At 56.3% G+C, this 51,727-nt stretch carries 50 protein-coding genes, 1 tRNA gene, 2 rRNA genes and 1 pseudogene (1 of these 54 cut by a window edge); 15 read left to right on the top strand and 39 right to left on the bottom strand.

The window, feature by feature from the left end:
* From AC0TNJ_RS13735 to AC0TNJ_RS13715, 5 genes are all read right to left on the bottom strand, one after another.
* Positions 1-759, bottom strand: a 759-nt coding sequence (locus AC0TNJ_RS13735) for a siderophore-interacting protein (protein ID WP_473771397.1), incomplete at its 3' end; no start/stop codon positions are given.
* The gene (locus AC0TNJ_RS13730; protein ID WP_171053472.1) at positions 759-1,640 is read right to left on the bottom strand and encodes an iron-siderophore ABC transporter substrate-binding protein; all 882 of its coding nucleotides are present in this window, start codon (positions 1,638-1,640) and stop codon (positions 759-761) included. The genes AC0TNJ_RS13730 and AC0TNJ_RS13735, both read right to left, overlap by 1 nt.
* Before the next feature lie 132 nt (positions 1,641-1,772).
* Positions 1,773-4,247: a TonB-dependent siderophore receptor gene (locus tag AC0TNJ_RS13725; RefSeq protein WP_473771396.1), complete on the bottom strand. Its 2,475-nt coding sequence runs from the start codon at positions 4,245-4,247 to the stop codon at positions 1,773-1,775.
* 208 nt (positions 4,248-4,455) lie between these two features.
* Complete coding sequence (locus tag AC0TNJ_RS13720) at positions 4,456-5,409, bottom strand: FecR family protein (RefSeq protein WP_063881643.1); 954 nt, start codon at positions 5,407-5,409, stop codon at positions 4,456-4,458.
* A gap of 112 nt (positions 5,410-5,521) precedes the next feature.
* Positions 5,522-6,046 carry an RNA polymerase sigma factor gene (locus AC0TNJ_RS13715; protein ID WP_063881641.1) on the bottom strand — a complete coding sequence of 175 codons (525 nt, stop codon included), beginning with the start codon at positions 6,044-6,046 and terminating at the stop codon, positions 5,522-5,524.
* A 293-nt stretch (positions 6,047-6,339) separates the two neighbouring features.
* On the opposite strand from AC0TNJ_RS13715, the gene AC0TNJ_RS13710 reads away from it, so the two are divergent.
* From AC0TNJ_RS13710 to AC0TNJ_RS13700, 3 genes are read left to right on the top strand one after another with little or no spacing between them, the layout of a single operon-like run.
* A complete protein-coding gene (locus tag AC0TNJ_RS13710; protein WP_063881640.1) occupies positions 6,340-6,654 on the top strand; it encodes an ArsR/SmtB family transcription factor in 315 nt (104 codons plus the stop codon).
* Positions 6,651-7,010 carry an SRPBCC family protein gene (locus AC0TNJ_RS13705; protein ID WP_063881639.1) on the top strand — a complete coding sequence of 120 codons (360 nt, stop codon included), beginning with the start codon at positions 6,651-6,653 and terminating at the stop codon, positions 7,008-7,010. Before AC0TNJ_RS13710 ends, AC0TNJ_RS13705 begins: the two co-directional genes overlap by 4 nt.
* Positions 7,011-7,055: 45 nt before the next feature.
* A complete protein-coding gene (locus AC0TNJ_RS13700; RefSeq protein WP_021586613.1) occupies positions 7,056-7,682 on the top strand; it encodes an ATP-dependent Clp protease proteolytic subunit in 627 nt (208 codons plus the stop codon).
* Between the two features lie 62 nt (positions 7,683-7,744).
* Here AC0TNJ_RS13700 and AC0TNJ_RS13695 read toward each other — a convergent pair whose 3' ends face one another.
* Positions 7,745-9,133 carry an aminotransferase-like domain-containing protein gene (locus tag AC0TNJ_RS13695; protein ID WP_063881638.1) on the bottom strand — a complete coding sequence of 463 codons (1,389 nt, stop codon included), beginning with the start codon at positions 9,131-9,133 and terminating at the stop codon, positions 7,745-7,747.
* Positions 9,134-9,226: 93 nt separating this feature from the next.
* Between AC0TNJ_RS13695 and AC0TNJ_RS13690 the strand changes: the two genes are divergently transcribed.
* Positions 9,227-9,865 (top strand): LysE family translocator, encoded by a 639-nt coding sequence (locus tag AC0TNJ_RS13690; RefSeq protein WP_063881637.1) that lies wholly within the window; start codon positions 9,227-9,229, stop codon positions 9,863-9,865.
* A 25-nt stretch (positions 9,866-9,890) separates the two neighbouring features.
* On the opposite strand, the gene AC0TNJ_RS13685 is transcribed toward AC0TNJ_RS13690, so the two are convergent.
* Positions 9,891-10,037, bottom strand: coding sequence for a hypothetical protein (locus AC0TNJ_RS13685; RefSeq protein WP_021586616.1), 147 nt, complete (start codon positions 10,035-10,037; stop codon positions 9,891-9,893).
* Positions 10,038-10,152: 115 nt separating this feature from the next.
* Between AC0TNJ_RS13685 and AC0TNJ_RS13680 the strand changes: the two genes are divergently transcribed.
* Positions 10,153-11,010 carry a LysR family transcriptional regulator gene (locus AC0TNJ_RS13680; RefSeq protein WP_063881636.1) on the top strand — a complete coding sequence of 286 codons (858 nt, stop codon included), beginning with the start codon at positions 10,153-10,155 and terminating at the stop codon, positions 11,008-11,010.
* Positions 11,011-11,055: 45 nt separating this feature from the next.
* On the opposite strand, the gene AC0TNJ_RS13675 is transcribed toward AC0TNJ_RS13680, so the two are convergent.
* From AC0TNJ_RS13675 to AC0TNJ_RS13665, 3 genes are all read right to left on the bottom strand, one after another.
* On the bottom strand, positions 11,056-11,748 hold the full coding sequence (locus AC0TNJ_RS13675) for an alpha/beta fold hydrolase (protein ID WP_063881635.1): 693 nt from the start codon (positions 11,746-11,748) through the stop codon (positions 11,056-11,058).
* Positions 11,749-11,835: 87 nt separating this feature from the next.
* The gene (locus tag AC0TNJ_RS13670) at positions 11,836-12,240 is read right to left on the bottom strand and encodes a hypothetical protein (RefSeq protein WP_063881634.1); all 405 of its coding nucleotides are present in this window, start codon (positions 12,238-12,240) and stop codon (positions 11,836-11,838) included.
* An 18-nt stretch (positions 12,241-12,258) separates the two neighbouring features.
* Positions 12,259-12,867: a TetR/AcrR family transcriptional regulator gene (locus AC0TNJ_RS13665; protein WP_473771395.1), complete on the bottom strand. Its 609-nt coding sequence runs from the start codon at positions 12,865-12,867 to the stop codon at positions 12,259-12,261.
* 156 nt (positions 12,868-13,023) lie between these two features.
* Here AC0TNJ_RS13665 and AC0TNJ_RS13660 point away from each other — a divergent pair, with 156 nt between their 5' ends.
* The 4 genes from AC0TNJ_RS13660 to AC0TNJ_RS13645 all read left to right on the top strand — a co-directional run bounded on the left by AC0TNJ_RS13660 (position 13,024) and on the right by AC0TNJ_RS13645 (position 16,688).
* Positions 13,024-13,386 carry a DoxX family protein gene (locus tag AC0TNJ_RS13660; protein WP_063881632.1) on the top strand — a complete coding sequence of 121 codons (363 nt, stop codon included), beginning with the start codon at positions 13,024-13,026 and terminating at the stop codon, positions 13,384-13,386.
* A 35-nt stretch (positions 13,387-13,421) separates the two neighbouring features.
* Positions 13,422-14,351: an MFS transporter gene (locus AC0TNJ_RS13655; protein WP_081255524.1), complete on the top strand. Its 930-nt coding sequence runs from the start codon at positions 13,422-13,424 to the stop codon at positions 14,349-14,351.
* A 189-nt stretch (positions 14,352-14,540) separates the two neighbouring features.
* Positions 14,541-14,768 (top strand): hypothetical protein, encoded by a 228-nt coding sequence (locus AC0TNJ_RS13650; RefSeq protein WP_063881631.1) that lies wholly within the window; start codon positions 14,541-14,543, stop codon positions 14,766-14,768.
* Positions 14,769-15,527: 759 nt separating this feature from the next.
* Positions 15,528-16,688 carry an MFS transporter gene (locus AC0TNJ_RS13645; protein WP_081255523.1) on the top strand — a complete coding sequence of 387 codons (1,161 nt, stop codon included), beginning with the start codon at positions 15,528-15,530 and terminating at the stop codon, positions 16,686-16,688.
* Between the two features lie 675 nt (positions 16,689-17,363).
* On the opposite strand, the gene AC0TNJ_RS13640 is transcribed toward AC0TNJ_RS13645, so the two are convergent.
* Both AC0TNJ_RS13640 and AC0TNJ_RS13635 read right to left on the bottom strand, forming a co-directional pair.
* Complete coding sequence (locus tag AC0TNJ_RS13640; protein ID WP_051517893.1) at positions 17,364-18,344, bottom strand: N-carbamoyl-D-amino-acid hydrolase; 981 nt, start codon at positions 18,342-18,344, stop codon at positions 17,364-17,366.
* A gap of 405 nt (positions 18,345-18,749) precedes the next feature.
* A complete protein-coding gene (locus AC0TNJ_RS13635; protein ID WP_063881630.1) occupies positions 18,750-19,631 on the bottom strand; it encodes an IclR family transcriptional regulator in 882 nt (293 codons plus the stop codon).
* Positions 19,632-19,967: 336 nt separating this feature from the next.
* Between AC0TNJ_RS13635 and AC0TNJ_RS13630 the strand changes: the two genes are divergently transcribed.
* The gene (locus AC0TNJ_RS13630; RefSeq protein ID WP_081255521.1) at positions 19,968-21,329 is read left to right on the top strand and encodes a M24 family peptidase; all 1,362 of its coding nucleotides are present in this window, start codon (positions 19,968-19,970) and stop codon (positions 21,327-21,329) included.
* A 62-nt stretch (positions 21,330-21,391) separates the two neighbouring features.
* On the top strand, positions 21,392-22,084 hold the full coding sequence (locus AC0TNJ_RS13625; protein WP_063881629.1) for a CerR family C-terminal domain-containing protein: 693 nt from the start codon (positions 21,392-21,394) through the stop codon (positions 22,082-22,084).
* A 280-nt stretch (positions 22,085-22,364) separates the two neighbouring features.
* Here AC0TNJ_RS13625 and AC0TNJ_RS13620 read toward each other — a convergent pair whose 3' ends face one another.
* The 16 genes from AC0TNJ_RS13620 to AC0TNJ_RS13545 all read right to left on the bottom strand — a co-directional run bounded on the left by AC0TNJ_RS13620 (position 22,365) and on the right by AC0TNJ_RS13545 (position 35,147).
* Positions 22,365-22,985, bottom strand: coding sequence for a hypothetical protein (locus tag AC0TNJ_RS13620; protein ID WP_063881650.1), 621 nt, complete (start codon positions 22,983-22,985; stop codon positions 22,365-22,367).
* 618 nt (positions 22,986-23,603) lie between these two features.
* Positions 23,604-24,023, bottom strand: a complete 420-nt coding sequence (locus AC0TNJ_RS13615) for a ribbon-helix-helix domain-containing protein (protein WP_063881628.1) — start codon at positions 24,021-24,023, stop codon at positions 23,604-23,606.
* A gap of 3 nt (positions 24,024-24,026) precedes the next feature.
* On the bottom strand, positions 24,027-26,042 hold the full coding sequence (locus AC0TNJ_RS13610) for a conjugal transfer protein TraG (protein WP_063881627.1): 2,016 nt from the start codon (positions 26,040-26,042) through the stop codon (positions 24,027-24,029).
* A 147-nt stretch (positions 26,043-26,189) separates the two neighbouring features.
* Complete coding sequence (locus tag AC0TNJ_RS13605; protein WP_063881626.1) at positions 26,190-27,959, bottom strand: relaxase/mobilization nuclease domain-containing protein; 1,770 nt, start codon at positions 27,957-27,959, stop codon at positions 26,190-26,192.
* A complete protein-coding gene (locus tag AC0TNJ_RS13600; protein WP_138725444.1) occupies positions 27,956-28,204 on the bottom strand; it encodes a hypothetical protein in 249 nt (82 codons plus the stop codon). Before AC0TNJ_RS13600 ends, AC0TNJ_RS13605 begins: the two co-directional genes overlap by 4 nt.
* Positions 28,201-29,124, bottom strand: coding sequence for a lytic transglycosylase domain-containing protein (locus tag AC0TNJ_RS13595; protein ID WP_244634875.1), 924 nt, complete (start codon positions 29,122-29,124; stop codon positions 28,201-28,203). Before AC0TNJ_RS13595 ends, AC0TNJ_RS13600 begins: the two co-directional genes overlap by 4 nt.
* A 47-nt stretch (positions 29,125-29,171) precedes the next feature.
* Positions 29,172-29,498 carry a DUF736 domain-containing protein gene (locus AC0TNJ_RS13590; protein WP_063881624.1) on the bottom strand — a complete coding sequence of 109 codons (327 nt, stop codon included), beginning with the start codon at positions 29,496-29,498 and terminating at the stop codon, positions 29,172-29,174.
* Positions 29,499-29,534: 36 nt separating this feature from the next.
* Positions 29,535-30,110 carry a S26 family signal peptidase gene (locus AC0TNJ_RS13585; protein WP_063881623.1) on the bottom strand — a complete coding sequence of 192 codons (576 nt, stop codon included), beginning with the start codon at positions 30,108-30,110 and terminating at the stop codon, positions 29,535-29,537.
* Positions 30,107-30,586, bottom strand: a complete 480-nt coding sequence (locus AC0TNJ_RS13580) for a DUF2840 domain-containing protein (RefSeq protein WP_031352349.1) — start codon at positions 30,584-30,586, stop codon at positions 30,107-30,109. Before AC0TNJ_RS13580 ends, AC0TNJ_RS13585 begins: the two co-directional genes overlap by 4 nt.
* 235 nt (positions 30,587-30,821) lie before the next feature.
* The gene (locus AC0TNJ_RS13575; protein WP_063881622.1) at positions 30,822-31,685 is read right to left on the bottom strand and encodes a replication initiator protein A; all 864 of its coding nucleotides are present in this window, start codon (positions 31,683-31,685) and stop codon (positions 30,822-30,824) included.
* Positions 31,686-31,697: 12 nt separating this feature from the next.
* Positions 31,698-31,979, bottom strand: coding sequence for a helix-turn-helix transcriptional regulator (locus AC0TNJ_RS13570; RefSeq protein ID WP_022567450.1), 282 nt, complete (start codon positions 31,977-31,979; stop codon positions 31,698-31,700).
* 159 nt (positions 31,980-32,138) lie between these two features.
* Positions 32,139-32,693, bottom strand: a complete 555-nt coding sequence (locus AC0TNJ_RS13565) for a DUF2285 domain-containing protein (protein WP_235817945.1) — start codon at positions 32,691-32,693, stop codon at positions 32,139-32,141.
* Positions 32,694-32,739: 46 nt separating this feature from the next.
* Complete coding sequence (locus AC0TNJ_RS13560) at positions 32,740-32,952, bottom strand: transcriptional regulator domain-containing protein (protein ID WP_151602385.1); 213 nt, start codon at positions 32,950-32,952, stop codon at positions 32,740-32,742.
* A gap of 115 nt (positions 32,953-33,067) precedes the next feature.
* Positions 33,068-33,331, bottom strand: coding sequence for a DNA -binding domain-containing protein (locus tag AC0TNJ_RS13555; RefSeq protein WP_063881621.1), 264 nt, complete (start codon positions 33,329-33,331; stop codon positions 33,068-33,070).
* Between the two features lie 152 nt (positions 33,332-33,483).
* On the bottom strand, positions 33,484-33,696 hold the full coding sequence (locus AC0TNJ_RS13550) for a helix-turn-helix domain-containing protein (protein WP_063881620.1): 213 nt from the start codon (positions 33,694-33,696) through the stop codon (positions 33,484-33,486).
* Between the two features lie 254 nt (positions 33,697-33,950).
* Positions 33,951-35,147, bottom strand: a complete 1,197-nt coding sequence (locus tag AC0TNJ_RS13545; protein ID WP_473771394.1) for a DUF932 domain-containing protein — start codon at positions 35,145-35,147, stop codon at positions 33,951-33,953.
* 905 nt (positions 35,148-36,052) lie between these two features.
* Between AC0TNJ_RS13545 and AC0TNJ_RS13540 the strand changes: the two genes are divergently transcribed.
* Entirely contained in the window at positions 36,053-37,807 is a 1,755-nt protein-coding gene (locus AC0TNJ_RS13540; protein WP_063881618.1) for a hypothetical protein, read from the top strand.
* Positions 37,808-38,172: 365 nt separating this feature from the next.
* On the opposite strand, the gene AC0TNJ_RS13535 is transcribed toward AC0TNJ_RS13540, so the two are convergent.
* The 6 genes from AC0TNJ_RS13535 to wrbA form a co-directional block, all read right to left on the bottom strand.
* Positions 38,173-39,384 carry an ATP-dependent helicase gene (locus tag AC0TNJ_RS13535; protein ID WP_063881617.1) on the bottom strand — a complete coding sequence of 404 codons (1,212 nt, stop codon included), beginning with the start codon at positions 39,382-39,384 and terminating at the stop codon, positions 38,173-38,175.
* Positions 39,385-39,418: 34 nt separating this feature from the next.
* A complete protein-coding gene (locus AC0TNJ_RS13530) occupies positions 39,419-41,248 on the bottom strand; it encodes an ATP-dependent nuclease (protein ID WP_063881616.1) in 1,830 nt (609 codons plus the stop codon).
* Positions 41,249-41,709: 461 nt separating this feature from the next.
* Positions 41,710-41,973 carry a hypothetical protein gene (locus tag AC0TNJ_RS13525; protein WP_371835709.1) on the bottom strand — a complete coding sequence of 88 codons (264 nt, stop codon included), beginning with the start codon at positions 41,971-41,973 and terminating at the stop codon, positions 41,710-41,712.
* Positions 41,934-42,113, bottom strand: coding sequence for a VOC family protein (locus tag AC0TNJ_RS13520; RefSeq protein ID WP_151602390.1), 180 nt, complete (start codon positions 42,111-42,113; stop codon positions 41,934-41,936). The genes AC0TNJ_RS13525 and AC0TNJ_RS13520 overlap by 40 nt, the downstream gene beginning before the upstream one ends.
* Entirely contained in the window at positions 42,113-43,333 is a 1,221-nt protein-coding gene (locus AC0TNJ_RS13515) for an MFS transporter (protein ID WP_063881614.1), read from the bottom strand. The genes AC0TNJ_RS13520 and AC0TNJ_RS13515 overlap by 1 nt, the downstream gene beginning before the upstream one ends.
* Entirely contained in the window at positions 43,333-43,959 is a 627-nt protein-coding gene (gene wrbA, locus AC0TNJ_RS13510) for an NAD(P)H:quinone oxidoreductase (protein ID WP_063881646.1), read from the bottom strand. The genes AC0TNJ_RS13515 and wrbA overlap by 1 nt, the downstream gene beginning before the upstream one ends.
* A gap of 103 nt (positions 43,960-44,062) precedes the next feature.
* Here wrbA and AC0TNJ_RS13505 point away from each other — a divergent pair, with 103 nt between their 5' ends.
* The gene (locus AC0TNJ_RS13505) at positions 44,063-44,980 is read left to right on the top strand and encodes a LysR family transcriptional regulator (RefSeq protein ID WP_063881613.1); all 918 of its coding nucleotides are present in this window, start codon (positions 44,063-44,065) and stop codon (positions 44,978-44,980) included.
* Positions 44,981-45,305: 325 nt separating this feature from the next.
* On the opposite strand, the gene AC0TNJ_RS13500 is transcribed toward AC0TNJ_RS13505, so the two are convergent.
* Positions 45,306-45,656 carry a Rossmann-fold NAD(P)-binding domain-containing protein gene (locus tag AC0TNJ_RS13500; RefSeq protein ID WP_124915751.1) on the bottom strand — a complete coding sequence of 117 codons (351 nt, stop codon included), beginning with the start codon at positions 45,654-45,656 and terminating at the stop codon, positions 45,306-45,308.
* Between the two features lie 647 nt (positions 45,657-46,303).
* Between AC0TNJ_RS13500 and AC0TNJ_RS13495 the strand changes: the two genes are divergently transcribed.
* Positions 46,304-46,498: a hypothetical protein gene (locus tag AC0TNJ_RS13495; RefSeq protein WP_063881611.1), complete on the top strand. Its 195-nt coding sequence runs from the start codon at positions 46,304-46,306 to the stop codon at positions 46,496-46,498.
* A gap of 12 nt (positions 46,499-46,510) precedes the next feature.
* Positions 46,511-47,539: pseudogene (locus AC0TNJ_RS13490) on the top strand (recombinase family protein); the annotation flags it as partial.
* A 150-nt stretch (positions 47,540-47,689) separates the two neighbouring features.
* Here the strand turns inward: AC0TNJ_RS13490 and AC0TNJ_RS13485 are convergent.
* The 4 genes from AC0TNJ_RS13485 to AC0TNJ_RS13470 all read right to left on the bottom strand — a co-directional run.
* Positions 47,690-48,157, bottom strand: a complete 468-nt coding sequence (locus AC0TNJ_RS13485) for a hypothetical protein (protein ID WP_245670601.1) — start codon at positions 48,155-48,157, stop codon at positions 47,690-47,692.
* Positions 48,158-48,188: 31 nt separating this feature from the next.
* A tRNA-Met gene (locus tag AC0TNJ_RS13480) sits at positions 48,189-48,265 on the bottom strand.
* Positions 48,266-48,484: 219 nt separating this feature from the next.
* Positions 48,485-48,599 (bottom strand): 5S ribosomal RNA (rrf, locus tag AC0TNJ_RS13475).
* A gap of 242 nt (positions 48,600-48,841) precedes the next feature.
* Positions 48,842-51,727: ribosomal RNA gene (locus AC0TNJ_RS13470) — 23S ribosomal RNA — on the bottom strand (it continues 16 nt past the right edge of the window).

Genomic DNA, 51,727 nt, shown 5'->3' with positions numbered 1-51,727 from the left:
GTAGCCGATGGCGTCGATGCGACGCTTGTCGAAACCAAGCACATCACGGAAATGCTTGCGGCAATCAGAAGCCGCCCGCGCCTCACCGGCGATGTAAATATAACCCGGACCTTCCGGCAGCTCCGTGATCGTGCGCGCAATACGCGGCAATTCCGTATAGCCGGGCCGATCTGGCTTTACGCCATGGCAGGCGTGCCAGGTAATCGAAGCATCAGCCTTGGTGACTATGACCTGCCGATCATCCTCCGATGGAACTTCCACATGCACAATGGCCCGAAACTCTTCCGGCAATTCCTTCAAAATACGACCAACAGCCGGAAGACCGGTAATGTCCGTCAGCATCAACAGCCATTCACTGCCCTTGGGAATCCAGAAGCGGCCCTCCGGGTTGCAGATGCCCACGACGTCACCAGGACGTGCCGTTATGGCCCAACTGGCTCCCACTCCGCCTTCATGTGCGACCAGATCGATAACCATCTCACCGGTCGTGCCATCCCAGCGCCGCACCGTGTAAGGACGGTTTGGACACGGACGACTACTGTCAAAGCGTCCCCATTTACCGTTCTTGAGCTGTGGTAGCGTTACAGCCTCGCCCGGCGTGGGCGGGAAGGCGAGACGAACCCATTCATCGGCATGATGGGTCGGCATAAGGCGCTTGTGTTTCCGTACTCTAATTACGATACGATACATGGAGGGAGTCAAACGCTCTGCCGTCAGCACATCGGCCAAGAAATAGTCTTCATGATAATGCACAAGCATCAATCCATCCCGGCAGTCATGGCTGCCTCAGCCAAACGTTTCACAAATGCCGGAAAGACATAAGGAATTGAAAGAACACTCGGCGCAGTCACTCCCCACGCTTCGCCAGGATAATCAAGTACGACGCAGGAGCCGCGTCGAACCGCTGGAATCCGATTAAAAAGTAAATTCTGCTCTGCTGCGGCCCGCGCCTGCGGCGCTAGCCACATCACAAGAATATCGGCGTCGATATCTTCAGGTCGTTCGAGAGAAATTCCTTTGGCCCAGCTATCCGGCGCTGTCGCCGCCAATCGCTTGACGACTGGAGCGAGATCCAAGCCTAACCGGGTTAGCGTTGCAACGCGTGTATCAGTCGGCATATATATGCTGACCGAATCCCCTCCCGTTGCATACGAACCGAAGGCTACAGTTTTACCCGCCAAAACAGGGTATTGAGCGCCAACCCGAAGCAAGAGTCCTTGTGTCTCACTGATGAGCTCCTTGGCGCGCCTTCCTAAACCCAATGCCAGCCCGGTCATTTCAGTGACCTCCTCCCAGCCTGCTGTCCACGGTGCAGATTTGAAAGGAATTGTCGGCGCGATATTCGATAGACGCTCGAAACTAACTCGATCCACCCCCGACCTGACACAAAGAATAATATCCGGCCGCAATGCGGCTATCGCCTCATAATCCGTTTCGCCGCCAAGAAAGGTTGGCATCACCCCCTGGAGCAGAGGTTCATTCCACGGAAAAATGCCATTCGAAAAGGAAGAGTATTCTGGCATTCCCACGGGCAACCTTCCTAGAGCAAGCACAGCATCCTCACCGCCCCAGCCAAGGGTCACGATCCGTTTTGGAACCTCCACAATAGTCGTCCTCCCGTGACGATGTTCAATCGTCACGGGGTATTCCCATGTCTGGCTTGCCACCCCCTCGAAGCCGTCCGCCAAAACGACTGACAGGAAGGCACTTGTTCCAGATGCGAGTATCTTGCGGCGAGTAAGCCGGATACAGTGGGAACGTGGCATAGGAAGTTAAAACTCACGCTTCAATGAAAGCGTTGCTGTTCGCCCCTCACCATAGAAGACAGAATTGTAGAAGCCCATCGTACGGAAATATCTCTTATCCGCAATATTATATACGTTAAGATTCAATGATGTCTTCTCATCGAAATCGTACCGAAGCATCGCATCAAAAACTGCGTAGCTATCCTGTTCAATGCTTTGGGATGCTTCGAGATAATCGGCAAGGTTTTTAGTTTTGCTTTGCCAACGCATTGATCCGCCGACCGTCAGCTTGTCCAGCATATCCGGAAATCTGTAGGTTGCACCAAGTTTTAACGAGCCACGTGGCTGAAACGTATTTACGGCGTTGCCATCATCGTCCTGAGCATCGCGATACGTGTAGCCAGCAAACAGATTCAGGCCGTCATACACCTCGCCAGCGACCTCAATTTCAAAACCGCGCGTCGTAGTACCATCAATGGAACGATATACGGCACGCTGATGTCCCGTATCCCAGGTCACATATTCGGCGACGTCCTTTTGATCCGTCTGAAACACTGCAAATGAGGCGTTAACGCGCCCGTCGAGCAGAGACCCTTTAATGCCGATCTCGTAGTTATCACCATAGGCCGGATCAAGATAATTACCCGATGCGTCTTGATAGGTCTGAGGCTTGAAAATATTCGTATAGCTTGCGTAGAGCGTATACTGATCTGTCAGATCATAAGTAATTCCAGCATATGGCGTGACGATTCCTGAGTGCTTATAGTCATAATTTTCCCAATAACTTTCGAGTTTGCCGTCCCAATAATTGAGTCGGGCCCCACCGATGAACGATAGCCTGTCCGTCAACGATAATCTGGCTGCGCCGTAAATTCCCAATTGCCTCGTTTCGGTGTCTCGAACGTTATTGGGCTCCTCTTTCCAAACAGGCTCCGGATAGTCGCCACTCCATTCAAAAATGTTGCCGACTTCATGCTCTTTTCCTACTTGCTTGCGTTCAACGACCCGCCCACTGGTACGTGAAGCAAATACCCCTGCGACGAATTCATGCGTTCTTTCGAACGCATCGAATTCACCATTCAGGCTACCGGACAACGAATTCTGCCGGCGATCCCCGTCGTATAGCGTCGTAAATCCAGTCACACCCAGTCCTGTAACCGGGTCGGGATTTCCTTCCATAATGATGAGGGGAGCATGGAAATCATTTCGAGAATGATTAAAAGCAAAGCGCGCCTTCCAGTCATTCTCAAACGTATGATCAAGCGATATAAAGCCCTCGGTTGCGATCGTGTTCCAGCCAGACCATGGCGTTCCGGTCGTGGAGCCTTTTGGCCAATCAATCAGTTTCCCCGTGGAATCAAATGCAGGCAAGCCGGCCCAGGTGGTTCCGGTTGAATCGGTTTCCTGCCTGTTGCCGCCTATAGTGACAGTCGTAGCGTCGGTGATGTCAGCTTCGACGACGCCATAGATAACGTTTTTTTCCTGCTTATAGAGATCAATCGTATCTTTTCTGGTCTGTAATGCACCCACAATTCGACCGCGAACCGTACCCTCCTTGTTGAGAGGGCCACCTACGTCTAGTTCCGTTCGATAATTTGATTCTGTTCCCGCAAGCCCTGAAATATAGCCTTTGAATTCGCTTGTTGGTCGCTTGCGAATGAAATTGACCGAAGCTCCCGGCTCACCGGTGTTCTGCATCAATCCGGTAGCACCTCTGACGACTTCGATATGATCGTAGATCACTGTATCGAGTGTTCCATCGCCGTACTGGTATGTCGAATCCAACGTTGTCGGCACACCATCATACTGATAGCTGTCAATCTGGAAGCCGCGCGAATAGAAGCTCAGGCGATCCGTCTCGGTTTGATTGACCGTTACACCAGTGGCGTTCTCCATCACGTCCCGCAGTGCTGTCATTCCACGATCTTCGATCAACTGACGTGTGATGACACTCGTTGACTGGGGCGTTTTTCTCTGGGGTAGCGCCAAGCCATTTGCAGTTTTCATCCAATCAGCGGTATAGGAGCCGGTTCCTTCTGTAACCGCTCCCTGCCCCTGCACCACAATCGTTTCAAGAACAGTAGAATCATCGGTAGAAAGGACACTGGTAGATTGCGGCTCAACAATGGTCACTGTATTCCCGTTTGTGAAACGGTAATTCAGTCCTGTTCCCGCGAGAAGGCGAGCCAGCCCCTGCTCTCTCGTATAGTTTCCGATGAGACCAGGACTTCTTTTTCCTTCAACAACACTTGACGGAAGCAACAGTCTGAGGCCGGCCCTGTCAGCATAGGTGGTGAGTGCCGGGCCGAGCGCCTGCGCTCGTATGTTGAACTCCATGTCCGTGGCAGCCTGCTGAATTTTGGACTCTTGCCCGTAAACCGGACCGACCAGTCCTTTAGTCAATCCTGTCGCCAAGAAAATTGCTGCAGATGGCTTCAGTATCGCTTTTCCAAGATGTCTGAAACCGCATCTGCTTTGCTTCTGTTTCCTCACGTCGCCCATCGGATGCTATCCGCCCTTCTCATTTTTCGTTCTGCAGGATGCCGACGACCACGAAAAGTCGCGTTCTCAACAGCCTCTGATTTCAAGGACGAAATGAAAAAGGCGATCTTGCACTATGAAACGAGAAAAAAGTCGACTCTTTGATTCAAGTTACCGTTTCGTTCAAACTATCGCCAACGCTAGCTGTGTTTTTCGAACGTTGGAGTGCTCATCGCAGGATCGTGACAAGCGGCAGCCGCGTCACACGGACCGGAAGGGTTTCCTCGATGGTGCGCAGGATCATATCGGGATCAGACAGATCGAACACGCCGGTAACGGAGAGCGAGCGAAGCCGGTCGTTCGCAACGATTATTTGCCCGGCGCGGTAGCGCCTTATTTCTGCGACAACTTCGCCCAACGGCTTCCTGTCAAAAATAAGCTTGCCGCGTTGCCATGCTGTTTGGAGGCTGGAATCGGCGGCTTCGGCCTTGGTCAGAAAATCGGACGAATAGCGAACCCGATGGTCTGCGTTCGCGATCACACTCTTTTCAGAATCGGCGTCAGACATGACCGCGACGGATCCCTCCACGACAGTTACGACGACCGCTTCGGACTGAATATCTATATCGAAGACCGTTCCAACCGCTCGGGTTCTTCCACCTCTGGCTTTGACAATGAAAGGTCGATTATGATCACGCGCAACTGTAAATGTTGCCTGTCCCTCATAGAGGCTGAGCACCCGTGATTGTTCTGTGAAGTCAACCGAAAGAGCTGTACTTGCATTCAACTGGACCGACGAACCATCGGGCAGCGCGATTGTACGCAGTTCTCCAACACGTGTGGAATAGTCAGCGAATCCGCCAGCCGCGAACATTCCCAGCCGTTCCCCGACGATACCAAGCATGGCCAACCCAGCGGCACCAAGGAAGGCCCGGCGCGGTATCCTGGCTTGCCTGGCCTTTTTTTCTTCGTGACGAACTTCATCGCCAACAATACCCAGCCCATGCCAGATGGTCTCTGCTTCGCGCGCGGCCAATTCATGCGCCGGACTTGTCTGGCGCCATTCATTGAAAGCTGCATGATCTTCTTGTGTTGCCCGACCAGAACTGAGTACGACGAGCCAATCAATTGCCTCATCGCTCAAGGCGACATCCGCGTGTTTCTGTTTACTGTGTGAAGTCATCGGTGGGTCTTCACTTATAGAATCTGCGCCGGCATATCCGCCTGCAAAAATGTGCCCTCGTTATCTAGGACGATACAAGTAAGCCGATGATATACCGAAATGGCGATAAAAATCATAAGGACGCACGGAAGTGATCTCGACAATGCCGCAAAGCTTGCGCGAGATATCTCGCCACCATGCTTTCCGAAATATTGAGGCGCTGACCAATTTCGCGGTGGGACAGTCCATCACAGCGGCTTAAGAGAAGCACAGTCCGCGCTTTAGTGGTCAACTGGGCCAAAGCTAAGGCCAGAAAGCGGAGTTGATCCCGATCAACCGCGAAAGTCTCGGGCGAAGGATAATTATCCGCGATGGCCTTAAGCAAAGCCTCATCGCTGACGCAACGTGAGCTATGACGGCTTTCCCTGCGGACAAGGTCAATCGCGATATTACCCGCAACACGAAGAATAAATGCCTGCCTGTCCTGAATAGGCGGCTCGGATTGCATGCCGGCGAGACGAAGCCAGGTCTCTTGCAACGCGTCTTCCGCAAGCTCATGCGAACCGAAGCGCTTTTTGAGGAGACCTCGCAATACCTTCCAATGCCGGAGATAAACCGACATAAGATCGTCGCGGATTTCGGTCGTGGACGTTGTCATGAAATCTGAACTCTACTGGACTATGCCGCCTTTTAATCGTCGAAATACCAATTTTCAGCCGATTAGAAGAATGAAAGATCACCACTACCGAAACGGTCGCACCCGAAAACTACAAAGTAGGGTATAAAAGTCAAGTTTCGCGATAACAGCAAGCGAACGATGCATTTTCGGGTCCAACCTTTCACCTTATCGCAAAACGCGCAAAGAGCGGACTAATCACCGCATTAATAAACTAGCCCTCCCTGCCCCAGGACAGTCTTGCGAATCGCATAAGTGTATGCTTATGTATTGGCATGATCGAGAACGATATATTCCGAGCCTTGGCCGATCCGACCCGCCGCGCGATCTACGAGAAGCTGGCAGCTGGCCGCATGAATGCCAGCGCCTTGCGTGAGGGCATGGAGATCAGCCAGCCGGCGATGTCTCAACATCTGGCGGTTCTGCGAGGCGCCAGGCTTGTGCGGGAACAGCGTCAAGGGCGTTTCGTGAATTATGAGGTCGACCCGGAAGGGCTCGCTCTTATCGCGCAGTGGCTGGCGAAATATCACGCCTACTGGCCTCAGCGCATTGAAGCTCTCAAGGTCTTGCTGAAGGATATGGACCAATGAACGAAAGAAAGACCGAAGAGCAGAGAAACGGCATCGAACTCGAGTATGAACTCAGAGAGCCGCCGCAAAAGGTCTGGCGGGCGATCAGCATTCCGGAGTTTCGGGAACAATGGCTGCCGAAGGAGGCGCTGGCAGATCCCGAGGCGGCCTCCGTTACGCCCGGCGAGGAAGTCCGCTACAGGATGCGCGACAGCACCCCGCCATTTTTTGAAAGCACGGTGACGTTCAGGATCGCTCCGAATGCGGCCGGCGGAACAACCTTGCAGGTCATCCACGAACAGACGGATGTGAGTTCCGACCAGACGACTAAGGCTGCTGCCAACAATAACAGCGGTCCCTTCTTGCTCGCCGCCTGACACGGCGAGGTTTCCTCACAAATTCTTGAAGATTGGAGTTCGCCGATGCGCGAAGCAATGCAACTCGTCCCTATGGTCATAGAACAATCCAGCAGAGGGGAGCGGTCTTTCGACATTTACTCCCGCCTTCTCCGAGAGCGCATCATTTTCCTCAACGGCGAGGTAAACGATGCCGTTTCAGCTCTGGTCTGTGCCCAATTGCTGTTCCTTGAAGCGGAAAACCCTAAGAAGCCGATCAATCTTTACATCAACTCGCCAGGCGGAGTAGTGACCTCCGGCCTCGCCATGTATGACACCATGCGCTACATCCGCGCGCCTGTGCATACGCTGTGCATGGGAACGGCGCGCTCCATGGGATCGTTCCTGCTGATGGCGGGCGAACCGGGCCACCGCGCTGCGTTGCCCAATGCCAGCATACTCGTCCATCAGCCCTCTGGCGGCTTTCAGGGGCAGGCGTCGGACATGCTCATCCACGCCGAGGAAATCCTGAAAATCAAACAACGCATGACCCGGTTATATGCCGAACATAGCGGACGCAGCTACGAAGAGTTCGAACGCGCCATGGACCGCGATCGTTTCATGACGGCAGAAGAAGCACTTGAATGGGGACTAATCGACCGCGTTCTGCAATACCGGGAGGAGCCGTCTGTCACAACCACGCCGGTGACCTGAAATCCCTACGTCACCAGCATCAATATTTGTGGACACCTGGTGTAGAAGATGCAGCGCTTCCGTCAGCGCTGCGGCGTCCGGACTGCGGAGAGAGACGATATGGATTCCGACGAGACGATCAGATCGGCGAGCACGACAAGCGCCCTTTTCAGATCGTCCGGTGAAGGGCCGCCCAAGCATAAGCGAATCCCGGTCGCTTGATCATCAGGATCGACGACGACGCTGTCCGGCGCAGTCACCATCACGCCGAGGGCCGAGGCTGTTAGCGCAAACTGCTCCGCCTTGCTGCGAGACATCGGCAGCCAGGCGTGAAGCGCCGCAGGGTGAACGTGGCAAGTCTCCTGTCCAAGCAGCGACGCGGCGAGCGCTGTGCGACGGCGGGTCTCGATGCCGATCGCCTGTCTGACCGATGCGACAACACCGTTCACAAGCCAGTCCTCCATCACCGACATGGATAGCGGCGACGGCCCTATTGGCAGCGCCCTCAAGAAAGCCTCTGCCCTTTCTTCCATCCCAGGCGGCAAAGTTAGTGCGCCGATCCGCAATCCCGGACCGAGCGTCTTGGAAAGGCTGGCGACGTGAACAACGTGTTCCGGCGAAAGAGCGGCAAGAGGAAGCAATCCGGAGTCGAAGTCCGTTGCGTATACACCGTCCTCGATAATGACGGTGTTCCGCCGCCGGCAGATTTCGACGATGGCCTGCCGGCGGGCGCCACCCATTGTGGCGGTGGTTGGATTGTGCAGGGTCGGCGTGACATAGACGGCCCGGTAGGGAACAGACGCCTCTTCGTCCAGGGTCGCGGCCAACGCGTCCGGCATCATGCCTTCTTCGTCAAGTTCTATTCCACGCAACCGATAGCCTCTATGGCGGGCCAGCGCAATGGCTCCGGGATAGGTCAGCCGTTCGGTGAGAATGACACCATCGAGCCCGCATGCGAAATCGAACGCCAACGAAATTGCCTGTTGTGCACCGGCTGTCGGGATGACCTGTCTCGGATCGACGGCAAGCGAAAAAGTCTCTAGCCAACGGGCCAGCAACCGTCGATGTTCCTCGTGACCCGCCAGCGGTGCGTAGAGGTTGAGGTGAGCGGTATCGATCTTGTGAGCGATCGTCGTGAGCGTGCGTGCCAGGAGCCGCTCTCCGATCATTGCGGGCGGCGTATTGATCGATAGATCGATGCGAGGGCCGGAACGCGCCGCTCTGGTCGCGACAAAGGTGCCGCGCCCCTTGACGCTACGCGTGAGCCCCTGCCTCCCCAGCATGGCATAAGCTTTCGTGACCGTACCGACGCCGATACCCAGTTTCCAAGCCAGATCCCGATGAGCAGGCAGCCGGTCGCCGCTCGTCAAGCGTCCCTCAAAAATATCTTCGCTCATTGCCTGCATCAAACGCTCAGCGGCATTCGCCGTACCGTCGGCCAATCGTGGCTGCCAGGGGGACCGTTTACGCATCCGTACCACCTCAATAGTGTATCGTGACACTTTAATGCTATTTTTGAAAGTGTGTCACGTTCTATATATCGCGTCAGAAGAAGGATACGGCAAATGTATAATTTCCCGGACGCGATCAATTCCGACCTTGGGCTGATACAGACTGTTGTTGCGCTGAGCATTTATACTATCGTCACATCGATCACACCGGGACCGAACAATATGATGGTGCTGGCTTCCGGTGTGAATTTCGGGATCCGGCGAACAGTGCCACACGTCCTGGGAATCAGCCTGGGATTCGCTGCGATGGTTATTGTCGTGGGAATGGGTTTGGGCGCAGTCTTCGATCTCTATCCCATGCTGAACGCTGTGTTACGCTGGGTTGGTGCAGCATATCTGGTCTATCTGGCTTACAAGATAGCCCGATCAGGCACGCCGGATAATTCCGACAGCAAAGCGGGCAAACCGTTGGGCTTTCTGGGAGCCGCAGCCTTCCAATGGGTTAACCCGAAGGCTTGGGTGATGGCTCTCGGCGCCGTTGCCGCCTATCTGCCGCCACACCCTTCTGTGGTATCGGTTCTGGCTATGGCAACACTTATGGCTTTGCTCAATGCCCCATGCGTTGGAATATGGGCGAGCTTCGGAGTCGGTCTTCGATCTTTCCTGACCAAACCCGCCCAGCTGAAGCTCTTCAACATCTCGATGGCCACGCTTTTGGTAGCGTCTCTTTATCCGATTGTGGTCAGGTCCTGATATTTCAGATCGCATTGAAGCCGTTTTACTTCATTAAAGCCACCAACAACCGAGCCAGCATAAAAGAAAGCAAAAGAACAAACGTCGAAGTGATGAGAATCCCTGTAAAATGTGCAATAAGCGCGCCCAAGGGGGTGAGCTTGTCAGCAAGGGGATCGAACAGTTTTTTCATCCAGTGTCACTCCGATTTCGTAGACAGTTCTACGAACGTGAGAATAAACGCCGGTCCATGATATGAGAAAGACGGACACTATTGTTTCAATGATAAGAAAACGTTATCTTTCGACATGAAATCGCTGGATATAGATGCTCTACAAGCCTTTGTGCTCGCAGCAGAAATGAAGAGCTTTACACGAGCTGCGGAAGCGCTCGATACCACGCAAGCGGCAGTCAGCCTGAAAATCAGGCGGATCGAAGACACTCTAGGTCGCAGATTGCTTGACCGTACACCTCGTCGTGTCGCACTATCGATGGACGGAGAGGCTTTTCTTCCACATGCCCGCGCGCTTCTTTGCAAGCATGAGGAGGCGGTGAGTTGCTTTGGCAGCGCTAGCCGCCGCCTCGTCGTTGGGATAAGCCATCATCTTGTTGGAAGTGACTTACCGCTTTTATTGAAACGCCTCAGTACCGCCCAACCCGGAATTATCCTGGAGTTGCACTTGTCATCCTCACGCAAAACCCTTGAGGAGTTCGATAACGGTGCGCTCGATGCAGCAATCATCCTTCAGCATGGCAATGGCCGCCGCGGTGGCGAGATAATTCATTCCGAAGAATTTGGCTGGATGGCATCCCCGGAATACAAGACGGGACCCAAGGAGCCCCTGCGACTTGCAACACAGCCGGAACCTTGCAGCGTAAGGGCCATGGCAATTGCTGCACTCGAACAAAGCCGTATTCCCTGGCAAACAGTTTTTGTTGGAGGAGGCGTTGCAACGATCGGCGCTGCGGTCGCGGCAGGGGTTGCAGTCGCAGCCATGGTACGGCGCGTCGCGCCATTAGGAACTCTCGACGTCACGCTGCCGCTCGGACTGCCTGAACTCCCCACGAGGGATGTTATTCTCTATTCGAATCTCGCCGATGACACAGCCCGGACCGCTCTACGTACCCTTGGCGCCGCTATTCGCACAACATCACGAAGCGGCTAATATACCGCCACATCTGAGCCTCGTGGAAATGTCCTGGACTTCCGATCATCTCGTTTCTATCAATACCGAAGCAACAATATCCGGATGTGAGATCATGGCGTCATGCGGAGCGTCAATCTCAACATAATGCCAACCGCCGCTTATCGCCCGTGATATTGAGCGAGCCAGAAATGTTCCGTCTGCCTCACGACAGCGAATATATGTTTTGTGAGGGACCATAAGCGGGTTGAGCGTCACCGGTTCGAAATAGCTTGCTACCGGATGTGGCGTCAGCTTCCCGTCAACCCATGCCTGATCAGCTTCCGTCACGCCGAACTCGGCGGAGCGAAGTGGTGGAATATGCCAGTTCCCGTCTTCAGAAACCTTGGCGGCATAGATGTCGATCAGGGACGGCGCGTGATCCAGCAATTTTTCACCGTCCTCCGGCAAGAAAGCATCCAGAAGCACGAGATGTGAGACCAGTTCTCCAAGGCGCCCCACGGCAGCCACCGCTGGGAAACCGCTATAGCTGTGCGCCACCAGAGTAACATCGCGACAACCGCTTGCGCGGACTTGCGAAACTATATCCTCTGTGTGAGTCGTCAGATCGATCTGCGCTGACAGGAGATCGGCACGCTCAGCAAGTCCCGACAAGGTTGGTGCAACGGCGGTGTGCCCCTCCGATCGAAGCCTGTCAACAAGCCGTTGCCAACACCAGCCGCCGTGCCATGCTCCATGGATAAGAACGAATGATGCCATTTCTAAATCAGCCCCAGTAACAGCGGTGAAATCCGGATTTTGCAATGTGCTTAGAGCAGACCATCTGCGATTTATCATCGCGATGCATCAATCACCCTCGCCAGGCATGCGGTACCGCTCGGAAACTCTCGTTCCATCCTTAAGTAAAGCGCAATTCCAAACAGAATAAAGATCATCACCATGCTCATGCGAACATGCCTTGACGCTGCTTTGATCCAGTTCTCCGATCGTTCTCAAAGCACCTGCAATCTTTTCATGACGGATCATGCAATCGCTGACTGATTCATATGTGGACTGGTTTTTCTCGCAGAATCGACCAGCCGCATCCTCCGTGCCATAAAAATGATCGACGACAATCAAGCCGATCAGAAAAAAGATAACAACAAAAACAAGCATCCGATGCAGCCTTTTTTCATGGCGCGTTTCCGCTCGGCCCACACCAGCAAAGCCATCAACGACAGTCTCGACAAGAGTTAGAAAGAAAGATTTCATGTAGTCTCTTGCCTGAATTTACGTTTCCGAGACATCGGGACTGAGAAATCTCCTGACCATCGTAGAGATGAGTTTTCTGCTCTCCTCGAAACTAATGCCGGGAACCATCAAGGGCAGCATCGGGGCAGCATCCACTATAGCGATCAACATGGCCGCGGTATCATCGGGATTGAGATCTGGATCGACCTTTCCACCCTCCTGACCAGATTTCAGTGTCTGCGCCAGCAACTGCCGTACGGATTTGGTATTATCTGCAAGGATATCGCGCACCCGATCATTACGCCCGGCCTCAGCCAGAAGTTCAAACAGAATACGGCAATGCGCCGTGTCGTCCCAGCTTGTCATGCTCCAGATTTCGGACAGCAGTATAGCCGCAACGTCTTTGCTATCCTGTCGGCGTTCGAAATAAGTATGAAGGGTTGAGAGGTACTCATTGGCCATCTGCTCAATGATGGCATCCTTGCTGGGGAAGTAGTGGTAGAGGTGGCCCGGACTCATCCCCGCTTCCTTGCAGATCATCGAGATCGAGGCGCCCTGCAGCCCATATCGCAGGAAGCAGCGGTGGGCGGCCTCCAATATCTCCTTCCTCTTTTCCTCATGCTGCTCCGGTACACGTACGCGGCCCATATAACCTCCTTAAATAGAGCGATTGATCGATCTATCTATCTTGACGAACTGTCGAACCTTTGAATAACTAGAATGGTCATTCAATCTATTATGGAAGACGCCGCTCGTCCAGTTCAATCGGACCGGCGCGATCGCTTCCGCTGAAAGTGGGGTATTATGAATAAAACCATCCTGTCGCTTAAAGCTGTCGTGGCATGGTTGCTTGCTGCCTTTTTCCTGTTTGGCGCATACGGCAACACCTTTCTTTCACCCGATAATGCCGCTGCCTATGCCCGGTGGGGCTATCCGGACTGGTTCCATTATCTGACCGCCCTTCTGGAGCTTTGCGCGGCGTTGCTTCTGGTCGGATACAGGACCCGCCTTTACGGCGCAGCTCTCGGTGCCATTGTAATGGCCGCGGCATCCCTGACCACACTCATCCATGGTGACTACGACCATTCCGCGGCGCCTATCATTGTATTTGCCGTTTCTCTCCTCGTGACCGCTCTCAACATGCCCGCGCGCGACAAGACCGCCTGAACCTTTACTCTCGGAGCTACGATGCCGTGTCGGCGATGTGGGGTCTCGGTACACTGTTCGGTCCGGCACTCGGCGGCGTTTTTGCCGAGTTTGGTCTGTGGCGCTGGGCTTATGGCGCTCTCGCGTTTGCGGCGCTTGCCTTCGCGATACTCGCTCAGCGTTCTTTCGGCGGCATGCAAGGTTCCGGGCATCGTACGGCTGTGCCCGTTGCTTCACTTGTTCCCCTCATCCTGGCAATCGTCTCTATCAGTCTCAGTTCAATCGTTCCAATTGGATGGCCTACTTTCACTATGGTAGGAGCAGGTTTGGTTCTTCTTACGCTGTTCGTCATCGTTGAGCGACGCTCCCGCGAGACGATCCTGCCACACATCACCTATCGACGCGGCAATTCGCTGAAATGGGTCTACATCACGGTTGCCACACTCAGTGCCGGTGTGATGGTCGAAACTTTCATTCCGCTGTTCGCACAGAAGATCGCCAGCCTTACGCCCCTTGTGGCCGGTCTTCTCGGCGCCGTCCTTTCTCTCGCCTGGGTCATCGCGCAATTGTTCGTCGTTTCTATTTCGTCGGATGCCGGCAAGCGGCGTGCCATCCGTCTGGGTCCACTCCTCCTGACGGGCGGCCTCATTGCCTACGGGCTACTGCAGGTCCCCGGAACCGATATTGCCATGGTCGCGATCTGGGCTGCCGTTCTGACCATCGCCGGCGCGGGCATCGGACTGGCATGGCCACTGCTCGGCGTCGCTGCCATGAGCGCTACAGATGATCCCGCGGAAGGAGCAAAAGCGGCAGCGGCTATTACCACTACTCAGCTCATTGCGTTCTCTATTACTTCGGCTCTTTCTGGAACGCTGATGGCCGCTGGGGGCGAAAACGTTATCGACGCTGCTCGTTATGTTATCCTGGGAATCGCACTCCTTACCCTGACTGGCATCCTCACAGCCGGTATCGCAACAAGGCGGTAAGCCTTGTGCCCTTCGCCGGTGGTTTCCGTCCGGCGGAGGGCTATTGTCATGAAATCACACCCCGTCTGACAATCTGGACGCCCGCTCGCAACAGCAGCCTCATCTCTAGCCAGACCGGGCGTTAATTATTGGTTTTTGTTGTAAAATTCGATTTATCTCAATGCTCAAACCCAATAGGAATGAAGACCGATGACGCAGAACAACAAGCGCATAATCTCCGATCCAGTTTTCTTAACACTTCTGATCGTCCTACTCATTAACGTGGTTTTCGGTGGCGCCCTCTGGCAAAAGCTCGCAGCTTCAAGCAGTCTCGGTCCCGGCTGGCCAGAATTGTTGCAGGGGATATCGGGCTTCCTCGTGTTGATCCTTCTACTCATAAGGGCACTTCAGCTCAGCAAACGGACAAATGTAGAATGAATGGCTCCTGCCCAGATTTCCCAGTGAAGCAAACGCATTCTTATCGATTTCTTCAGGTTCTAATTCTGTTATCATGAGACCCGAGGAATTGAGCCGGCATTGCCTCAGGCAAAATGCTCTCGCTGGGACGCTCATGGTTTCCTGATTGGGGCGCGGCCCACTGTAGGTGATGTCTGCCACAGATGCCCTGTCCGGTGCATCGACATTGAACTGCCAGGCGGAAGTGTCGTCGACCATGACCGATGAGTTGCCGCCGTAGGAAACAGGCCGACGCTAGCCGATCTACGCCTTCATTGCGTCTAGTCTGCCGAGAAGAACGATGTGGTTGGCGCAACGGGTGGTCTCTCCCCAATCGAGGACGCCATTATGAAGTTTACGATAACCAGTTCGTCCGTCAACCAGGCAGTCCAAATGCGGTCCGGCTTGCGATCACGCTCCACTCAATCGCCGTTATTTGTCCCGGAATTTTAGGAAAATCCGCCGCAATACTCTTCTAGTTTCAACCGTTTTATCGAAGGACAGAGCAAAACTGCATTGAGATTTTTCTGCATCCTGCTATTGAATATCTGGGCTTATATGGTCCTAGCGAGTTTGATTACCAGACTCGCATCGCAATGCCCCACCATGGACCTGCATTGCTTCCGCGTCGCTAGAAGACGTTCCTAAACTTCCCAATCCATTTTGCTCCGGTGCCACGAATCCGCTCGCGAATATCGTGCGCCGGTTTTCTTCCAGCTTTATTACTCAAGGAGGACAATCGTGCCCTCACGATTCCTTTTACCTGCCCTTGCTCTCACGGTCTTCTTTGTCGGAGCAACCGAGTTCATGCTTTCGACAATGCTTTCGCCTTTGGCAACCGCCTTCGATACGACACCGGCACACGCCTCCTGGCTCGTGTCCAGCTACGCCCTCTCCTATGCCGTTGCGGCGCCGATCTTCGGCTTTCTGTCTGATCGTATCGACCGCCGCCGCCTCCTGCTGGTCTCGCTTGTTCTGTTCACGATCGATGGGCTCGCATTAACGGTAGCACCCAGTTTCGGCGCTGCAATCGCGTTGCGGATATTCGGCGGCTTGGCATCGGCGGCGCTCATCCCCACAGCCTTTGCGTTGGTGGCCGACATTATCCACGCGCGTCGGCAATCCGCAGCCATGGGCGCGGTCATGGTCGGAATGACGACCGGAATTGTGGCTGGCCCCGTGATTGCAGGCATCCTGACGGAAGCGTTCGATTGGCGCGCACCCTTCCTTACGACTGCTGCCGGGTGCTTGACGACATTCGCCGTTGCCCGGCGTGCAATCCCGAAAAGCAAAGCCCACCATTCCGAAACAAACAGGCGGCAACTTGGCTGGATCGCAGAGGGAAGCATTACACGCCCTTTGGTCGCTAAAGGACTTTGGAACGGCACGGCCGTCGCAGGCTTCCTGCTCGCCGGCGAGGTGCTACGACAGCGTCATGGCCTCAGCGTCGGAATCGTTGGCATCTCAGTCTCAGCATTCGGCCTAGGACTTCTGCTCGGCAATCTCGGGGTCGGACGGGCTGTCCGCCTCTTTCGAGGAGACGAACGAACGCTCATGGCCGCGTTGCTATTCCTGATCATGGCGATTGGCACGTTCATGATCGCGCCATTGCCGCTGGAGGGTGGACTGGCGTGCCTTACCGTTTGGGGCTTTGCGCTCGGACTTGCCGCACCGACCAGCACTTCAATGCTCGCCACTCGAAGCGAAGACGACAAAGGTCAGGTGCTGGCGGTTTCGGAAAGCCTCAATAATCTGACTATTCTCGCGGTTCTGCCCGTCGCGGCGATGCAGCTTGAAATCGCAGGATCGGCCCGAACTATGCTGGTGTTTGGCGTCACCTTGGCTATTGCGGTGATTTTGACCATCGCAGACAGACACATCATGGATTCGCAGAAGCCCTAATGCCTGTTACTGTGAAGTTTTGAGAGTTTTGTGACAACTCACAAGGCCCCCTTATACGAGACATTGATTATCGACGACTCGAACAACCATCCGTCCTTTCAAACCAGAAGATGCAAGCGAGGTTTTCGCTTGCATCTCTCCAGAAATCACCCGGTTTATGGCTTGGGAACCACCACCACCCGAAGAGGTTGCGCCGATGCATGGCGCTCTTGGCTTCCCGCGATTGAAGAGAGGCTTGAGCTACATTTTGTCGCCCGTCATCGGGACGACGGACGACTCCTGGCATCGTCGGAGTATATGCCCTTCAGTCCAAAACGCGCCGCTCGCGCCCATATGGCCGCCGGCCGAGAGAGCTGCTACAGCGAGGACGATACCCCCGAGCGCTTGCTTATCAAGGAACACCCGGACGGACGCCGCGAATTGGCAGGGGTTGAGGAAGCCGATGATACCGTCACCAGTGGGCGGACTTTCCGTTCTGGAGGAAATTCCAGCGGCAGATCAAAGTTCGTTTCGGTTTCGGAAAGTCCATAGCACGTCCTGTCGCTTGGATCACTCAAACCAACCATCAATGTCGCTAAGTTACGACGAGCTCGAAAGCCTCCGAGATTCACGGCAGTATCGAGCAATGTTCCCTGACCACTCAGCGCGGGCTGTGCCCTTCATGAGCTTGCCTCCTCACCGATTGGTTGACCGATATGGTCGCGAAGCCTTCAAGATATCTGCCGGTGACGGAATGCTCTCGTGAGGTGTGAGCAGGCCATCATATAGTTCAGGCCGACGGTTGCGCTCGAAATTAAACTCCTCCATCTTGCCATTAACACAATCGTCCAAATCGCAATCCGCGAACGCTATCTCATCATCCAGCCCGGTTGTCTCGGCGATAACGCGACCATCCGGATGTATGATGCATGATCCCCCCATCAGGTCGACACCATCTTCCTTGCCGGCTTTGGCGACACCCACGACGAACGTAGAGTTTTGGTAAGCGCCTGCCTGCATACACAGCCTACTCTGAAACATGCGCAGTTCGGGGGATTGCTTTGCTCGTGGATTATAAATTGGTGTCGTATATCCCAGCGTGATCAGCTCAACTCCTTGCAGGCCCATCATGCGATAGGTTTCGGGCCACCTACGGTCATTGCAAATGCACATGCCTATCCGACCGCCGAAGGCATCTACCACTGGGAAGCCTAGATTGCCGACCTCGAAATAGTATTTTTCGAGATTCTGGAACGGGTCGTCGGGTCGATGATCGGTATGCCCCGGCAGATGCACTTTTCGATACTTGGATACAATTCGGCCATCCCTGTCGACAAGGATCTGGGTGTTGTAACGATGCGTATTCTCACCCTCATTCGCAATCTCTGCATAACCAAGGCTGAAGCCAATGCGGCGACGTTTGGCATGATCAAACAATGGCTGCACATCCGTGCTCGGCATGATGTGCTCGTAAAAACCGTCCGCGTCGGAAATATTGAGAAGATACGATCTGGGAAAAAAGGTCGACAGTGCCAGTTCCGGAAAGACCGCTATATCGCACCCTTTATCCGCCGCCTGATCAAGGAGAGCCAATAACCGACCAACTGTTTCAGTCTGGGGCTCGCCGGAATTGACCGGGCCCATTTGTGCTGCTGCAATCCTAAGGACACGCGTCATTCTACTTGCTCCGTTGTAGGGCTATGATCGTGACTTGAATTATCTGCTATTCGAAGCTCATGGGTTTCTGTGCGACCGGAGAGATCGTTCTGCACATCACCTGTGCCCGCTGCTTTCATTCGCCTCTTGTTCTCTATATAGAATTATATTCTGTATAGGAAATATTAGAATCTTCGGATGTTTTTCTGTCAAGAGACTTTTCGTTTTCAACAACGATGACGATTACAAACAAAGCTCATCAGCCGAAATGTCACATTAGAGCACTTTTCACACCTCGCATGCATTACTGGACCACCCCATGCCTTGACGATGCCGGAGCGGGAACACAAAAATGCTGGCGCATGCCCGATGAGATTGCGGCACTTATATTATGTCCAGCCGAAGTGACCTTGGAATTTCGCTCGTTTACTTGACGAAATCGCACGGCAGACGAGCCAGGGTCTGTTGATGGATATGCTGCACAGCCCGCCTCATCGCAGCTGCCACGTCATCCTCAAGCGCACTCATAACGTCCATTGGTGCCGGGCAGTTGATTATAAACTCCACATCGCCATTCTTGCCGAAAATTGGTAACGCAAGCGCCATCAGTCCGTCCGTAAACTCAGAGCAGCTTCTTGCATACCCCCGCAGGCGCGTCGCTTGCAGTTCAGCAAAGACATCAATTTCCGTCATCAACGATGAAGTAGTGTACTGGACCGGTACCCAATCTTCGAACCAGTCCCGGATCTTTTCCTCCGGCATCCAGGCCAGATAGGCACGCATCTGTGCAGAGGCATCTCGCGGATATCGAAATCCGATCGGTAGAGAGACCTCCATACGCATCGGTTCATGAATCTTGTCAACGAGCATAAATGTATGGTCTGGCATGGGTTGCGAAACCACACATGGAAGGTGAAAGGCAGACACCAAAGCAGAAATTTCGGTCCGGATGATCTCGATCGTTGGAACCGCCAGCAGCTTCGACACGCTGCCGAGAAGCCCAGGATGCAGGGTATACGTCTTTGCGCGCTCATCAAACCGCAGCCAGCCATGGTGCTGAAGAGTCTTCAGGATCGAATGGCAATGGCTCTTGGTAATCTCCAACGCAGAGGAGATATTGGCAAGTGTTGTCTGCTCGCCCGGCTGCCAGTTCAAATATTCTATGACCGCGATAGCCTTGTCCAGAGCCGGCACCAGACCGAGGCCCAGCTTGCGCCTTCCGCCGGGATTGGCTGTGACTATCCAGTGGCTACCGTCGTGGCTGAGCTCTTCAGGCGCCTGCGAAGGAGAACCTGGTCCAGTGGCCACAGGTGATCTCGAAGATGTCATGCTGAGAACCTTGAAGACGAGATAGATATTTGACGTTCACAACCCGAACAACACTGATCGAACGCCGACGCTATTCAGCATTCTACCTAAAATACGATATTCTACATAAAGAATTTTAGTATCATCGACCAAATTTTTCTCAACGGCCATCCCAACAGATGCGGCATTGCTACCGCGGAACTGATCCACGCATTCCATCCTCGAAATAACAGCCTCACGTTCGCGTTACCGCAAGGGCCTTTTCACCTTCATTGTTGATTAATTCATTCAAATGAATTAATGGAACCACGTCAATCTTTATTCCACGAGGAACCCATGAACCGCCGTGATCTCTTAGGAATGTCTGCAGCAGCTGCGTTAAGCGGTTTGCAAACCGCGAACGCAACTTCTCATTCGTCGCCTTCACCAGAAAATTCATTACCTTCCTACCTTCAAGATGCACCGCGTCTTTCGCTTTCCGAACGCGACAGACGCTGGAACATCGCTCGCAAGATTATGAATGTGGCTGGCGTCGATGGCCTCATCGTTTACGGTGATCGGGAATCCTCCGCGCCGGCACCTTTCTCTCCCGATAGCTATTTCACCAATGACCGATTGGGCTCTATCGTCATATTCAAGGGCGATGAGCCGCCAATAGTGCTTGCCTTCGCACCGATGGCCGTCTCGGACCATATGCAGGCCCGGCTTCGAGGTGATCAGCAGTGGCTTGAACCGGAACAGATTTTTGTGGGCAAAAACGGCGCCCATCTCGTCTCAATCCTTAACCGCATCGGGCTGACCGGGAAGATTGGAGTGATCGGCCTCGAGCCATACCCGCCCTTTTATTTCGACGGTGCAATTCCGTACGGTATCTGGAGCGCAGTAAAGGAGGCGTTTCCCAAGGCAGAGTTTAAGCCGGTATACCGCGAATATTTCATGCTTACAGCAGCACACAGCCAAGAGGAACTGTTCCTTATTCGCCATGCTGCCGGGATTGGGGAGAAGATGTGTGAAGCGATGAGAGTTGCGACCCGGCCCGGTGTAAATGAAGCGGATATTGTGGCAGCAACAACTGCAGAATGTTTGCGTAATGCAGGTTTCACCGCCGAAATACTCTTTGGATCCGGCCGGGAATTCATAGGATGGGGACCCGCTGCCTGGACCTATAGGGCTCAACCACCAAGAATGATCGAAGAAGGGGACGTGGTACTTGCTGAGGTTTTTGCGTTCTATGGAATGTATGAAACGCAGCACCAGCCCGCGATTACTGTCGGCAAGGCACATCCCGACTTTGAGCGCGCCGCCGCCGTTGCCAGAGCCTGTTATGAAGAAGGACTGAAATCATTGCGCCCGGGGCGGACATTCGGAGAGGTTGTGGACATTATGGAAGCGCCCCTGCTTGCATCAGGCGGATGGCACGTTCATCCGCTCATCCACAGCATCAACCCTTACGGGCCGATCGGTTTTGGTTCCGCACCCGGTCCGGAGTCACTCCCAGAAGCTGCAGCCTACGGGTCTATAGGGCGCCTTCCGACAACATGGCGAGACCTGCCGTTACAGGAAGGAATGTCTTTCGCTTTCGAGACCAATTGCGCATTTGACAGACATTTAGCGAACCTGGGCGGTACGGTACTTGTAGGCAAAGATGGCGGTATCGAGCTCAACCAGAATTCGACCAATGTAATGAGAGCAGGTTGACACACCACGGGCAGATAGTCGTATTACGACTATCTGCCCTTAATCTCTTGAAATCACTATCCATGAACAAATCCGACACGGTTCTATCCAACTCCTCTGAAGCCACGCGTGCGCGATTGATCGAGGCTGGGCTGCATTTGTTTGCCGAGTTTGGCGTCGAGGGTGTGCGCACACGCGTTCTGGCGGAAACGGCCGGTGTCAATCAATCTGCCATACCCTATCATTTTGGCGGCAAGGAAGGCGTGTATCGAGCTGTGATTGATGAAATCACCAAGGAAATTGCGGAAGGGTTGGCGCAGACTGGACTATTGATGTCGTCGCCGAATGAAATCAGTAACACGACTGAAGAAGAATGCGAGAATAGCTTACGCTCCCTGATCCATGCCTTTACTCTTATAATTTTGTCGCCAGGCCGTGCCATTGACCGCACCGCCCTGATTGTCAGGGAGCAGCTCAAGCCGACAGAGAATTTCAATACACTTTTCAAAGGGTTCATCGAACCATTACACACGACAATCAGCGCCACGATTGCCCGATTGAATAATACTCAAGCTGATGATCCGGTAACGATCATTAAAACTCACGCCCTAATCGGACAGGTCTTGTCGTTTGTCGTCGCTCAACAAACTTTCTTGACGCGGACCCAAAGCGTGCAACTGACACAGCAAAGCGTGCAGGAAATTGCATCGGTAATCTCAAACATGTCGCTAAGCGCCGCGAAATCCGACCGACCGAAAGAGATTTCTCCCATTTGATCGATTTCTTTTGAGAGGAACCGCCCGACTTTCAATCATTTACATGAACTAACGAAAAAACTCCGCGAGACCATGGTAAGCAACGACACACCGAGGCCGCGGCATTGTAGATCAAAACGATGAGTTCACGACCATAGGGATCAACGCCGTTGTATTCCGACGTGGCCAGACTTACGGAACTGTTATTTGCGATCAGGAACGTCGGAGACCGTTTTCCTGGTTGGTGGACCTTTTGTCCATCTTTAGGATAGTACGTCACAATCGTAGTCGAGGACCAGTCTTATAGAGACGCTAACGGCCTTATTTCGTTTTGCTGGGCCGCCGACCATAAATGGATATGATTGACAATATCTTGGGGAGCTGTCGGTAGTGCTTTGTTTGGAATTACCGCGACAGTGCCTTGAAAAACCAGGACCAGATTGTCTGGCTGCAAGATCGCATGATGGTACATCGCCCAACTCAACTCGATCGTATAAATTCGTGTGACCTGTCTGAAGCCCGTTGGTCCAATTTTGACATCGAAGTGAGGAGAGAAGGCAAGCTCCTGTTCGATATTCCAGTGTGCTATGGTTTCGCTATATTCGCGATTTGACTTTTTCGAGCCGATCCACAGGACAAGCCATACAGCAATTGCGACAAGAGGCGCAGGCGTCAGTATCCAATATTCAAGGCTGGCCCGTGCCCCGGGGATAAATGCCAACGCTACAGAACAAATGAGGCCGGCAACAACGGCGGACCAAAAGGAAAGGTTCGTTCTGATCCACCAGAAATGCCGATCCCACGACCGGTCGAACATCATCCGGTAATTTTGATAGGCCTGATGTTCAAAGCCCAGAACATAGTCCGGTATCTGATCCACGTTCGGCGCATAGGTTATAGTAATGCTACGATCTTCAGCCATTCTCACCGTCTCTCTATCTCGTTGGGGCAATGGCACATTCGACGAAGAAAAAGCATTGAACTTCAGCATCTTAAGGAAGTGTAAGGTTCCACAACATGATCATTTCCTAGAAACTGCTGTGATTGCGCCCCTTTTGAGTGATTCGTTTAATCAGTTCCGGTGTTGCCGGATATGCGATCACGTCGCGAATTTTTTTTCGATGTTCTGAGGCCGGGAAAGGCCATCCATGTCCTTTTGATCATGCCCTGCGGACGCTTCAGAAAAAGAGCAAGCTGCTCCTCGCGACTGTATAGTTCCTCAACTATCGTTGAGGTCAATAATGATTTCAGAATCTCATGAATCGCGGTGTGATCGGCGGCAGGAAACCTCATAGACGTATGATAGGGTTACAAACCAAAGGGCCGCACATTGGATGTCACATTCTGTATGCATGTTTCCGCCGACCGCGGTGCTTAGACCTTCTTGGGAGATTCGGCGTTCAACAATACAAGCAAGCAATTCGCGCGGCTACGAGTCAAACTGAACCGCTCGAATTGCTCTCATATCCATATGCCACGGCCACCGCTAGGCACTGTCTGAATGGTTGACAAAAGCGCTCAGCACGGCCTGCACCCACGATCAACTTCTTTCTTCCGGCACTTCCTGCCTAAGCCTCGGCCCATTGGCGAGTCTGTGACCGAGCGCTACAAGGAATTTATCATAGCGCTCACCACCCTTGGCACGGGCTGCGGCTTGGACCGTATCCGGAAGCGATGCCGTTGAAGTCAGCCAGAAGCGAATGAACAGGGCAAAAGCTTCGTTGACGATACCAACGTCCCGTTCGAGCCGCTGAATCCTGCGGTCGATCCGGTCAAGCCGTTTGCCGATGGCTGCCTCCTTCCGTTCATCAGCATCGGGAGAAAGAAACGACGCAATGGCCGCTTCGGCAATCAAGGAATCCGATTGCCCCCGCCGCCCCGCGAAATCTGCAAGGCGGCGCTTCAGATCAGGATCTAGATAGACGGAAAGGCGCTGTTTCTTGTCGGGGCTTGGGGGCATGGCTTACAACTCCATCTCGTCGCCGGGGTCCATCGAAACCTGCCGTGCGACCCGACGCATGTTACGGGCAAGCGCCTGATTGGGGATGGCATCGCGTTCTGGCTCTTCCATGTCGGGATCAAACTCGTTGACAGATGACTTTACTGGTTCGGGCGCTATGTCTTTGTGATGCTCCAGACCAGGTTCGCGCCGCAGGCCGGCATTGGCCGAATCGTCGTCCTGTTTAGTGGTGTCGGCCTTCACAGGCTGGCCATTGACCATACCACTGCTCCTGCTGTCCAGCAGAGCCCGGATCGGCTTCAACGCCGACCAGTCATCCGCCTTCGTTGCGAATCCGGCATTCGGGTTCGGGGCTGAAAGCACTCGTTCCATGAATCGGGCATCGTCAAAGTATCGCGCTTTCTTCGTGCGGATCGGTGGTATGCCGGCAACCATGACAATCTCATCGTCGGGCGGGAGCTGCATGATTTCGCCGGGAGTAAGTAGCGGCCGCGCCGTCTCGGACCGCGACACCATTATATGAGATAGCCATGGGGCAAGCCGGTGCCCGGCATAGTTCTGCATGGCGCGCATTTCGGTCGCCGTGCCAAGCGAGTCCGACACTCTTTTCGCGGTCCTCTCGTCATTGCTGGCGAAGCTCACCCTGACATGGCAATTGTCGAGGATGGAATTATTCGCGCCATACGCCTTCTCAATCTGGTTCAAGGACTGCGCAATCAGGAACGCCTTGATCTGATAACCCGCCATGAAGGCAAGCGCGCTCTCGAAAAAGTCGAGCCTGCCGAGCGCCGGAAACTCGTCGAGCATCATCAGCAGCCGGTGGCGACGATCCTTCGCATGCAGGTCTTCCGTCAATCGCCGGCCGATCTGGTTGAGGACAAGACGCACGAGCGGTTTGGTTCTGGAAATGTCGGATGGCGGCACGACCAGATAAAGGGTCGTCGGCCGCTCGTCGCTGACAAGATCGGCAATGCGCCAGTCGCATCGGCTGGTAACGGTGGCCACTACGGGATCGCGATAAAGACCCAGGAAGGACATGGCAGTGCTCAAAACGCCGGAACGCTCATTATCGGATTTGTTCAGCAGTTCGCGGGCGGCGCTGGCGACAACCGGGTGCGGTCCCTTCTCTCCAAGGTGCGGCGTGGTCATCATGGCGGACAGCGTAGATTCGATCGGGCGGCGCGGATCTGAGAGGAAGGCGGCGACACCGGCCAGGGTCTTGTCTTTCTCCGCATAGAGGACATGCAGGATCGCGCCGACAAGGAGTGAATGGCTGGTTTTCTCCCAATGGCTCCGCTTTTCCAGCGAGCCTTCAGGATCAACGAGCACATCGGCGACATTCTGCACGTCGCGAACCTCCCATTCTCCTTTGCGCACCTCCAGCAGAGGATTGTAGGCGGAAGAAGCCGAATTGGTGGGATCGAACAGCAGCACACGGCCATGCTTTGCCCTGAAACCGGACGTCAGTTCCCAATTCTCGCCCTTGATGTCATGGACAATGGCCGATCCCGACCAGGTCAACAACGTGGGCACGACAAGACCGATCCCCTTGCCGGATCGGGTGGGGGCAAAGCAAAGCGTATGCTCCGCACCATCATGCCGGAGATAGTCGCTTCCGTAACGGCCAAGCACCACGCCATCGGCACCAAGCAGGCCTGCCTTTTCGACTTCCTCGCGCTCGGCCCAGCGGGCGGAGCCGAATGTCTTGACGTCCTTTTCCTCCCGCGCCCGCCAGATCGACATGAAGATGGCGACCGCGATGGCGATCAGGCCGCCCGATGCTGCTATGGCTCCGCCTTCGAGAAAGACGGCCGGCGCATAGGCGTCGTAGAAATACCACCACCAAAACAGGGCGGGCGGTGGATAGATGGGCTGGCCTACAAACTCGAACCAGGGCGAGCCAAGCTGCGGCTGGAAGCCAAGCCGCCATGCAGTCCATTGTGTTGCGCTCCAGACCGCAGTCAGCACGATAAGCAGAACAATGGTGATCTGCCCCCAAAGCACGCGCGTAGCCGACAAGATAGTAACTCCCTTCCGAACATGGTTTCATGTGCAGGGAAAAGGAGTTTCCCAAATGATTTCAACGCCATTGATCACGTGTATCGTAGGCTGGCGAAAGCCATCGAAAAAATACTTGCGCATTGCGGTGTGTTATCCTTGGCTTTCTCACAAGCCCAGCCCGCGCTTGCGGCCGAAACTCCAGTCTACACCACCGTCAGCGCGGGCCACACCGGATATGTGCTGGCCGATATGTTTTTCGACGGAAGGCGTCCACGGCACGAGGCTGAAGCCGAGACCATCATCGACCATCGCGAAGCGACCGGACGCCAGGGTGAAACGCCGGCTGTAGGTGCCGGCGACATATTCCCCGGCGGCCGCTTCGCGAAATGGCATGTTCATTTCTTGCGAGAGCTTTTCGCCGAGTGCGTCCAGTTCACGTTCGCGGAGGGTGCTGAGAAGATTGCGGGCGAAGATAACCCGCCCCCCCTCGCGCCGTGCCAGCCTCTCTTCGATCAGATGTTCGGCCCTCGCCTCCATCGCCTGTTGCACCTCCAGCCCGAAGCCGCCGCCGAGATCGACGGAAACGCGGGCGACAAGCTGGCGGTCGAGCCATGTGGCGCCGTCGGCCGTGGTCTGAGCCTCAAGGGAGAGATCGGAACGAACGGCCAGCGCGACGCGGCGCTCGCCACGGGCATCCTCGAAAGAGCGCAGTTCGACAATGGAACCCGGCGCACTGTCCCCCGCTGCTTCAATATCGGGAAGGCGGATATGGTGGGTGTGGCCGTCCACGCCGTCGACCACCGCGAAGGCCGTGCCGCGCAACTCGTCGTCCAGGCCGCGCTCGACCAGCCGGCCGATGACCGGCTCGCCCTGCGCCTCGCCGGACAGCACGTAATCGGCAGCGCCTCGCTCGATGCCCTGCTCCGTCAAGGCCCGGTGCATCCGCTTAATGATGTCGCCGCGTAGCCCAAGCTCGCGCAAGGTGGCTTCGGCCTCGCCGGATATGCTCCATTGGCAGGGACCGACGCTTTCAGCCAGGCCGAGGTGTTCGAGGTGACGAAGCCGGCCGACTTTCTGGATCGAATAATCGTCGGCCTGCTTATCCGGAGACGGAGCAACGTCGATGATACCCTGCTCGTTGGCGTCACGGAGAAGCTGGCGATCAAGCTGTGTCCAGCGGTCCGCCTCTATCTGTCGTTCCAGCGAACGGCGTATGTCCAATTCGGTGCGCGGTCCCAATTCCAGCGTCACGAGATCCTGCGCCCGGTCGCGCAATCCGCTCTTGATATAGTCGCGGTCGATCACGAGGTCTTGCCCGTCATCAGTGCGGCCGCGCACGATGACATGCACATGGGGATTGTCGGTGTTCCAGTGATCGACGCCCGCCCATTCGAGTTTCGTGCCGAGATCCTTTTCCGCCTGCGCCATCAGCTCGCGCGTGAACCGCTTCAGGTCTTCCATATCGGCGGCATCTTCCGGCGAGACGATGAACCGGAAATGATGCCGGTCGTCCTTGCACTGATCGGCAAATTCCTTTGCGTCGGCATTGTCGGTTTCGGGACCGAACATGCAGGCTTTTTCGTGTTGCTCCCCATTGCTCACTTCGTTCGCGGCGCGGGTGACGCCATCACGACGAAGATAGTTGAGGTGACGGGCAAGCGGGCCACGGTCGCCCTTGTTGCGGACAATACGGGCCTTCACCGTGCAGAAACGGGTGCGGTTGGTGATAAGACGATTGGCGCGAACGCTTGCCACGCGGCCACGAGCAAAGCTCGGTCCACGGCCCTTGCCGGACGTGATCTTGCCGGCGCGCGAAACATGCCCGCCGGCCTTCTGCGCGGCGGCGAGCGCCTGAGCGACGAACGGCCGTGCCCGCTGGGCCTTGCTGGAGCGGATGCGTCCAGGCCGGACGCGAAAATCATCGTCCCGGCTCATGGGGTCACTCGCTGCGAGGTGCAGGTTTCATTGAAAATATTCGATAAATTCAGGGTGCGCACATCGCACCTATGGCCCGCGATGTGCGGAAAGCCGGAAAAAAGCCAATCAAAACAACCGACCATCCAAGCCGCGATGTGCGGCCTTTTATCTTGCCTTAAATCGGACGTCGCCGCCGCTCCTCCTCGCCATCCCGCATGAGCTACGATGACGCTCGTTAGACCACCCGGCACCACGAAATTCATGGACGTGCCTCCTGCGCCTGAGACCGACGCACGAACAGGCCATCGGACGGCGGTGCGAGCGCCGAAAGATCGGTGATCCTGCCGGTGTCAGCTGTGTTGCCGTCGCCAGCGGGAACCGCTGCGCGGGCGATGAAGAGCGGCGCGGCGGACCATTCGGAGCGCGTGGGACGATCCGCCGTGCGATAAGCAACGGCGGCGTCCGCGTCGATCTGCGGGATGATCTTCGCCATGTAGACGACCGTCTCGGCGGGCAACGGATCACCAGTGACAAGGTGCTTTTCGTAGCGGCCGGGACCGGCATTGTAAGCAGCGAGGAAGCCGGGCGAACCGTAGAGATCATGCAGTTCCGCGATATAGGCAGCGCCCGCCAGAATGTTATCGCGAGGATCATAGGGATCGTCGCCAAGGCCTTGTTTGGAGCGCAGTTCCTGCCATGTGGCGGGCATGATCTGCATCAGGCCCATCGCGCCTTTTGGCGAGATGGCGTGCGGATCATGATCGCTCTCGGCCTGCATGACGGCGCGTATCCAGCGTTCGGGAATGGCGAAGCGCTTGGCTGCTTCTGCGATATGATCGGCCAACGGATCGGGCGATGCAACGGCGGCCGTGCGCACTGTCACCAGCGGACCGGCCATTGCCGCGCATGGCAGCGTGACGATCATGGTGCCTGCGATCAGCAGAGCCATGATCGCGGATAAGGCGGCGCGAGGTCCGCCGTCCCGATTGCCCATCAGCCTGCCATCGTGCTCGCTCTGGTCAAGGGCAAGGCTTCGCCGCCGGCCAACATTTTCCGGACGGGCATCGTCGCAAGACGTGTCCGTTCTCCGGAAAACAGGCCGTCGCCCTTGACCGCCGCTGCGCGCGACGGCCGCCCGATGGGCGATCGGGTCGAGGGGAGTGATCGGCGTTCGATCGATCAAGGGGAGTGAGCCTGAAAGTTCGCGGGAAGGATGGCAGGGCATGACGGTCAGGCCTGTTCGTCGCGCCGCGTCTTGCGGGTCCAGTGAAGATTCCAGACGTCCTTCTTGGTGTCGGACTCGAACATGCGGGCGCGGATCGGTTCGACGAAGGAAGGATCGTCTATGGCGACGGAGAGATACGCGCCTGCGCGCTCGCCGGTTCGGTCCCATGCCGTGCCGACTTCGAGGCCATCGGCAAAAATACGATGGTTCGGCGCATTCTCGGCATCCGTCTCATCGATGGGAAGGATGGTCACCTCGGCGTCGAGGGTAAGCGTGCGGATGCGGCCGAAGAAGCCATCATTGTTGCGGGTGAAGGTGCCTATCTTGGCCATAGCGGTAAACCTCATTCGGTTAGAGAAGCGAGCCGTTCACGGCTCGTCGGAAACCGGCTCGCGGAAGGTTTCCGCGGCCGGATCGAGATCGTCGGCGGTCCAGAGCGGGATTGCCCGACCGACGACGGTTGTCAGGGGAAGCGGTCCGAAATAGCGGCTGTCGAAGCTGTCGGGACTGTCCCAGTTCATGAAGAAGGCTTCGCCGACGCGAAGGGTCCGGCAGCCTTGCCAGACGGGCAGCGGACGGCCTTGGCCGTCGCGCTCGCGGGCCTGCCCGTAGGTCATGCCGTAGGTGGTAATCTCCGCGCCGTTGCGGCAGACGGTCGTTCCGGAAAGCGCCAGCACGCGCTTGAGGAGCGGCAGGCCGCGCGGCAGATAGCGGCGCTCGTCAAGGAAGCCGGCCAGATCGTCGGGCGGCATCACGACCGCAAGGTCGGTGACGTCCAGACGGTCGCCTTCTACCATATCCAGCGAAACGATCCGGTAGAGGCCGACCGGCACGCTGGCCGATGCGTTCCAGATCACGCGGATAGCGGGCGGATTCCAGACCGGCAGCACGATCAGTGCCGTGCTGGCCAGCATTGCGAGGAACGTCATGCGACGGGCGGTCATGGCTGAAACTCCCGACGCAGCAACCATGCGCGATGCTGTTCGCGGCCGTAGACTCGGAATGGCTCGTTGACGGTGAGACGGTTGTGAATGTGCCGCCAGTGATCGGGCGCGACGTCCGCCGGGTCGATGCCACTCCGCTCAATCGCTTCGATGACATGCAGCACCTTTTCGACCTTCGGCCAGCCATGAGTACGCAGCAGGATTTTCCCGCCGGGATAGACCATTGGTACTGTCTGGTAATTCTCACCGGGGGCGACCGCGCGCAGAATGTCAATGCGGGAAACAACGGTACCGTAATCGTTCGCAGCCCATCTGACTAAGGCAAAGACTGCGCCGGGATCGAAGCTAACCATACGGTGATGACGGTCAATGCGCTGTTCTTCAGCAATCCGGCCGAAGTGGATGCGCTGCTCGATACGGTTCGCTATCCACGTCAGTTGGACCTGCGTTCGGGGAGAGGTAGCGCCTACCCTCATCGGTGCCCTCCTCCACAACAGCTATTTTTGACGGGTTGCGTTAGGAAGAATCCGAAGGATTCTATGTTAGGTAAGTTAGCAGAGCCAGAATCCTGTTTTGGATTCATGGAGATACAGGCCGTCAGCGTTCCCGATAGTACGGCAATCGCGTTCCCGATAGTACGGGTTGCAGCGTTCCTGATAGTACGGGCCTGTCCACACCTTATCCATCGGCCAAAGCCGCAAGCTGAACCAATCATTGCCTGCCCCCTGCTCGCTTACGAGGTACAATGATTTTCTTCGGCGCCTGGGGACGAAACGTTAGCCGTTGTCTGCCATCAGGGTCTTCGGCAAGCGCGAGGTGATAGCCCGGAAGCGGCTGGCGCTCGACAATGGTGCGCAGTTCGAAACGGAACCGCCGGAAAGGAGATAGGCTACCGGATTTGAGGTACAGGTGTTCTAGATCGAAGCTCCAGCCCCATGTCTGGCTTCCGCCGTGCTTGCGCACGAGACGGTAAAGCCAGCGTTCAAGACCGCCCATCAGATCGAAATAGGCGCGGTCGATAGTAAGGATCAGGGCGTCGTCAATGACGCCGGCATAGAACCAGTCCGCCAGGATAAGTTCTATGCCGAGCGGCCGGCCGGTTGCATCCAGTTGTTCTTTCCATTCTGCGATCCATGAGAAGCGATGCCGCCACCGCTCCGATAGCTGGCGGACCGACGTGACAACGGTTGTCGATTGAAGGCGGTCCAATGCCGCTTTCAATCGACCGTAGTTCAGGCCGGAATCGGTACGACCGATGAAGGAGAGGATTTCGTATGGCGTGGCAAACATGAAACGCGAAGTCTGCAAGCCATTGTCACGGGCCTGAACGATCTGCGACGCCGCCCATATCAGAATGTCAGCGTCCCAGATTGTCGCCATACCGTGTTCGGCCGTCGCTTCGACACGGATCGATATGTCCCCCATGCGGAAGTCGATCGGCGTCACCCGCCGCGACTTGGCGAGTGAGAAAAACGGCCACGCCATGAGATCCTGCGCATCGCGGGCGGCGATGTCGCCGCCACATGGCCTGAACAGTTCAAGCTGCTGACCCTGATATATCCGGTGCGAAGACATGACGGCGTCCGGTCAGCACGCGGCGTCAGCAGCAAGGTCAGTGGCTGGGTCGGTGTCCATCACCTGCAACAGTCGGGGTGGTGCGACTTCGGACGTCGATAGTCGGGCAGCGGCATCAATCCATGCCTGAAGATCGGTGACGGTGTAGACGACACGACCGCCGAGCTTGCGATAGATCGGACCGGTTCCGTCACAACGGTGCTTTTCCAGCGTCCGGGGAGAGAGGCCGAGAAGGCGGGCAGCTTCCACCGTGCGAACGAAACGCGGCCAATTCTCTTCGGTCTTCTGTTGCATTGCGGGCCTCCATCGCAGTCGCCGCCGGAGCGGCGGTTCGATTGCGAGGATGGCGAAAAATATGCGGCTCGGCGGAGTGACAAAATTATCGCCTCCGTAAATGTCCCCCCAATGCCGGTCACACCAAAGCCGACGAACGGCAGAGGTCAGAGGCGGCGATCAGCTATCGCGCAGATTGTCGGGAAATTTCTGGAACGGGCAAAGCAGGCGCGGATAGCCCCCGTTGATCAGCTCCTGCGCAGCGCCATAAAGCCGGGCAATACGCCTTCGTTCGGACGTGTTTTTCCAGTCGATAGAACGCAGCTTGCCGAGTTCGGCGTTGAACAGGACGCTGGCGATTTCCTGACGCGATGCGCCCGCCTCAACGCCATCCCATACGCGCAGCATCAGACTTAACCTGTGTATCTGGTAACGGGAAAAGCGTAACCAGCGCGGCAACGGGCCGGACGGCTTTCCGGCCAGCCAGCAGTAAAACCGCCTGACGCATTGCTCCCGCTCATCGTAATACTCGTCAGGCGGTATCCACATGACGGCATTGATGACCCGCTGCCCCTGCGGAAGCCAGACATGATGATCGCCATATTTATCCCTGACGACGGCATGAAATCCGTCCACTGCCATATGCCCTGTAAAGGCAGGAGCGAACGGATCGAGCAACGGGCAACCGTTGAAACCTGCCGGTGCAGGTTCAATGATGACGGTTGCCGGAAACATCCGCGGATGCCAGAGCGGCCGTGCCACCGAGGCCGGGTGAGATGGATCAACCGGGAAAGGTGATCCCCCAACGTTGGCACAAACGCTGCTCGGCTTCAGCCTGTTTCGTTTTGTCGGGAGCGGCGCTGGACAGCGCCTCCTCGTAGTCATTTCGGTATCGCTTGTTGCGGCGAAGAAATTCGAAGGTCACACCACCGCGCTCAAGATGGCCCAGCTCGTCATCGAACCGGGCTGAAGTCCAGTCCTGCAATGCTTCCATGCCACTCCCCTTGGGAAACTCAACCTTGGGATGGTCAGAGTATTGGGGAAGTTTCCGGAGTCGGAATACAGATAATTGGAATACAAACGGTCTCGAATGTAACCGGCCGGAACGACTATTGCATGCGTGTTCCGAGAAGATGACGATAGCCGATCTCGGTCATCCAGCGAGCGCGGGCAAGGTGCGTTTCGTGAATGCGTCTGGCGCGTTCCGGGTCGGCTTCAACATCGATACCGAAGATGATGCGCACGGCGTCGCGCCAGTCAGCACCTTCCTCGTCGGCATCCAGAAGACGAAGATAAGTTGCCAGATGGGCTTCATCATAGGCGTTCACCCTATCGGTCAAGGGCGGTCCATCGTCCTTCAAAGCCTTGTTCATGGGGCCTCTTCGCCGAAAGCCACGCTAAAAACGGGCCTATATTTTATCCGTTCACAGGGCGACAGTTTCATGACGGTAATATCCGCAATTGCGGAATAACCTTATTGCTGAAACGTCTTAGCAAAAAGTATAGGTCTGCCCTTCCGCCTCTCTCAGGGATCGGTGCGGAAGAATTCGATCGGATCGACGTCGAGTGCTGCGCCGAGCTTCTCGAGCGTATCGACGGAAACAGCGTATTCCTCACGCTCAAGCATGCCGACATAGTTGCGGTTGAGCTGGGCGCGATGGGCAAGTTCTTCCTGTGACATGGATCGATCATGTCTCAACCGACGCAGGTTCTTGGCGACTCTTTCCCGTAAGCTCATGGGAAAGCTGTCACCGACAGACTATTGCACTTCCACCCAATATACTAGTGATTCCGGAAAAGGGAAAGTGGCCGGTTGAAAAACCTCTGTGTGGTCTTGCGAGCCGGTCGCAGACCGGCGAGCGGCGTCGGCGCCGTCCACGGGCGGACGCCGCCGATCCGGTTTGACGGTGGCTGAAACCGGGCTTTGCGGAAAGGATCGGCTCAATCTGCGGCAAGACCGCGCCGCCATTTCTGACGGCGCGGCCTTGGCTGTCAGGATGCCCGTTTAAGCAAGGTCTTCGCCTTTCCCTCCAGTTCAAGCCGGGTATCCTGATTGGTCTTGGTGCGGGCATGCGCTGTCATGCCCTGCACGAAATCGAAGATGCTTTCCGGGGGCCGTCCTTCCTCCTGCAACACCGTTTCGATGATCTTGCCGGTTTCGGCCTTGCTAAAACCGCGACGGCGAAGAAAGCTTTCCCGGTCCTCATCGTTGTGGGCGACGATCCTTTCCCGCGCCGCCTTGATCCCGGCAATGAAGGGCGCGGGGCTGGAATTGGCGAAGCTGCGAAGCGCGGGGGCGGCTTCATGGGCGAAACGCTGCGCCGCAAACTTGCTGTGGCGAATGGTGATTTCCTCGAAATTTTCGACGCCCCACAAATTTCGATTCAAGCAAACCGCGCGAAGGTAGAAAGAGGCGATGCCGAGCGTCTTGCTGCCGACTTCGCTATTCCAGCAATAGAAGCCGCGAAAGTATAAATCAGGCTCTCCGTTCGGCAGGCGTCCGGCTTCAATGGGGTGGGTGTCGTCCACCAGAAACAGGAACACATCGCGATCGCTGGCGTAGAGTGTGGTGTTGTCCTTGGTGACGTCCACGAAAGGATTGTGGGTCATGGTCGCCCAATCCAAGGTTCCCGGCACCTTCCACATGGTATCGCCGACGCCATTGCCCGCGATCTTCATCACGGCGGCGACAAGTTCATGATCCCATATGCGGCCATAATCCGGGCCGGTCACGGCGCGCAATTCAACGCGGCCATCTTCCGTTTCCAGCGTCTTGACCAATTCGGCGCGATGCGAAAGCAAGCCATGCTGTAGGTTGATGCCCGCCAGCGGCGCGGGAAGCTGGCGCATATAAGTTGCGGGCGCTCCGACAAGGCTGCAAAGCTGGCCGAAACTCCAATGCGTCGGCGCAATCGGTTCTTCCTGTCCGGGGACGATAAGCGAAAGCCTTTCCGCATTGTCGCGGCTGGCGTCCACGCGCACGGCGCGGCTTTCGACGGTGCGGGCCGTGGCGCGATCCGCCCGCGTCTTCACGGCGTCGTAAAGCTCGGTGAGCGAAAGAAACCGCTCATCGTCCGGCCGCGAAAACCATTCCGACGAAACGCGGCTGTTGAGGCTTCCCCGCGACACGTCCACGCGGAAACCCTTGTTGACTGGCTGGCTGTTATGGCTGCTGGTGATGATGTTCATGGTCCTTGTTCCTCTTTTTCCCTTAATTGCCGAAGGCATGTCCCCCGACATGCCTTCCGGGGGCGCGAGAGCGCGCGGGGATGGAAGGGGACAAGTGCCGGCGAGCATGGCCGGGTTGCGCGCAAGCGGAACGGATTGGATAATGAAGAGCATGCAAACAGTGAGCCGTCCTGAGAAGCGGGCGACCCTGCCATGCGCAGGCGGCGCTTGAGGGGAGAAAGGGGCAACGCCCCTTGGTTTCCCCTACAGGATCGGCAAGGCGCCAGCCGCAGCTGATCAGGACAACGCGCGCGGAGCGCTCAGCCTGAACTTATTATAAAAATGTCGTATATGGGGCCGTCTTCGGACAGTCCGCTATTGGCCACCAAGGTTCGAATAGCGGACGTTGAAGAGGATTGATCTCAATGACGGCTCCCGGCCCCATCATGTTTGCTATGCCGTCTACAGATGTGCAAGAGTTCGGTACAAATCCAGTTCAAACAGTCATTTGCGCCCTGAACGCAACTGCCCGCGCGCTACGATCCCGCAAATAAATGCGATATCGAGAGAGAAGGCCGTCGTGATCGGCTCCTTTCCGCCCCTGCTGGTGACGATCCTTCGCGCAAGAGAAAGAGGGTTTGGGCACCCACCACCAAAGCAGGCCGGTTCGTAGTTCGCTGTTTCCACTGTCATCCCTCGCGTTGGTGAGGTGACGGACGGCTCAGACGACGCATGCATCGCCGTAACTTACGGTTTGAACATGGGTAGAATTGTCGCTTTGCAGCTCATGAATGCAGAAAAATATAAACTTGACCCCCGGTTTAGAAATAGTCTGAATTTCAAGGCGATGAATCTCGTGAAGCTTCGCGAGGCGATGTGCGCCGCGTTGGCTGGAGCTTGGAAATTGAGAATAGGTAAGCCGTCTTATGCTGCAAGTTATTACGGGCAAATTCTTTAGGGATGTGGCGCTGTATGAAACGCTACATCGCGGGATATTCTACAGCAATTACAGCATGTTCCGCGATGACGAGGTGTCCACTGTCGTAGGCAGGCTTCTTCCATCGTCGGCTATGGGTGGATTGGCGACGTTCACCTACGAGATCATGGAAAAGCTCGAAGCGGTGAATATGGACGGTTCGCCTTCCATCATGATTGCCACCGGCGGCGATACGCTAGCCAATGATTTTGCTGCCGTGATTTCGGTTGCTCTCAACATCACGTGCACGACAGACCCGGATCTGACGCGGCGTCTCATCGCTGACAAACATCCAAGCCTTGGAACGGCACGTGTTCCCAGCCGCTATCTACGACGTATGTTCGATGGCCAGATTCAGTCGGTGCCGGGTGACATCGAGACGCTTCAACGATTTGTTGAGCGACTGGTAGAGCTCGATCGGCCCGCGTTCGAGGCTGCAATGAGGTCGATCCGGCAGTATGTCATCGCCGCCCATCGCCTCTCGGACAATCCCGACCTCTCATATACGTTGTTCGTAGCTGCCCTTGAATCACTCGCCCAAAAGCAAGAACCCGGCTCCGCGAAATGGGATGATTACGACGCGACCAAACGCACACGTATCGAAAACGCGCTAGACGGTGCTCCCTACCCTGTCGCGGACGCCGTCCGGAAGGCAATTCTCGAAAACGAGCATACCGCGCTACGCCGACGTTTCCGGGCTTTTGTGCTTGAACATTTGAAGCCGGAGTTCTTCCGTCAAGAAGCGGAGGGCATTGCATCTCCGGTCGTGCGGAGCGATCTCGTTCATGCGATTGATCGAGCGTACGACATACGGTCAGCCTATATCCATGCGCTTAAACCGATGCCTCGCATTCTCGATAGCATGGATGAGCGGTTCGAAAGCTGCGAGACCGAGCATGGCGAACCGGTACTGACGTTCAACGGCCTCGCCCGATTGTCGCGGCATATCATTCTCAGTTTTATCGAGCGTCAACAGCCCGCTCCTGCATCTGACTTCAATTACCGCGAGGCCTTACCCAACATCGTTACGATTCGGTTGGCATCGCATTACTGGATAGGGAATATCGCGGGCTTTACCCATAGGACGGCCCGAAAACATTTGGGAGCGCTCCTGCAGCAGCTTGCTGCGGCCAACATGAGAGAATCGGGGGCTCAGATCACGGATCTTCGCCCCCTCCTTGAGAAGATAGAGCAAGACCTGCCGACACTGGCGACCGTTGAGAACCGTGTTCCCATGCTGGTGATCTATGCAGTCTGGTTCCTGCATATGGGCGCCGCTAACCAGATGCCGGGAGCCGAGGCGCTGATTTCAAAGTATGAATCGGATCTCAAGCAGCCTACGGTCGATAGTCTTTTCCTCCATGTGATGACCAACAACGAGCCACCTTGGAGTTTGGAACAATCAGAATTGCTCCTCGATTCTTACTATCAAAAGAAGCACAGAAAAGGCGGACTTCAGGGAGGTGCCTTCTACGAAGCCGCAGTAAATCTCTGGTGTGCCGAGCAGTTTCGCCTTTCTGGGGACGAGAGTAAAGCAAGAGGGCTAATAGCGATTGCTGTCGAGAACTATCCCAGTCACGAAGGGCTGAAAGAGTTCGAGCGCACTACGATCAATGCCGCTTTGCCGAAGATCGACTGGGCCATCATTCTATTACCGCGGAAAGATGACGCGCCGTCAGCCCCAACGCCGATGACCGAGGTTTAGATGGATCGACTTTTAATGGCATCCGCGCTAGTGGCGAGGGCCAACGTTCACAAAGATTGGATCCGTGACGATCATGGTGATCGTTATGAGACGGCGATGCAGACCGGCGTCGTCTCGGATGAGATGCAAATCGTGGTCAAGGAACTCCTTGATAACCTCCGGGCCGCCCTCGATTATTGCGCGCACCAAGCGTGGCGGCATTCTGCGGACAGCCCCGAGACGCAGGAAGTATGTCCGCTCTTGGGTAGCCCGACAGTAATTCCAATGAGCGCAATGAGGGCGGTTGCCGATCGGCCGGTTGCGACCATATTTCGGTCGTTCACAGGGTTGGCTCACTTAGTGAGAAGCCGCCGTTCGTTTTCACATCAGGCAACGTTGAAGACGAACGGTGCTTGCTGGAGCAGGTTTTGGCCGCGGACGAACACCTTGCAGGTTCTACGTGCGCGGGTGATGCCGTTGTAGAGCAGTCTGGCTTTCAACTCATCGCTCCCTGGCACTCCGTGCGGCCAAAGAATAATGACGTGATCGAACTGCCGGTTCTTAGCCTGATGGATGTCAAGCAGTGGGATGCCGCGCCTGCGCTCGCTAGCATAGGCGCGAAAGTTTGCAGCCTTCCGCTCGACCAAGGCACGAAGTTCTGGTGCGGTCCAAAGCGTCTTGCCCTGGAGGATCATCGATTGAAAAGCGGCCGCCGTAACTTGCGACACCCAGCGTGGCGGATGTTCTAGCTGCGCAAAGCGTTCCGCAATCTGTGCGGGACATAGACCATCAGCGTCGTCGATGACAGCCATCACAGATGCGATCTCGTCGGCTGCGCGTGGCTCGAGGTTCAACATGATAGGCGCGATATTGTAATTGGCGGAGTATAGACCATGTGCAAGCCTGTTCGCGATAGAATCTGCCCAGCCACGGCCTGCCGGCGGAAACAGAACAGCGCGCGTTCCTTGAGCTTGGGAGAGTGCCGCACCGATTCTGAACGGAGCAACGTTCGGGAAGGAGTACTCGATCCTCAAACCTGGTCCATTCACGGGCGCTGCCAGCTGACGCAAATTCGCACCCGCGTTTAGCAAGCCTGCAACTGCCGTTCGATGGATGTGGTTGAGTTGGGTAGTTTCGCCGCCCTGAAACCACTCCATGAACGGGCCGGTATCTATCTCCTCATTTAGACATTGGAATTCGTCCGCAGCAACAAAAACAGACGCATGCGGCGCGAGCGCGCTCACGATGCGCAAGCGTGGCAGCGCGAGTTCCTGCGCCTCATCTACCAGAATTACTGGATAGGAGCGCGCAACCCATCTCGCGACTTGCGGATTTTCTAGCAGTTGTCCGCAAGAATTACAGGTTGCGTTAAAATCTCCGGCTTCGAGGCCCAGCGCCGCTGCAAGCGAACGCCAGCGCGTCAACATCTGCAATGCGAAGCTGTCGATCGTCATAGCGACCGACTTCCCGCGCAACTGCGGATTCGAACGAAGCTCCTCGTCGAGCCGGCGGCGCGAGCCATGCATGAAAGTGAGTGCAAGCACCTTCTGGTGTGGCAGCATTGCTTGTTGCGCCAGCCGCTCTCCCACGGACTCCATGAGCCGGTGTGTCTTGCCAGAGCCTGCCGGTCCTTCAAATCCCCGGAAAGGCACTGTTGAACGTCCAATGGGTGGTTACGCCGTTCGCGTGGCCTGCGGCATGGGCCGAGTTCGCAAAGGGCGGTTTGCCGGTGGCGATCGCTGCCAGAACTGAAAGAACGTGCCGCACGCGGCGGCTGCATGCCGGCCTGCCGACTATCACATCGGCCAGTGTGTTGTGGAGAATTTCGTCGCGCTTTGCTCCGTCGGCTTTCAGATGGTCAGCAAGCCCGCCGATATTTGCGGGTAAGCCGAATGCCGCCAGATCAGCGTGTGCGATCAAGGTCGCATCGGCGCTGCACACCCACACTACAACGTCTTCTATCGTCCAGCCATTCGGCCACTGGATGACCCGGTGACACGGTGATGCACCTGCCGACAAAGCGGCCTTGTAGTCATTGCCCGCCCCGTCGCCGTCGACAAGGCAGGTAATTGAAGGATGCACAATGGCAAGGTCGCGGTAGGTCTCCGTAATACGAGCATCTTTGGTTGGAATAACGCCTACTTCGTGCGTAAAAGTTGCCCCTTGTGGGTCTGCGGGATGCTCCGTCAAATCGGCGATGCGCCCGAATAAGCGTAGCCATGACGCGTCAAACTTTCCTTCTGGAACGAGGACCGCGGGATGCATGACCGCGGAAACGGTCGCCGCGCGCTCTGTCAGAAAGAGCGAGCGCCGCACCGCCGTCGCGTTCTGGTCGATTGGCGACTTTAGCAGCGGATTGGCGGATAGCTCGCCCCCGCGGTTGACCATCAATACGAGCTGATGAGGATCCGCCACCGATGAGACGGTCGGCGAATGGCTTGTGATGATCGTCTGCGTTGCCATCTTCCTCAAATAGTGGAGCAGCTTTCTCTGCTGCGGCGGCGGAACATGCAGTTCGGGCTCTTCTATCAACATGATAAAGTTGTCGCCACGCGCTTTGCGCAGACTGCCAAACCGCATGAGCAGCACGAGAGTCTGAAGCGAAATGATGCCGTTGCCATGCCGACGGCCGGGCAACGGCGGGCGCCCCACTTCCTGAAAGTGCGGCATCACGGCATCGAGTACGCCGTCGCTGTCGGTCGTGGTCAATCTAAGAGTAAGATCGATCTGGCGGCCGAAGAGCGTTTCGAGATCGTCGTTCACCTCACCGACGAGCGCGACAAGTTTTTCGTCTTTCTCCAGCGGCTGTTCGGGATTGCGCAGCCTGTCCCGCTCGGCCAGCACCGCCTCCGCTGGATTACCCCCCGCGTAAGCAACCGTCTTCCGGAACAGATCGGAGCCAAAGGACATCATCCGGTCCCAAGTCCGGCTTGCGGGCACGAGAAAGAGACCAAGCTCCTTGATTAGGCTGATAGGGAGCGGCACGATCGGCGAGTCATCCGCGAACGGGTCATCGTCGTGTGCGCCATCATAGAAGTACCGCACCGTATCCGTTTCGAGCGTCGTGCGATCGAAGCGCGCACAGAATGCGATCTGGCAAGCAAGATCCGTCGCCTGCTCTGTAGCGGACGGATGTAGGTCGCCGCTGACGGGATCAAACCATTTCTCGACACCGCGTCCCTGACGGAACCAGTCATGATGTTGGTCGGGGTCGTTGTGAGCGAAACCCGAAATTGTGGCGACGATTTTTAATCTTGTTGCCGCGACAGGATCGGTGCCAAAGAAATCGTGTTCCGTGAGGTGGCGCACCAAGCGCTCGCGCCCGAGGAGCAGTGCAAGCGCCTCGACAACAGTTGTCTTTCCTGCATTGTTTGCGCCAACTAGAATAGTGAAATCGCCAAACAGAACTTTTCCGTTCTGGATACCGCGAAAGCCGTCTATGTCCAGTCGAACTATTTTCATTTTTCCTCCACCACCAGAACAATAGCACTTTAGGGAAGTACTAGCGAAGCGCGAAGTTAAGTGCGTTCGCTCCCATCGTCAAACGCGCTTGTTCGCCACATGCCACGTAGCAACGAGCAACCTTAAGGTCATTAGGCATCGCGGCTGCAGTGTCAGCTTCTCGATTAAAGCGATGTTGCCTGATGGTTGCTTCGATGTCTGTGGAGGAAGCGCTCCCGGCGGAAGGCATCGACCCTGAGGAAGGCGGCAAAGCTCGCGCGGCCGCCCACAACCTGTCATTCCGCTTTCCACCTAATAATGGTCGTTAGTAGCAGAAAAAGCGGAATGACCGCTTTGGAGTGCGTGTGAATTGTACAGTAATGTCTGCAATAAGACGCTTAACGGTCCAACAGCTTCCGACCCCCATTTCGGTCATCCCGTCGCCAATGGTCGATACCTCATACTTGCCGTTCGCGGTGTGGTCAGTTTGCACCGATTTTGGCAAGCCCGGTTTGAAGTTGGCAGATAATCTCACCGAGTTGACCTGAAGTTAGGAGACCCGGGCCGAGCGGGCCAGACTTGTTCTCGCCAACAGGCGGAAGCTGCAAAAGTGCAGCCTGCACTTCCGCCGTAACCTGTCCGAGTTGCCAAGCAATCTCTTTGTCGGCGGCTTCGGCCTGATCTGAGGCGGCTAGGCTGGCCGCTTTCACGGCGTATGCAGCGGCCCCCAAGGCGTATGCGCCCATGTGGCAGATTGCCGATGCTTGACCATCCAGAATGGCCCCCATCTGCGCGGCGACTGCAGTCCGAGCATTTCAGCCTGAAACAGGGCAGAGCCGTGTGCGTCTTGCGTCGCCAGGATCGTGTGGTTGAATTCGATTCTCATCAATGCTCTCCCATCCCGAAGCTTACCCGCTGTGCCCCGACCCGCCTGAGCGTCGAGGCCACCACGAGCACGGCAATCACTGCCGTGCCCGCCACGATGTAGGCGGCTGAATCCCAGCCGAACCGATCCAGTGCGCCGCCGATGGCTGTCGGACCAAGAATCTGTCCGAGATTGCTGCCTTGAATGATCAGACCCAGAACGACCGGAACCAACCTTGCCGCTGGCGCCACGAGTGGCGCGGAGGACAGCAGGATTGCCGGGATCACACCGCCGACAGTCGAGAACAACAGGCACAGGCCGAAGGCCGCACCGTCCGGCAGAACAGGGAGAAAGATCCCGAAGCTGGCCAGTCCCATGACGAGGCATGCCGCGATCAGGAGCGCCGGGCGGCTAAAGCCCCTGGAGAGGAGCAGGCCCGCCGTCAGATTGCCGATGACGTTCACGGCCGAGGCCAGTGCACTGAGCAGTCCGGCCGTCTGGTGCGTCACCTGTAACCGCTCCATCAGCAGCACCGGCAGGAAGCTGAAGACCGCGAAGAACATCATGCTGTAGAGCGCAATGGTGATCGCCAGCCCCACAGCGCTACGGTCGCGTGCCACGGTCATGCTGTCGCGGCGCAAGCCGTTCCAGGACATGATCTGGCCTTGCCCGCCAGCGGAAATGACAAGTGGAACAGCGATGCAGATGGCCAGCGCCAGCGCCCCGCTTGCCCACCACATCCTCTGCCAGTCCTCGAAGAACGGCCCCACCAGCATCGCCACCGCCATGCCGACTGGCATGAAGCAGCTCCAGAGGGCGAAGGCCAGATCACTATCAGCTGGTCGCGTAACCTCCTGGAGCAATGAGGGCGCCGCGACCGTCACCAACAGGAAACCCGCCCCTTCGATAATGCGGCCACAAAACAGGCTGGGCAGTCCCGGTATCGCCGCGCCAAGCGCCGCGCCGACTGTCGTGACCAGGAGCCCGATGATGAGGATGCGTCTCGCACCGAAACGCGCAACAAACGCCCCGGTCGGAATGCCGCCGACAAGGCCGATGAGCGCAAATATTCCAGTCAGCCAGCCGATCGCCGTCAGCCCGTTTCCGAAATCATTCTGCAACAGGGGCGCTGCAATCGCCGCCTTGCCAACCTGCAAGGCGGCTGCAATTCCGCTGCCAACGATGACGAACACGGCGGTCCAGTGCGTGGATACTGCTTTCGTTGTTGATGGCGTGTCCATCACGAGCCCCTTGCCGCGTGCCCGGCCACGAGGGTGGCCGCGATCCCGGCGACATGCCGTCCCTGGAAGCGCGCGCCCTCCAGCTCGTTTTCACTGACCTCGCGATGCCCTCCCAATCCATCATCGGCCAGCGTCGATGCACCATAGGGCGAGCAGCCGGTGATTTCGTCCATCCGCATCTGGCCCTTGAAGCTGTAAGGCAGGCCGACAATGATCATGCCGAGGTGGAACAGAACGGTCTGGGTGGACAAGATCGTTGTTTCCTGCCCGCCATGCTGGCTGCCGGTTGAGGTGAAGACGCTGCCGACTTTTCCGACCAGCTTGTCCTCGAACCAGAGGCCACCGGTCTGGTCGAGAAAGTTCTTCATCTGCGATGCCATATTGCCGAAACGGGTCGGCGTTCCGATGATGATGGCATCGTAATCCGCAAGCTCGGCCACCGTTGCGACGGGCGCGGACTGGTCGACCTTGTATCCGGACTTCGCAGCAACCGCTTCGGGAACAAGCTCAGGCACCCGCCTGATCGCCACCGTCACACCCGCCTCACGCGCGCCATCAGCCACGGCCGAAGCCATCGTCTCGACGTGACCATAAGAGGAATAGTAAAGCACCAGCACCTTCGTCATCTCGTCGACCTCGCGCGTTGATTTCATTGAGCGGAAGGTTGCATCAAATGGATGAGCGAAATAAGTGATATAAAAATGATATAGTTGATCATGAGGAAAGATCATGCTGGATGCCCTTACGCTTGATCAGATCCGGACTTTCGTAACCATTGCCGACAGCGGCAGCTTCCGCGCTGCAGCCCAGAAGCTTTCGCGCGTCCAGTCGGGCGTCAGCGCCACCATCGCCAACCTTGAGGCCGCGCTTGGCGTGGAACTGTTCGACCGTTCCGGCTACAAGCCGGCCTTGACACCGCAGGGGCAGGTATTGCTCGGCAACGCACGCGACATCATTCTGCGCGTGGACGTATTGCGCGCCCAGGCGCGCGGTTTTGCGCATGGCGTCGAGACGGAACTCGCGATTTCTGTCGATACGCTCTTTCCCATGCACGAGGTCGCACGCGCGATCTCACGAATGCGACACGATTACCCTGCCGTTGCCGTCCGTGTATGGTCGGAGGCTATGGGCGGTCCGCTCGATGCGCTCAGGAAGAGCCGTTGTGCGCTTGCGGTAATGGTGGGTGAAGATTTCCGCGACCCCCGTATCAAATTCGAGCCGCTGATATCCATCAGCCAGGTCGCGGTCGTCGCTTCAAGCCATCCGCTGGCCCACCGCCATGCGGGCCGACCACTGGAGCTGATGGATGTTGCCGATCATCTCCAGATCGTTCTGACCGACCCGTCCGACATATCAGCAGGCCGGGATTTCGGGGTGGTTTCGTCACAGACCTGCCGCGTCAACACGCAGGATACCAAACATCACCTCATCCTGGAGGGCGCGGGCTGGGGGCGGCTCCCCCATTGGCTCGTTGAGAGGGACCTGGAACAGGGAACGCTCGTGCGACTCAATGTCAACGCCATCGGTCGCAATGGCGAGATCACGTCTGGTGCCTATCTTGCCCACCGCCGGGACGAGGCATTGGGACCTGCAGCGCAGAAACTTGCCGATCTACTGATCAGCCATGAAACGGGTGTCGTCTTCTAGTCGAGCCAGGCGATCGCGACGTTACTTCCCCTTGAGTTATTACTGGTTCGCGGACGTTTACCGTCAGGCATCGCCCCGCCTCAAGGGCTGCCTGAGAGTTCCGAACGGTCAGCGAGTTCCAGTCCCAACCACTTTATTCCAGTTGAGCCGTTGGCCGAAGAACAGTGCGTCCAACAGAACAATCCAACGGCGGATACGTACCTCTGGATCACATAGCTGAACTCATCCGTCTGATGCGCTGCTTCGCTGATGCCGTGACTCAGGAAAACCGAGCCGTATCAGCCCTTCAAAGTGTCCATTTCATGCAACTGGCCGTGCCGCACGTTTACATGTTCGAAGAACCTGAACCGTTCCTAAGGATCAGGACATCTCCGCCGAACCGATGATCCTCGTTCCTGTGCGACGACCAAGCGCGGCTTCGAGCAGAGCCTCCGCGATCCTTGTAGCGGGATTGATCTGCCAAGCCTTGGGGAGGACGGGGCCGAAAAGTTTTAGCAAGCGTAGCCACATGCTCGCCGGCACGCCGTTCGGCCCGGTCGCCGCCAATCAGCCCCGGTCGCACGAGGGTCAGTGACGGAAAGTCCAGCATAGCCAGATCCGCTTCCAGTTCGCCCTTCACCCGCGAATAGAAGAAGGGCGAATTGCGGTTGGCGCCCATGGCGGAGACGACAGCCAAGCGCGGCGTACCATGCGCCTGGCAAGCCGGGCGACGGCAAGGGGGTAGTCGTGATCGACTTCGCGAAACGCTTCACGTGAACCTGCCTTCGCGATCGTCGTCCCGAGTGTGTACACGGCCGCGTCGGCCTGCCACCAGTCGGCATCCTTTGGTAGGTCGTCGTCAGCAATTGGCGCGCTTCAATCGAAGCGGCAAATGGCGCTTAGCGAAAGTCATAAGCGGACCGACTGTTCAGGCGTCCGCCAAACTTGTCCCAAAGGCCGGATTAAGACGCAAACCAGCCATTATCGCTGACAGGCATCCACATTGCGTGGTCAGCCCGGCATATCCGCCGAGGCGCTCATCCGCCCACTCTGTGTCAAGTTGCGGCGTGAAGTTAAAGCTTCCTCTGGGCGATTGCTTGCCTGCAAAACGCAATATTATTCCAATAATGGGGGATTCGCCCGCCGCAAAATTCAAGTATTCTTACGCCGACGCCCTCTTTTCCCGCCGCATGATCTACGCTTGATTACGAAGCGGTGCGATGAGGGACGGCGCTCTATGACGGAGTACGCTGCAATGCCCGCGATTTCGCATTCACATTGGCTAGCTTCCGGCCCAGTCTTTGCCCGGAGCGGAATGGTCCGCTCACCGGCGGAGATCAGGTTGTGGCAAAGCGGAAAGGAACAACGGCAAGCAATGTGCGGGTGGTCCTCGTGCCGTCCGACACCATGCCGGCCTACGATCCGTCGAAGCCCGATCCGCGCCTTCGGGAATTCGTTCGAATGCTCGCCCGGCAGGCTGCCCGCCAATTCGTTGAAGCCGAACAGGAGCGTGCCGCCCGCGAACGCCTCCGCAAATAGGGAGGCCGTCTCATGAGAGCTGCGCTCTACGCCCGCTATTCTTCCGACAATCAGCGCGACGCTTCCATCGAGGACCAGCTTCGCATTTGCCGCGCCCGCGCCGAGAAGGAAGGGTGGACCGTAGTTGACAGCTATACCGATCGGGCGATTTCCGGTTCGTCACTGCTACGCCCCGGTGTGCAGGAGTTGATTGCCGATGGATTGAAGCGCCGCTTTGACGTGATCCTGACGGAATCGCTCGACCGTCTCTCCCGCGATCAGGAAGACATTGCCGGTCTCTACAAGCGCATGCGCTTCTCCGGCGTCAGCATCGTCACTCTGTCAGAAGGCGAGATCAGCGAGTTACATATCGGCCTGAAGGGCACGATGGGCGCGCTTTATATCAAAGACCTTGCCGACAAGACACGGCGCGGCCTGCGCGGCCGGATCGAGCACGGCAAATCGGGCGGCGGACTTTGCTACGGCTATGACGTCGTGCGCCAGTTCGATCAGGCCGGCGAGGCCAGCCGCGGCGAGCGCGCAATCAACGAGCCAGAAGCGAATGTCGTGCGCCGCATCTTCATGGATTATCTGGAAGGAAAGTCGTCGCGTGCCATCGCCATGACGCTGAACGACGAGGGCGTGCCAGGGCCGCAAGGCAGCGAATGGGGACCGTCCACCATTCATGGCAATCCGAAGCGCGGGACTGGCATCCTCAACAACGAACTTTATATCGGCAAGCTGGTCTGGAACCGGCTGCGCTATATCAAAGACCCCGATACTGGTAAGCGCGTATCGCGCCCGAACCCGGAAAGCGAATGGGCTATTCAGGACGTTCCTGATCTCCGGATCATAGATCAATACATCTGGGATGCCGTAAAAGAGCGGCAACAGAAACTCGCGCACGATCCTTGGTCAGATACGTCCGAGAACTTCCTGTGCGACAGACGCCGGCCAAAGCATCTGTTCACCGGCCTCATCAAGTGTGGCTGCTGCGGTGGCGGCTATTCAATGATCTCCAAAGACCTTCTTGGCTGCACCAACGCCCGCAACAAGGGCACCTGCGACAACTGGATCAATATCCGTCGCGACACGCTTGAAGCCTCAGTGCTGAACGGGCTCGACAGGCATCTGATGGAACCGGAACTGTTCAAGGATTTCTGCGAGGAATTTACGCGGGAAGTGAACAAGGCCCGGATGGCGGCGCGCGTCTCAATCGAGGCGGCTGAGGCCGAGATCAAGAAGATCGATCGCGAACTTGAAAGGATCCTCGATCTTTACCTCAAAGAGGCGCTGACGGTGGACATGGTGAAGGAACGGGGCGCCAAGCTGGAAGCGCGCAAGAAGGAACTGGGCGCCTTCCTCGAAGGCGCCGAGGAACCGCCTGCCCTTCTTCATCCCAACATGGCCAAAGTGTATCACGAACAGATAGCAGCGCTCCACGATCAACTCCACAATGAGGCCACGCGGGCGAAAGCGGCTGACCGCCTGCGCGCGCTCGTCAGTCGCATCGAACTGGTTCCGAACAATGATGAACTGGTGATCGTGCTGCGCGGCGATCTGGCGGCGATCCTGACTTTTGCATCTGGCAAGAAGAACCCGGACTTCCTGAAGGAGAAGGAGCTTCTGGACGCGCTCCTTGGCCGGACGGGCGAAAGCCAAAACGCAAAAAAGCCCCACGGAGGGGGCTCTTTGGGATCGCAGGGATCGTTGGTTGCGGGGGCAGGATTTGAACCTGCGGCCTTCAGGTTATGAGCCTGACGAGCTACCGGGCTGCTCCACCCCGCGCTATTAGTTGCGAACCTTATTGGCCCGGGAGCGAAGTCAGGCGTAGCCTGATGAGGTGAGGCCGTTAAAAAATCGATCCAGTGAATCGATTTTAGGCCGAACGGGCTGCTCCAAGCCGCTCTCACTTATTGTTTAATCGGTATTTTTTTGCGTCTGACGCTGATGCAAACTGTTTTGTATGTATTTTGAGAAGATGTGTTTGATTTGTGTGCTTTGCAGACCTGGCAGCGACCTACTCTCCCGCATCTTAAGACGAAGTACCATTGGCGCTGGAGCGTTTCACGGCCGAGTTCGGAATGGGATCGGGTGCAGCCGCTCCGCCATAACCACCAGGTCGGCGAAGAACACAAATTGAGAAGCTGGATTAGGGCAGTAAGGCAGTAGGGGAATAGGGCAGTATGTTTGGGCTGCGCCTGTATCCGGCCTTTGCTCCTAGTCTTGTCTGCACTGATAACAATAAGCACGCGACTGCGTGCCGCCGGTTTTCCGGCGCGCCCGCGCAGCCGTCTGGCGAAGCCAGACTGGCGTGAGCGATAAAGATCATCAAGCGAAGCTTGATGGATATTGTAAATGGGAGTGATCAAGTCGATCGAGCTATTAGTACCGGTAAGCTGCATGCGTTGCCGCACTTCCACACCCGGCCTATCAACGTGGTAGTCTTCCACGGCTCTGATAGGGAATACTCGTTTTAAGGTTAGTTTCCCGCTTAGATGCCTTCAGCGGTTATCTAGTCCGTATATAGCTACCCTGCTATGCCGTTGGCACGACAACAGGTCCACCAGAGATACGTCCATCCCGGTCCTCTCGTACTAGGGACAGATCCTTTCAATATTCCTACACCCACGGCAGATAGGGACCGAACTGTCTCACGACGTTCTGAACCCAACTCACGTACCGCTTTAAATGGCGAACAGCCATACCCTTGGGACCTGCTCCAGCCCCAGGATGCGATGAGTCGACATCGAGGTGCCAAACAACCCCGTCGATATGGACTCTTGGGGGTCATCAGCCTGTTATCCCCGGCGTACCTTTTATCCGTTGAGCGATGGCCCTTCCACGCGGGACCACCGGATCACTATGACCGACTTTCGTCTCTGCTCGACTTGTCAGTCTTGCAGTCAGGCAGGCTTATGCCATTGCACTCGACGAACGATTTCCGACCGTTCTGAGCCTACCATCGCGCGCCTCCGTTACTCTTTAGGAGGCGACCGCCCCAGTCAAACTACCCACCATACACGGTCCTGGACCCGGATAACGGGCCGCAGTTAGACATCCATAAAAACAAGGGTGGTATTTCAAGGATGACTCCACAAAGGCTGGCGCCCCTGCTTCAAAGTCTACCACCTATCCTACACATGTCGTCACGAATGCCAGTGTAAAGCTATAGTAAAGGTGCACGGGGTCTTTCCGTCTAACCGCAGGAACCCCGCATCTTCACGGGGAATTCAATTTCACTGAGTCTGCGTTGGAGACAGCGGGGAAGTCGTTACGCCATTCGTGCAGGTCGGAACTTACCCGACAAGGAATTTCGCTACCTTAGGACCGTTATAGTTACGGCCGCCGTTTACTGGGGCTTCAATTCAATGCTTGCACATCTCCTCTTAACCTTCCAGCACCGGGCAGGCGTCAGACCCTATACGTCGTCTTGCGACTTCGCAGAGCCCTGTGTTTTTGGTAAACAGTCGCTACCCCCTGGTCTGTGCCACCCCCATCTGGTTGCCCAAATGAGGGTCACGCTTCTTCCGAAGTTACGCGTGCATTTTGCCGAGTTCCTTCAACGCAGTTCTCTCAAGCGCCTTGGTATTCTCTACCAGTCCACCAGTGTCGGTTTAGGGTACGGTCTATATGCAGGAGCTATTTCCTGGAACCGCTTCGCTGCACGTTCAATCCAATAAGAACGTACAACACACGCGATCCGTCACTACCTGCAGGCCCACGAATATTAACGTGGTTCCCATCGACTACGCCTTTCGGCCTCGCCTTAGGGGCCGGCTAACCCTGCTCAGATTAACTTTAAGCAGGAACCCTTGGACTTTCGGCGAGGGAGTCTCTCACTCCCTTTATCGTTACTCATGTCAGCATTCTCACTTCCGATACCTCCAGGATGTCTCACGACTGTCCCTTCACAGGCTTACGGAACGCTCCGCTACCACGCACATATGTGCATCCACAGCTTCGGTGTATGGCTTGAGCCCCGGTACATTTTCGGCGCAAAGACCCTTATTTAGACCAGTGAGCTGTTACGCTTTCTTTAAATGATGGCTGCTTCTAAGCCAACATCCTGGTTGTTTTGGGATCCTCACATCCTTTCCCACTTAGCCATAACTTAGGGACCTTAGATGGTGGTCAGGGTTGTTGCCCTCTCCACGACGGACGTTAGCACCCGCCGTGTGTCTGCCGACTAGTACTCCCCGGTATTCGGAGTTTGGTTAGGATCAGTAAGACGGTGAGTCCCCATAGCCCATCCAGTGCTCTACCCCCGGGGGTATTCGGTCGACGCTCTACCTAAATAGATTTCGCGGAGAACCAGCTATCTCCAAGTTTGATTGGCCTTTCACCCCTAGCCACAAGTCATCCCGATCTATTGCAACAGATATGGGTTCGGTCCTCCAGTACGTGTTACCGTACCTTCAACCTGCTCATGGCTAGATCACTTGGTTTCGGGTCTAATGCATCGAACTGAACGCCCTGTTCAGACTCGCTTTCGCTGCGCCTACACCTACCGGCTTAAGCTTGCTCGATACACTAAGTCGCTGACCCATTATACAAAAGGTACGCTGTCACCCAGAACAAATCTTGGGCTCCAACTGTTTGTAGGCATCCGGTTTCAGGTACTGTTTCACTCCCCTCGTCGGGGTGCTTTTCACCTTTCCCTCACGGTACTGGTTCGCTATCGGTCATGCACGAGTACTTAGGCTTGGATCGTGGTCGACCCATGTTCAGACAGGATTTCACGTGTCCCGCCCTACTCAAGGACTTCTGCTATTCTACGTGTACGGGACTATCACCCACTTCGGTCAAGTTTTCCAACTCGTTCCACTTTATTCACAAAAGCCACTGGCCTGGTCCGCGTTCGCTCGCCACTACTAGCGGAGTCTCGTTTGATGTCCTTTCCTCTGGGTACTTAGATGTTTCAGTTCCCCAGGTTCGCTTCTAACACCTATGTATTCAGTGTTAGATACCTTATTACGATAACTAGAAATTAATTTAGTTCTTGCTCACGCTGTCGCGGCTACGCCGCTTCGCTCCGCAGGGGCGGCCCACATGGGCCGACGACCTAGCGGTCTGTATAGGTGTGAACCCCTACAAGTGAGTGCCAACTAAATTGATTTTCTAGCTATCTAAGGTGGGTTGCCCCATTCGGAAATCGTCGGATCAAAGGGTATTCGCACCTCCCCGACGCTTATCGCAGCGTATCACGTCCTTCATCGCCTGTGCATGCCAAGGCATCCACCAAATGCC

The sequence above is a fragment of the Ochrobactrum sp. PL_is483 genome (genome assembly GCF_055816855.1).
Note: the sequence above shows the minus strand (reverse complement) of the source record. Positions and strands in the feature narration are given on the sequence as shown.

Coding starts and splice junctions, on each gene's coding strand:
- AC0TNJ_RS13725 (WP_473771396.1), bottom strand. CDS start 4,247: ATGGGCGACGTGAGGAAACAGAAGCAAAGCAGATGCGGTTTCAGACAT.
- AC0TNJ_RS13720 (WP_063881643.1), bottom strand. CDS start 5,409: ATGACTTCACACAGTAAACAGAAACACGCGGATGTCGCCTTGAGCGAT.
- AC0TNJ_RS13715 (WP_063881641.1), bottom strand. CDS start 6,046: ATGACAACGTCCACGACCGAAATCCGCGACGATCTTATGTCGGTTTAT.
- AC0TNJ_RS13710 (WP_063881640.1), top strand. CDS start 6,340: ATGATCGAGAACGATATATTCCGAGCCTTGGCCGATCCGACCCGCCGC.
- AC0TNJ_RS13705 (WP_063881639.1), top strand. CDS start 6,651: ATGAACGAAAGAAAGACCGAAGAGCAGAGAAACGGCATCGAACTCGAG.
- AC0TNJ_RS13700 (WP_021586613.1), top strand. CDS start 7,056: ATGCGCGAAGCAATGCAACTCGTCCCTATGGTCATAGAACAATCCAGC.
- AC0TNJ_RS13695 (WP_063881638.1), bottom strand. CDS start 9,133: ATGCGTAAACGGTCCCCCTGGCAGCCACGATTGGCCGACGGTACGGCG.
- AC0TNJ_RS13690 (WP_063881637.1), top strand. CDS start 9,227: ATGTATAATTTCCCGGACGCGATCAATTCCGACCTTGGGCTGATACAG.
- AC0TNJ_RS13685 (WP_021586616.1), bottom strand. CDS start 10,037: ATGAAAAAACTGTTCGATCCCCTTGCTGACAAGCTCACCCCCTTGGGC.
- AC0TNJ_RS13680 (WP_063881636.1), top strand. CDS start 10,153: ATGAAATCGCTGGATATAGATGCTCTACAAGCCTTTGTGCTCGCAGCA.
- AC0TNJ_RS13675 (WP_063881635.1), bottom strand. CDS start 11,748: ATGGCATCATTCGTTCTTATCCATGGAGCATGGCACGGCGGCTGGTGT.
- AC0TNJ_RS13670 (WP_063881634.1), bottom strand. CDS start 12,240: ATGAAATCTTTCTTTCTAACTCTTGTCGAGACTGTCGTTGATGGCTTT.
- AC0TNJ_RS13665 (WP_473771395.1), bottom strand. CDS start 12,867: ATGGGCCGCGTACGTGTACCGGAGCAGCATGAGGAAAAGAGGAAGGAG.
- AC0TNJ_RS13660 (WP_063881632.1), top strand. CDS start 13,024: ATGAATAAAACCATCCTGTCGCTTAAAGCTGTCGTGGCATGGTTGCTT.
- AC0TNJ_RS13655 (WP_081255524.1), top strand. CDS start 13,422: ATGTGGGGTCTCGGTACACTGTTCGGTCCGGCACTCGGCGGCGTTTTT.
- AC0TNJ_RS13650 (WP_063881631.1), top strand. CDS start 14,541: ATGACGCAGAACAACAAGCGCATAATCTCCGATCCAGTTTTCTTAACA.
- AC0TNJ_RS13640 (WP_051517893.1), bottom strand. CDS start 18,344: ATGACGCGTGTCCTTAGGATTGCAGCAGCACAAATGGGCCCGGTCAAT.
- AC0TNJ_RS13630 (WP_081255521.1), top strand. CDS start 19,968: ATGAACCGCCGTGATCTCTTAGGAATGTCTGCAGCAGCTGCGTTAAGC.
- AC0TNJ_RS13625 (WP_063881629.1), top strand. CDS start 21,392: ATGAACAAATCCGACACGGTTCTATCCAACTCCTCTGAAGCCACGCGT.
- AC0TNJ_RS13620 (WP_063881650.1), bottom strand. CDS start 22,985: ATGGCTGAAGATCGTAGCATTACTATAACCTATGCGCCGAACGTGGAT.
- AC0TNJ_RS13615 (WP_063881628.1), bottom strand. CDS start 24,023: ATGCCCCCAAGCCCCGACAAGAAACAGCGCCTTTCCGTCTATCTAGAT.
- AC0TNJ_RS13605 (WP_063881626.1), bottom strand. CDS start 27,959: ATGAGCCGGGACGATGATTTTCGCGTCCGGCCTGGACGCATCCGCTCC.
- AC0TNJ_RS13600 (WP_138725444.1), bottom strand. CDS start 28,204: ATGAATTTCGTGGTGCCGGGTGGTCTAACGAGCGTCATCGTAGCTCAT.
- AC0TNJ_RS13590 (WP_063881624.1), bottom strand. CDS start 29,498: ATGGCCAAGATAGGCACCTTCACCCGCAACAATGATGGCTTCTTCGGC.
- AC0TNJ_RS13585 (WP_063881623.1), bottom strand. CDS start 30,110: ATGACCGCCCGTCGCATGACGTTCCTCGCAATGCTGGCCAGCACGGCA.
- AC0TNJ_RS13580 (WP_031352349.1), bottom strand. CDS start 30,586: ATGAGGGTAGGCGCTACCTCTCCCCGAACGCAGGTCCAACTGACGTGG.
- AC0TNJ_RS13575 (WP_063881622.1), bottom strand. CDS start 31,685: ATGTCTTCGCACCGGATATATCAGGGTCAGCAGCTTGAACTGTTCAGG.
- AC0TNJ_RS13570 (WP_022567450.1), bottom strand. CDS start 31,979: ATGCAACAGAAGACCGAAGAGAATTGGCCGCGTTTCGTTCGCACGGTG.
- AC0TNJ_RS13565 (WP_235817945.1), bottom strand. CDS start 32,693: ATGTTTCCGGCAACCGTCATCATTGAACCTGCACCGGCAGGTTTCAAC.
- AC0TNJ_RS13560 (WP_151602385.1), bottom strand. CDS start 32,952: ATGGAAGCATTGCAGGACTGGACTTCAGCCCGGTTCGATGACGAGCTG.
- AC0TNJ_RS13555 (WP_063881621.1), bottom strand. CDS start 33,331: ATGAACAAGGCTTTGAAGGACGATGGACCGCCCTTGACCGATAGGGTG.
- AC0TNJ_RS13550 (WP_063881620.1), bottom strand. CDS start 33,696: ATGAGCTTACGGGAAAGAGTCGCCAAGAACCTGCGTCGGTTGAGACAT.
- AC0TNJ_RS13545 (WP_473771394.1), bottom strand. CDS start 35,147: ATGAACATCATCACCAGCAGCCATAACAGCCAGCCAGTCAACAAGGGT.
- AC0TNJ_RS13540 (WP_063881618.1), top strand. CDS start 36,053: ATGCTGCAAGTTATTACGGGCAAATTCTTTAGGGATGTGGCGCTGTAT.
- AC0TNJ_RS13535 (WP_063881617.1), bottom strand. CDS start 39,384: ATGGAGTCCGTGGGAGAGCGGCTGGCGCAACAAGCAATGCTGCCACAC.
- AC0TNJ_RS13530 (WP_063881616.1), bottom strand. CDS start 41,248: ATGAAAATAGTTCGACTGGACATAGACGGCTTTCGCGGTATCCAGAAC.
- AC0TNJ_RS13525 (WP_371835709.1), bottom strand. CDS start 41,973: ATGGGCGCATACGCCTTGGGGGCCGCTGCATACGCCGTGAAAGCGGCC.
- AC0TNJ_RS13520 (WP_151602390.1), bottom strand. CDS start 42,113: ATGAGAATCGAATTCAACCACACGATCCTGGCGACGCAAGACGCACAC.
- AC0TNJ_RS13515 (WP_063881614.1), bottom strand. CDS start 43,333: ATGGACACGCCATCAACAACGAAAGCAGTATCCACGCACTGGACCGCC.
- wrbA (WP_063881646.1), bottom strand. CDS start 43,959: ATGACGAAGGTGCTGGTGCTTTACTATTCCTCTTATGGTCACGTCGAG.
- AC0TNJ_RS13505 (WP_063881613.1), top strand. CDS start 44,063: ATGCTGGATGCCCTTACGCTTGATCAGATCCGGACTTTCGTAACCATT.